The sequence below is a fragment of the Bradyrhizobium sp. JHI2711 genome (assembly GCF_056156565.1).
In genome coordinates, this window is the sequence record NZ_JBPZPT010000004.1 from 1 (window position 1) to 57671 (window position 57671).

A 57671-nucleotide genomic window follows, 5' to 3' on the forward strand; every position below is an offset into this window, starting at 1 on the left:
CGGCAATGGTGTCGGATTGACCGGCCGCATGCGATGCATGGGCGGTCAATGTCCCGCCGATCTGGTTGCCATCGACCGAGATGGTGTAGAGCGCGTCTCCAAGATAGGCATCTTCGCTGATCTTGAAGATGAGTTGATCCGGACCGGCACCGATTGATAGTGATGAGCCGTTTTGTGTTTGTGAAGGCGTACCGGTTGTATTTGTCGGAGGTGGGGTCGTTATCACCGGTGTGGTCGGTTCGGCCGGTGCACCATCATGGAAGCTGAAGGTCTGTCCGAGTACGTTTCCGATGGCGCCTTGCAGAAGGTTCGCACCGTTGAAGCTGACGGAGTCCACGTAAAGATTACGGTCGGTAGCCGGGGTGCCATCCCAGCGGTCGTTAAGGAAGTGAACTAGGACGGTGTGATCGCCGGGTCCCCAATTGCCGTGCACCGCGATCGTATCGGATTGACCGCCGGCATGCGATGCATGGGCCGTCAATGTCCCGCCGACCTGGTTGCCATCGACCGAGATGGTGTAGAGCGCGTCTCCAAGATAGGCATCTTCGCTGATCTTGAATACGAGTTGATCGGGACCGGCGCCGATCGATGTTGATGTCGGTGTGACTTGGGGTGTGCTCGAGGCAGTTGCAGCACCGTAGGTCCCGGGATCATTACCCGCTGGAGACGAGACCGGCTCCAGAGAAACAGCTGTGGCGGATGGGTCGGCAGAATAAACGCGGATGTAGTCGATCTTACTGGTGATAGGTACCTGTGCGAGGCTTGCGGGCTCTTGCGTAGCCAGATTCGTCAGAAGGTACATGGGTTGATGCATGTCGCTCGGCGTTGCGCGACTCCCAACCAGCTGGCCATCGACATAGAAACTGATCTGCTCATTCTGCCAATTTACGCCATAGGTATGATAGCCACCAGGATTGGGCAACTCGCTGTAGACCTGGAGCTGCGTCTGCCAGTTGTCATTCAACGCTCGGTCCGTGGTGTGGATGGTGCTGTATACCCCTTTGCTCCAGACGCCATAGCGCTCAACAACATCGAGTTCTTGCCACCGTCCGAGCCCATTCGGATCGGGAAGATTGTTCACGGGCAGCAGCCAAAATGCATCCCAAGCACCTGGCGACGACGAGAACTCTGCCCGAATCTCGAAGTAACCGTACTGTTGCGAGAAATTTCCCTGGGTTGTTATTAGTCCGGACTCCCAGCTTCCGGGGACTCCGAATGGAGTACGATCCGGAACAGCGGTAATCGCAAGCACTCCTTGGGAAACGGAGAAAGGATCGTATCCCGAGCTGGGGTCGACGAACGAGCTGGTGCCGAAGCCGACGTCGGACGCCGCATCGCCCCGCCATTCGGCTCTGGTGTCCGCCCACTTCGTGCCGGCGCCAGTAAGTGAAATGCTCCTGGAATTGAATTCATCGTCGAACGTCAGCTTGTAACCGCTAAGATCGATCATCGAAAATCTCCGCGAGCAGAGCCCTGAGCGGGACGAACGAAATATTTGTGCGAGAAACGAATGCTTCGAAGTTGCTGCAGTGAAAGGTGCGAGACCTATCGCGATGCGTTGATCGTTCGACGGCTCGGAGTATCAAACTTGCGTCAGTAGACAGTTCACACGGGTCGGATCGTCACTGTCGGCATGTGAGGGCCTGACCTACCGCACGCGCTTCAAGAGCAAATTCAAAGAACCGGATCACCGCGATCTCTCTCGACTATACGCTCGTAAAGCCTGGAAGTGCATGGTGAGGGGAGCGCATCCCTGCACTAATTTTAGGCGATTTCCCGGCGCGGACGCTGACCTCGCGGTACTGCCTCAATCCTTTTGAATCACAATAGAGGCAGAGCAGTGGGCTCGGGCCGAGCCAGTCAGCTGCGGTCCGCTGATAGCGCGTCATAAGCGTCATAAGCCAACCCGCCGTGACTTCGGACCAAGGCGCGCATGGACCAGGTCTCGTCGACTCTCGGCCATTCCACGGACTTACGATACGGTAAGCCTACGTGTCCAGAGTTGCGGGTCGTGACGCGATTGTATGCGCAGGAAAGCGTATTGGTCGGAAGCTTCGTTGACGTTGAGAATGGCCGTACTCAGGTTGTCGAGAACCAAAATAGCTCTGCCTTCTCGGACAAGCAGAACCAGGTGGTTTTCTCCGGTTGCCCGAATGCCAACCTCCGCAAGGAGAAGAGACGAACTCGGCCAACCAGCTCGCAGCAGGAGATGGCGCTTTGTGACAGCATAGTCCGCGCAGTTTCCCTCGCTGGGAAAGATCTGCCAGTCATAGTCATTCCGGCTTGCCGCTAACGCCTTCGGCATGATGCTGAAATTGACCATGGAATTGATCTGGTTGAGCTGTCGCCATCGCTGACTACGAGAACGGAAATCTGTGATGCGCAGATCGCCATGTTGCTGGCAATCTTCGGGATATCGGACGCAGAACAGCGCAAACGAAAGGGGTGCGGCGACTTGCTGTTCAAAACCGCAATAGGCCGGTTGGCCGCAAATCCAATACATTATGGCAAGTGTGCTTGCAGCATATCGGATCATCACTTGGGTGCCTGACAGAAACGACTACACCATCGCTCCATATTGCAGGCGCAAAAATTGGAGCGCTATATCAATTATGGGGCAATTGATGCCTAGCCTTGAAGCGTCGCTGCCGCAGCTGTTTGCCTCACCAACAACGCGGCGCTGGCGCGCGAACGTAGTCGCAAGGATGCAATCACCGCTCCAGAGAAGCGGGACAGACTTCCACCTGAAAAATTGGCTTCGCTGTCCAAAAACCTGCTTAGTACACTGAGGGCGCCAGCGTCGTTTCGAGCAGCCGCCGGCCCAATTTGCGGTGCCATCGCGGTGGCTGTTGGACCCGCAGAATGCACCCGGCTCTCAAGCCGAGCGACAACATAGCTGCGATCAGCCAGAGATCATCCATGACGGGCTGGCCTAGCTATTCGCGCCGCCTCAGCTTGTAGCGGTCGCTAGGAGCAGACGTATTTCAGAGCCGTGCCGCTCATCCGCGAGATACGATCTTGGTCATTGCCTGAGCTATACCGACGCGCGCGAGAGTGACGACAGAGATCCCGCAGACACCTCCAGCCACTTTGACCAGCACATCCATGAGGTCACCATGTCTATCAGCAGTCAGCAGCTGCAAGGCTTCGAGGATAACTGCGCTGCCGACGACGATCAGAGTTATGAGGATAATGCGATTCGAGTAGGCCAGCACGAGCACGACACCGAGGATGAAGAATCCGGCAAAGCGCTCGAACTGAGGGGGCGCAATCATGGGGCGATCGTGAATGGGAGCGAGCGTCACAAAAATCACGAGGGCGAGGGCCAACCATCCCGCCGCCAGAAAGAATTTGACCATGTCTTTTTGATCCAGGGTTCGTGTTCGGTGCAATGAGGCGAACAGCGCGAACATTTGGCCCTGTGCCGCAGCGGTTATCAACCGTATCGGGTGATGAAAAGGTAGGCAGGGGCCGCACGATCGATTGGCAGAGACCGTTATACGCGCGAGCCTGTATTTGCGTTCGTCCGAGTGAACGAGTTGTGAGCGCCTGCTATGGCGGTAGTTCGCAGCGGTTGACGGCTCCGAAGCTTGCGGGTGCGATGCCGCTACTCCGATGTTGCTGCGCATCCCGCGTTCGGGACTCCCATCAAGCGAACATCTCCGTGAGCGCAAACTGGAATCGAGAGTGCGCCGTCGGGAATTTCGATCTGATCCTTCAGCGCGGCCGGCGCATCGGCGAGCTAACGAAGCGCTGATTTCTGCTCTCGCGTAGCAGCAACACCCGTTTGGTTTGTGCGGCGTTCAGCAGGCCATCGAACAGGATCAGGACTTCGCGCGCCTGGACGTAAACTTCTGTGGTGACGGCGTCTCGATCGAAGCCATAGGCGGCAAGCCGCGCCTCGATCTCGGTCGCAGCGATGGGATCAATGCGCCAGCTCAGCGCATTTTTGCTGCGTGTAGTCTTCGGCCTGGGGTTCGAAGTCGGGATCGATCCTGGCCATGTCGATGCGCCGTAGCGCCGCTGCGATGGCCTGTTGGCGATGGGTCTCGAGCAATTTGTGCCGCAAGGTGCGGTAGCGCTGGATTTCCCAGGACAGTTCGGCGACATCGATGGCGAGCAGCCACTCGATGGCGGATCGGGGCGCAAGGTCGGCGAAGATCGCCTGCCGCAGTGCCAGGTAAAGCTCGAGGTGTTCGCCGGGCAGCAGCAGGGGCGGCAGTGCCAAGGCCTCAAACTCCACTGGTAGCGCGGTCGCGGTCAGCTGGTGTGTCGTTTGGATGGGACCGTTCATCGTGGTGAGGCCTCCAAGCCCAGGCTAGCGGGAAGGGGCGCGGCCTCGGTCGGACCCTGCGCCGGGCTCGTTGCCCACAGCTCCTGCGCGAGCGGCAGTGGGGCGATCTGCAGGTTCGCCCACCACGCCCGCTGGATCGAGAACAGCCACAACCCGAAGCAGATCCGGCCGTGATGGGGCATAGCTCGATCAAGGTTATATCTGACGTCTACGGGCACTTCTTTCAGACGCTGACGCGGATCAACGCGCCGCCGAAGCATTTCAGGCCCGATTGCTCGGGAGCTAATTTGATGTTGGATTGGTTTAAGTCTCTGTTTGGGCAAAACAAGGTAATCGCCCCCTCCTGGCCCTTGCATCTCGATGCCAGCTCCGAAGTTGCCTATCTGCGGCTCTCAAAAGCTTACCCGTCGGCGCGAGCGAATGGATTAGCAAGAGCGAGGCGGCCCAACTCTACTCAACCAGCGATGTTGTCTTCGATGAATGGGACAGCGCAGGCATACTCGCTGTTTCCGAATTCACGGCTTACGCCAAGCACGACTGCGATTTTCGCTTGGAGTCCGATCGCGTGATTTTCACTCGCAAGTGAGCGCAACACCAGCGCAACATCAAGGAGCTAAGCCATTGATTAGCTCAGCGCCCAAAACGTTTCTACCCCGCCGGTTGCAGGCTAGAGTCCTGCGGGGAGCGTAACTACCCCCTAAAATATCAATAGCTCGGCCGCTGTGCCTGTCTGAACGCACACCAGATGACAATTAAATTGCTGAGTTCACACGGTACCTCACCTGACCCAATGCTTCTATTGCCCCGTTAGCCGCGCATACGTGCCGCTCTCATGCTGCTCTAGCCAGCCTCGCTCCTGTGCCAGCGCGACTGGGGCGCGGAACTGCTCGCCGGTCCCGCTCTGCCAGGAGGGGATGAAGATGCGTCGCGAAGCGTTGCATATTTGCAACCCGCGACGCCGGGCCGGTTAGTAAGCTCGTGGACCGGAATGACGAAAACATATTTCGCTTTGATATGATCGCGGGGACGAAAAATGTTTGATGTTTATCGCAATGGCAAGCGTGACGTGCTCGTTCTAAGCGCAGGCTCCTCAATCCCAGGCGCTTGTTCTACAAATAGGTGGCGCAAGAGCAGAACAAGAATTCTCAAAGTAAGCGAGGAGATTAGGTCAACGGTTCAGCGACAAGGGTATTACGTCCGTAGCTTGCGGGTCACGAAAAAAGGACTGATCTAATTCGGGCGCACGGAGACCCCGGCACACTACCACCAAGCCGCTATGCTCTCGCTTTTCTGGGTGCCAGCCGCTACTTGCCTAAATTGCCGCCGGCGCTGGCCCGGCCATTCCCGAGCCGACGTTTGCCGAATTCCGATAGCGTTTTCGACGCAACCTGCATACCGCAACTCGGCTGCTCGCAACCTCCTGGCTGTTTGTCAATCGCTTTGGCGTAAAGTTCGGAGTACGACATTTCTACGGGAGGTGCGAGCATGGTCGTGATGGCCAAGCTCGTCCGAGTTGGCGTGTCCAGATGTTCTCGCGTAACCTCCGCCTAGGGCGTCGAGATCAATCCGCTTGCTGTGGCAACTATCCAGCGATTGCCCCAGCGCAAGATAGAGTCAATTCGCCCGATGCCAGGGACCACGTCACCGCGTGCTGCCATTCGAATTCCGTCGGGCCCTTCGAGCACCGCCGTTCCCCCGCGAACGTCCAGCACGGCCCAACCTGCAATGGTCGTTGGTCTTGTCTCGACGGCCGACAGGAGCGGCCCCGCGGGCGCGAGCGAGCCCGTTACAGACGCGTCCGCGTCGACAGCCGAAGAAGCTGGGCTCGAAGTGTCCGCGGATTGCGCCCCACTCGCGGTTTTGGCCAGAGGCCTCGCAGCAACGCTCGCGATGACTGTGGAGGGTTGCGTTAAAGCAGGCGCTGTTCGCGAGGCCGACGCTGCCACACTCTTTCGGGCGCTTTCGGCCTTACCGCCTGACTTTGTGTCCGGCGTGCGGCGCGAAGCCGTTTCTACCTGAGCAGCCGGGCTGAGAGCCGAGAGAGCTGCAGGACCATACCAAGCAACAGCCCAGCCCAATCCGAAGCCCCCAGCCAAAGCGAGCACAACGAGCCAAATAGTGGGTTTTGAGGGACCGCTTGGCGCCAATAACGCCAGGACCTCATCTCGCGTAGAGGTCGAGAAATCCAATCGGTCGAGAGTGACAGGCCGTGTGGCGACCTCGCCACTGCCGTGATCTGCGACGGTCACGATCCTTTCCAGGGTATTCGCATGGTGCAATGGCATGCTCAGGTCCCTTGCGGTCGCCAATGATCGTGCCGGGACCTAAACCAACCCTTAACAGCCGGTGCACTCAGCACGCGTAACGGAGCCAAGGATCGAAGGGCTATCCAAGTGATAAGGGCGCCACCCCTGCTGGGCAGCCGTCGCGCGAGTAAAGGGCAGAATGGGACTACCAGCCTGAGAGACCGGGCGCGCGTGAATGCTGCGGTACCGGGCGTGTAGCTTTGCCGAACAGACCGAGCTTGCGGAACGAAAACGACCCGAAAGACAAGCGAAAGGAATGCGCTGTGACAATGGTGTAGGGGACTTAGCGTAGCCCTTTTAATCCGCTCGTCATTTATGGGTTGTATACTCCAACCCTGGATTGCATATTTTTCCCCGTTGTCGACCGCCTTTGCTTTCAACAATCATGATTTGGGCAGTAATGAGTAATCGAAGTCGGGTTTGCAATTATTCGACTATTCTGGGCGAGCGGGTCGAGGGACTGCTCGCACTGTTTCGAGAACTGCAGACCCTCCGGCGTCGCCTACGAGCCGCGCAGGCGAGAACGATTGCGAGCACTAGCCGTACTCCTAAAGCTCGTCGTAGGAGAGTGCTTCGGCGGAGATAGCGATTGCGAGCTCGTACCGCGGTTCAGTGCGATGATCGAACTTGCCGTTTCCGCTTTCTGGGAAGCTCGCGCCAGATCGCTCGACCGCGACCTCATGATTCAGGACCCGCGGAGCACCGAGGCATCGCAGCAACAGTCGCACAGCTCTTTGGATCGGTGCACGATAGTTAATTTGCGTCGCGTGCGCGATTCAGGCCTGCTCTCTCCTAACCAACCAGTCAAATCTATGGGGGCGAGAATGATCGTACGGGCCGGGGCTATTGTTGCGTTGTTGCTGATCCCGCTGGGGTCCGAAGCCTTCGCTTCGCGTCACCAGAGGCTGACGGGGCGCATCTCGTGCAGCGAGGTTAGATACTACGTCGCGAAATATTCGGCACCAGTGGCCGAGATGTACGCACGCAATCATGGCGCTACTGACGCACAGATCGAACGGGCGCGACGTTGCTTGGCCTCAAACGAGACTGCAGAAACCGAGCGACCGCGCGCTTATATCGATTAAGGTCGTAAATCGGCCCCCATGGAAGTGCTCTTGTGTGTCGTCTGCTACACAAGGATGTAGAGCTGAGTGCTAGCATTGCCGAACGGATCGTGCTGCGGATGCCAAACGGCTCAGAGATCGGCCGAAGAGTGCGGGGTACGCGCCGAGATCATGAAGAGCTGGGTGGCCCGCGACAGCCACTTAAAGCTTGCTGAGGCTTACGAAGTTCTGGCGCAATAAAGCAGGTCGGCACCTCTTTTGCTACATCCCGCCGGGAAAAGTGGCTCCAATTCTTGTTTCGCGCTAACCTTCACGACATGTGAGTCGGGGGGATTCATGGAACGGAAGCCTTTCGAGAGCATGGCTCTTGAAGAGCTCTGGCAACTTCATACCGTCGTCAATGATATTCTGGCCGAGAGGCTTTTGGCGAAGAAGGAGGAGCTAGAGCGACGACTGGAGCTCCTCAAGCGAGAAGACAAAGCTTCCCATTAAAGCCTCGCAATCGGCTCGCGGGTTCACGCTGGCGAGACTAGCCGCTTGAGGGAACCGTGATTGCTGGCGCGAACCGTTCGGAGAATGTTGCAGCCTTTGCATCCCGTGCCGCGGAAAGGGCGGCCGAAATAAACGTGGAACATCCGATGGTTGCGAACGCTAAGAGGGCCGTACCGAAAATTAGGCTACGCATTTGAGCCTCCCGCAACGGGCGTTACCAGCAGAGTATCGGATTGCATTGTTTCAGCTTCGCTTCGTTGGGAGCCTCAAATGGCTTCGTACACGCGGCCGTGAATGCGCTCCATATGCACGATAAATCTCACGGTTGATCGCCGGGCGGCTAGCGGCGTGCTTGGTTCATTGATCTACGCAGCATGCTGTAGTGTTCCCTCCAGGAACAACGCGACCTGGCTGGACGCGGTAGTAGTCGTTTAAGTTTGTTAAGGACTACGTTCGCCGAAAAGGGAAGACTTCGAATGGGTGCCCAACGGCGGGCCCAAAGAAGAACAAGTTGGGGGCGTCCATGAGCACCCGCGGTCGAGCGGTGATTCCTGCTGCTGCAATTCGCGAACGTCTTCAGAGCATTGTTGCTGCACTGGTTGAATTAGAGGAAATCCGAGCCCGAGTTCTCGCGGCTGAACAGAGCGAAAAGCCAACAAGGCCCAAGCCGAAGAAGCGCCCCCGCCGAGGCAAGCCCACTGGCAGGAAGCGCTAGCCACCGTCGCCCATGGCTTGCGACCGCGCGCCGGGCGGCCAGGAGCGACCGTCCCTGCTCTCAGTTCGACTGTCGGTCTTGCGTGCCATCCCTCGCACGACCTGTCGCCAGCTCCTCCCCGAGGGGGCTTGGGTATTTCCATGGAGCCCGATTCACAAATTTGAATCCCAAGTGGACGATTTCTTGGGATGAAGCTGTGTTTGCCGACCAGACGGCGGCAGACCTCTCGGTCCCAGCTCGTTTTTCGATCCGGAAAAACCTCCAGGCTGGGGCCGATGTGGTCTACTCCGGAAGCGAGCCTTTTCCGTCTAGCAGCCGCACAGAAGTGCAGCTCGAGTCAACGTCCGGCCCATACAGGCCGCCGTTGATGGGGCCTGCTCATTGATCTATCGCAACGGTCTGCTCGGGCCGCGAGGGATGGTCGGCTTTCAGGGAGCTTGCGATGGGCACCGATTACATGGCGGAAGCCGCCCGGCATCGGCACGTAGCCGAGGAGTACGAACCATAGCGTTAGGTACGTCAGATGAGCGCTGCGTAGGATCTACCTTAGACTTGCAGACGATTGCGATCTGCTCGCTGCAAACGAAGATAGGATTGCCAGCAATGGCAAGCTCGTAAACTAGAGGTCGCTCCATTGCGACGTTATGCCGAACTTGGCATTGGCCCATCTCGGATTTCTAGGCCCTTATGCTCGAGTGGCACCGACCTCGGCAGATGCCCACACTTCGACTGCTGTTGCAGCTTGAGCCGGACATCGGCCGGCAAGCCGATCATGAGTACGCCGGCCCAGTTTTGGGCTACGCGGCGCCTCTGTCTGAGGGTCACGATGATGCACTCAACGCCGGCGGGCGCAACCATGGCCCGCGGATCACAGAACGCATCCGCACCGAGCTGATTGGGCATAGGCCGACAGGCGCGGGTCGATTCCGGCATGCGCCTCGCAGAAGCGGTCGATGATTTGGGTGACTTTGTCGCTGTAGTCGCGGTGCCAGTGCCCAAGGCCGTGGAGAGCACTTTCCTGACAGGCGATCGATTCGAGCTGAAGGATACGGTCCATGGTTTGCAGCGCGCAATCGTGGATCGTCGGGAGGGCGGGGTCGCCAGGAAGAGCCAGGCACGGAAACGCATCCCACCACATATAGCAAACACCGTTTAGGGCTTTGCTGGCGGCTTCGCTCAGGTGGGACAGGCCAGGGTCGCAACGAGGCTCGAACAATTTCGCGAACAGCGCCGCGACAGAGGTGACGCAGCGAACACGGTCTTCGACCGGAACATCAGTTGAACAAAGCCATCCGCTATCGCCGCCGGCATTGGTATTCACAAGGTAAGTTAGGCCCTGCGCGATTTGGCTGTCGGCAAATCCCTGTAACGCAGGCTCCGGGTCTTCAAATAGTCGAGTGAGATAAGCTACGGCTTCAAGCGCCGGCGGATCCCACCAATCATGCTCAGGATCGAAGTACCAAGGTGCTTGCTGAAAGCGAACCTCGCGTCCAAACGCGTGCTCCAGCCAATCATCAAAGCTGAAATTCTGAAGACGCATCGCAAGTGCCTGCGGCTCATCCAAAGCAAGTCGATGGCCCAAACGACATCGCGGCCACTATAAGCCCATCACTATGAAGCTCGCTGGCCGATGCGGTTTCGCCTTAACCTAGCCAATGCTAGGCTAGATGGCGGATGAAGCCAAGCCGCGAAGCTTTCCGGATCAGGCCCAATCATGTTCTTCTATGCCGCAATGCTGACGCCGCGCTCGAGCTTGTGCAGGAGACTGGCCGATGCTGCGGCCGCTAGGATCAGTCCCGTTGCGCCCATTCGCCCTCCCTGAGCCAGGCGTGACGGAGCAGGTCGGGCGCGATCCTGGTTCGTAATAGAAGATCTCAGTGATGTTGTTTTCATGATGCCCCACCTTCCCGACCCCAATCCGGTTCGTCCCGGTCGCGGTCCTGAACTGCGACTGCGCAATTTGCAGCGCCGCTTCCGTGCGGTGTCGGCGCGCCATGATCGAACTACCAAGCTGCGGTCTGGGCTGCGGTGGGCCATCACGGCATTGGTCGCAATCGCTGCCTTGTTGGCCGCCTATCCGGCAATTTGGCTCCTTGTTTCGAGCCCGTGGTCGGTCACGACAACGCTCAAACACATCGCGTCCGCTCCCAATTGCGATTTTGCGCGCTTGGTCGGCTTAGCACCCGCGCGGCGCGGAGAGCCCGGCTATTGGCAGCACCACGATCGCGACGGGGATGGGGTTGCCTGCGAGCCATGGCGGCCGCATCGGGGAGAGGTCCCGCAACGAACAATAGCAATGGCCAATTAGGATTGAGTTACGCAGGCTTTGCGACGCGCCCAAATAGTGGTCGTGTTGGCCGTCGGTGAAGAGCGGCCGGCCGATCCGTGATCGCATGCGCTGCTGGGCTTGACCGGTCGGAGATGCGTCACTTCGAGACGTTGTCTTGCTTCGACTGCATCCTGGCCATGGTCGCGAATACCACCGAGCCAGCCCGATTCCCTTCCAATGATGAGAGCAAGAGGTCTTGCCTGTTTGACGCGAGCACATTCCCTGATCATCGGCGGAATTTCCCTGTTAGGATTTTAATGCATCGCGACGCATTGCCTGCGTTTCAGGGCGTCATTTCGCATTTTACGCCCGTTGGCCCCCCTGCGGCGGGCACTTTTCCCTGCAAATTTCCCTGTAAGCAGGGAATTGATCGCCGGCGCCGTTTGCACTTTTGGGCAGGCGTTTTTAATGCCGGCGTGGCTTGGGCTATGGACGGACGGAGGCGCAAGTTTTCCCGTTATCGCCGTCACCACGCTTATCGGCCGCTCTCCCAAAAGCGCTAAGAGAGTGAGTCAAACAAAAACCGCCGCGGCCGTTTGCTCGGCGCGGCGGTTGATGAGGACGGTTGGGTTGCGCTTAGCCTGTTGCTCCGGTTGCCTTACCGCACGTACCAATATCCCCACCAGCGCTGGGACACCGGCCGTGCCTGCGCCTTCATCGCTGCGACTTCTTCGGCCGGGCGAAGCTGCGGGCCATAGACCGCCGGTGGGTAGACGTTGTCCCAGAACACAAGCCCGCCCTGGACGGCGGCCGCCCGCTGTGACGGGGCAAGCGCGAGCTCGGCGGCTGATGTCGCGGATGCTGCCAAAGTGAGGCCGAGAGCGGCCAGGGCAATGGATGAAGCAACGGCGCGGAAGTTCATTGGATTGAATCCCTCATCAAATGCGATGGGTGATAATGCGACGGGTTCCGGATGGTTGCAAGGGCACGGGCAGGCCGGCTGACGCCGAATTTCCGGTTGCAGGGGCGCATGGTCTCGCCGGGGCGCGTCGGATCGACCGCGACGGACCTTGATGCATTGAGCTGCGAGAACGTCTCTTAGATATGTGGTCGTCATATATAGAGAGTGTTCGATGATCATCTCCGGCCGAGACGAGATCAGCCCGAGGCCGGCAGCGTTGCCGCGCGCGCGGCATGCATGCAAAGGAGACCGAACCTTGAACATTTTTTCGGCGCTCGTGAATCCTCGAGAACCATGATGTCGACACACTGCTCACTCTTGATAGGACGCGCACGATCCAGGACGACTCCCAGGACGACTCTCATGACTTCTGCGTTTGTCTCTGCTTCCCTTTTCGGCGCTGGTCTCATTCTCGGATACGCGCTACGCGCCTGGCGCGTCCAACGAAGAGCCGTGAGCTCATCCAGCAGCGCCTCGCGCCGGGCCTCGCGGCCCGCTCCGACCTCGACGTTCGGCCACGCCCGGCGAGCCTTCTAGGCATCGTCCCATTCGATGACGGTATCCAGCTTCACACTGAACCCGATCGGACATGACGACATGAGTGAGCCCAAGAAGGATGCGCCGCGACGCTACATCGTGGACGGCGCCGGACAGCGCGTGCTTGTCGGTCTGACGATCTCGGAAACGATCGAGTTCGAAGCGCTGGACAAGCCGGACACCCGTCCCGGCGCCGAGCTGCTCGGGGAGGCGGCGCGCGTCCGAGAGGCCAGGCATGGCGAACGTTGGGTGGAGCTCTACGTCAAGCACGAGCGGGCGTGGAGTGACTGGATGGCCCAGACGCGTGCGCAGTCGCCGCTGCCGTGTCTCAACTGAAAATGGTGAACGTCCATTCCCTCCCCGAGACCGTCTCGCGCATCGGTGGCAAGAGGCTGAAGCTCATCACACCGCGAGCATGCGACTCCCCTGGATGCTCATCAGGGTGAGGTTGCCGGTCGCATAGGCGCCGGTGTCGATATTGGCGCGGTTGGCCAGCAATTCGGCGCTGCGGACCGGCGTATGGCCGTGGACGATATATTTGCCGAACTGCTCCTCACTGCGCAGGAATTCCTCGCGAATCCAGAGCAGATCGCGCTCGGTCTGCTGGGCGAGCGGCACGCCCGGGCGAACGCCGGCGTGGACGAAGAAGAAGTCTCCGCAGCTGAAGCTCAACCGCAGATTGTCCAGGAATTCCAGATGTTCGGTCGGCATGGCGCGAATCAAGTCGCGCAGGATCGATGCTGGCTCGTCGCGCTTGAGATCGGGGGGAGCAAGCCCGTAGGACATCAATGTCTGGGTCCCGCCGAAGGCAATCCAGTCCTCGAATAGGGAAGGATCTTCGAACACCCTCACCAAAAAGGCCTCGTGGTTGCCCTTGAGGAAGACCGCATTCCCCCGCCGGCTCCGCTCGACCAGGATGTCGAGGGTTGACCGCGTATCCGGGCCGCGATCGATGTAATCGCCCATAAAGACTTCGATGGCATAGCGCGGCCGGCTCCGCGCAACGTCGGCGTCGATCACCCGCAGCATGGGCTCGAGCAGATGCGCGCAGCCGTGAATATCCGAGATCGCATAGATGCGGACGCCGTCCGGCAATTGCGGTTTGGGAAGCGACGGCTGGGATCGCGAGAAAGATTTCATGGCGCTCATCGATCGGGTGGTCGGAAAAATATCCCCAAGTCACCGGCACCGGAGAGCGTCCATCCAACGCGAACAACGCGAGTTCCGTGGGGCCGCAGCTCGTTGTCGGTGCCGATCACGCCAAAAGAAGGGCACGGCATTTTTTGCCGACTTGTTTCATGGACTTCAGGAACGAGAGGGGTCCGCAGGAATTGCATCGCTGGCTCGAAGCATGCAGCAAGTCTGCATGACTCGTTGCAGATTCTCGCATACATCCGCAGATAGAAATCCCTGGAAACTCTCGCAAGTGATCCGATGTTTGCGTTCGTCGGCAGCAAGCAGCGCCTCAAACTTGAGCGAACAGCGTCTCGTGCAACGATAGCATCGCATGAGATGCGGAACTTGATTCAAAATAGGGCAGTTCGTTCGCTCGTATGTCAGCACTGTGACGACATTTTCAGCGCATCGAATTTCGCCGCGCATCTCAACGCGACACATCGTCCGTGCGCCGCAAAAGTTTCGCGTGCAGCGCCACAATGTCGCTGCGATCGACCAACACTTTCCGTGCGGGGAATTGACGAGTCTTCAGCATCACGATGAGCGTCAGGCACTCTCTCGATACGCAGAGGTTCGAATGGCTGTTGCAACTTACGGTTCTGAAAGCGCTCATGCGCTGTCATCTGCGCGCGGCAGTGCGCTTCAGAGGCCCTTTCAGGTCGTCGTCATCGCTGCTGACTTTCTGTTGATCCTGCTGAGCTACGCGGCGGGAGCTTCGCTGTATGGCGTGGTGGTCGCATCGCCGCCCGACGGTGCATCGGTGGGGGCCGGATTGTTTGTCGGTGTGGTGTTCGTCGGGATCGCCTATTTCCGGGACGTCTATTCCACGCACCGCCTGCTCAATCTGGTTTGGCAGCTTCGAATGGCGGCCTTTATCTGGCTGACGTCGCTCACGATCCTCGCCGTCGCGGCCTTCCTGCTGAAATCGACGGACAATCTGTCGCGCGGCACCGTCATCGTCTTTGCCGTGATCGGCGGGCTCGGCTTGATCAGCCTGCGCTTCGTCTGGCAGGCCGTGTTCGGCACGAGCTTTGCGAGAAGCCGCCTGGTCGACCGCAAGGTGATCCTGCTCAGCCTGAAGCCGCTCGACTTCACCTCGAGCCGCTTCAAGGATTTGCGCAGGAACGGCTTCGACGTCATGCGCCATTTCGTGCTCGGAGAGGACCGGGATGACGGCCAATGGGAGCGGCAGATTCGCGACGTCATCCGTCAGTCGCGCGCGGCCGATGTCGATGAATATCTGCTCGCGATCGACTGGAACGAATTGCCGATGCTGCGCAAGCTCGGGCCATATTTGCGCGCCGTTCCGCAGCCGATTCGCCTGCTGCCGGACGATTCCGTTGCCGACCTCGTGACCCGCCCGTTCCTGCCGGTCAGCGGAACCGTCGCGGTCGAGATCCAGCGGCCGCCGCTGACCATTCTCGAGCGGCTGCAGAAGCGCTGTCTCGACGTCGGCGTCGCTCTGTTCGCGCTCGTGCTGCTGACGCCGCTGCTGCTGACCGTAGCCGTGCTGATCAAGCTGGATTCGCCGGGAAGCGTCATATTCCGGCAGTCGCGCCGCGGCTTCAACGGCAAGCCGTTCGAGATCTGGAAGTTCCGCACCATGACGGTTGCCGAGAATGGCGAGACGGTGACCCAGGCGACTAAGGGGGATGCCCGGGTCACCAAGATCGGGCGCTTCCTGCGCATGACCAGCATCGACGAGCTGCCGCAGCTCTGGAACGTGCTACGGGGGGACATGTCGCTGGTGGGACCGCGTCCGCACGCGCTTGCCCATGACAATTATTACGACGAGCTGATCAGCAAGTATGTCTACCGCCATCACATGAAGCCGGGCCTGACGGGCTGGGCTCAGGTGAACGGATTCAGGGGCGAAACGCCAACGATCGATCTGATGGAAAAGCGGGTCGAGTACGACGTCTGGTACGTCAGCAATTGGAGCATCTGGCTCGACCTGAAGATCATGGCCCGCACCGCGTCCGCCGTGATGTTCCAGGAGGCCTATTAGAGCATGATCCGGAAAAGTGCGTAGCGGTTCTCCGAAAAGATCATGCTCCTAAAGGCGCGATGGCCATTCATCCTAATCGTATCGCGCTTTAGCCGCTCGATCTCTCAATCGCCGGAAACCTCCGTCCCGGGGCCTCAGGTTCCACTTCGCGGCGGCCTGCGGAAGAGCCGCATGATCGCATCGCGCAGCGCGAGCAGCGGCGGCACGAGCACGAAGAAGGCTCCCATTGCGACGGAGACGATGACATGGCGGATCGAGAAAGGCTCGTCCTGCTCGATCTGGCGCCGGCTCGGGTCGATGGGCGCGGGTGAGAGCGTCGTCGCCATGGGGTGGCGGAGCGGCTTGCGTGGAGGGACCACGATCAACACGAACAGGATGTTGAGCAGGACCCAAATAGTCAAAATCGTCAGGACGATCAGCATCCGAGCCTACCGGAAAAATAACTGCGAGTAATGAGCCGAGATTAGCCCCGGGGAACGGAGAAAGAAAGATGCCTAAAGTTTCGGCATTTTCAGGCCTCAAGGCTCGGATTGTCTCGTCTTATCGATGGACGATGGCCCAAAAGCGCACTCTCTTGGCGACCACCGTATCCGTCAATCCTTGCTTTTGGCTAGAGCAATAACTGCAAGTTGTGGATTCCGGACGAATACGGAGCCCGCGAGCAGGTCCGGAGCGCTTGCCGCATCTCGGTCCGTGCGCGAGGGCGCACGGGATGCCCTTCAAGCGACCGCCAAGCACGAATAAGGCCCGCTGCCAATCGGCAACGGGCCCGAGCTCATTCCAGTTGTTCAGTGGGAGCGGCGCCTCGCCTCCGCCTAGGCGTGCTCGACGTAATAGCTGTTGTGGTGCTTGCCCTTGTAGGCCTCGATGCGCTTGAGCATCTTCGGGTTCGCGCGGTTGAGCACGGCGCCGATCAGCTTCTTCTGGAGGACTTCCGAACCCGAAACCGACTCCTGCAGAGCGGTTCGCGTGGTCTGGCCCCATTCGATCACGTAGACCATGGCGTCGATCAGGAAGCTGACGGCCTTGGAATCGGCCACCGGCATCACCGGGGCGAGATCGATCACGATGTACTCGTAGTGCTCCCTCAGCACCTTGAGCAGCTCGGCCATTGCCTTGGATCCGATGACGTCGGCCGAATTGACCATGCGCGAGGCCACTACGGAGGGCAGGAAATCCAGTCCCGTCTCCTTGCTTCGCTGCACGTGGTAGCCGAGGTTCGCGGGATCGTTGAGAGCCTCCACGAGGCCGGTCTTGGCGTTGGGCGCGAGCTCCCGCGTCAGCGAGCGCGTGTGCAGATCGCCGTCGATCAGAACCGTGCGATGCCCGGTGAGGGCGATCAGCTGCGCGAAATTGGCGGCCACCGTCGTCTTGCCCTCCTTTGGAAGCGAGGAGACGATGCCGATCACCTTGATCTCGCGGGTCAGACGCGCGACGTCGATCGAAACCTTGATGTTGCGCAAGGTCTCGGCAAAGCGTGAGAACGGATGATCGACGACGTAGCGGGAGAGATCGGGAGGGCCGGTCTTCGCTGACGTCGAGAGCAACGCGCCGGCCGTCGTCGGCGGACGTATGTCCGGCAGCACGCCGAGGCATTTCACGCCGAGCTCATCCTCGACCTCGCCGGGGGTCCGCAGCACGTCGCTCAGCAGTTCACGCGCAAATGCCGCGCCGAAGCCGAGGCAGAGGCCGCCGACCAGGCCGCCCACGAGGGCGAGGACCGTTCGCGGCGAGCTCTTGCGGTCCGGCTTGGTGGCGGTGCTGATGAGGCGGGCCTCGCTGAGGGGAAAGCTCTGGTTCTGCGTCGCGCTCTGCAGCTTTTCCAGGAAGTTGTTGTAGAGATTGCGGTAGGTGTCGGCGGCACTTTCGAGATCGCGCAGCTTGACCTCGGCCTGGCCCTTGTTGCCGGCCTGGGCGACGAGGTCCTTTACGTTCTTCTCGAGCGAGGCCTCCCGGCTCTTCGCGATCTCGTAGTCGCTGCGATAGGCGTCTGCGATCCGACGCACCTCGTCGGCGATGTTCTTGCGCAGCTCGTCCATCTTGTTGGCCAGATTGACTGCCGCAAGGTGGGTCTTGCCGTAGCGCCTGGACCAGTCGGAATATTGGGCCTGTAGGTCGAGATATTGAGCGCGCAGACGGGTGATCACCGAGTTGTTGAGGGCGTCCGTCACGGTTGATTGCGCAACATCCTGATCGGAGATCGTGTCGATCCGGTCAAGCCGGGCCTTGGCTTCGGCGGTCGCAGCCCGCGCCTGAACTAGCTGCGTGTTGAGGTCCGACAATTGCTGCTCGGACATCAGGCCGCGGCTGGTTCCGACGATGTTGTTCTCGGCCTTGAAGGTCTGGACGGCGCGATCGCTGGCCGATGCCTGCTCGCTCAGCTCGAGGCTGCGCTGCTGCAGCCATTCGGTGGCCCGCTTGGTGGACTGATATTTGGCCTCCAGGGCGCCGACGAGATAGGCATTGGCGATCGCGTTGGCGATCTTGGCGGCTTTGTCGGGGCTCCGCGCTTTATAGCTCAGCGACAGCACATATGTCGTCAGCACGCGCTCCGTACGCAGATTCTTCTGAATCTGCTGGACGACTGCATGTTCGATTCGCTCCTGGCTTGCTGGTTCGCCGGAGCCGAATAGCGATGTCAGCTTGCCGATGATGATAGAGAGCAGGCCGGGCTTGGAGCCGTTGAACTCCGGGTCTTCTGTCAGCTTCAGGCGGCGGACGACGGACAGAATGAGGTCGTCCGAGTTGATGATCTCCACCTGGCTGTCGACGTAGCCCGTGTCGATCAGGGCGCTGCTGGCGTTGCTGTCCTTGTCCAGAACTTGCGTCTGCCGCGTATCCATCATGATGCGGGCATTTGCCGTATACATGGGCTGCGCCATGGCCAGGTAGACGATCACCAGGGCCAGCGAAGCTCCCGTACAGACCGCGATGATCGGCCATTGGCGGCGAAGGACGTCGGCCACGCGCTCGAAGCTGAGGACCGCCCCGCCGAATTCGATGCCGAATCGGTGCCCCGACTGGAAATGTTCCCTAGGCTGGTACATGTGCTAATTCGCTGCCTTTGACAATCATGGATCAATTCGGAAGGGGGACGGGCTTGAATGGATTGGCCAGCTTGGTTCTCCACTCGCCTTCGAGCAGTGCTCCGCCACGGCCCGGCTGCGGCGAGGTCTTGATTTGCGATTGGGCCTGGACGCCGGAGCCGTCCTCTCCGGCGCCGGAATAACCGGCCTGCACGTTGAGATCGCCGATCCGCTGCACGAAATCCCTGATCTTGCGCGCGGCGTCCGGCTTGGTGGACGTGCAACGTGCTTCGGCAAGGCGCAGCGCAGCGCCGATGGACGAGCGATCGGCCGAAGCCGACGCCGAGATGAGCGTCTGGACGGACGGCAGCACCGACGGATTCGTCGCGACATAGCGCGCGAGCCAATACCGCAACTTCTCCTTGTCATTGCGCAGCCGCTCGAGGAGCGAGGACGGCGACTTCACGAAGGTGTCGAGTTCGAGTTGCGAGGCGCGGTCCGAGAATTCGACGCACTGCGCGCGGCAAGCACCAGCGCTCGACACGATCAGCGCAGAACCAATCAAGACAATCGCTAGCCATCGCGGCTGCGCATGACGAGGTGTTAGTCCGCGGCCCATCCGTGTTCCTTGCTTCTGTTGCAATAGGAGAACAGGCGAAACTTGACAGGTAACTGTGTCATCTTTTTGTGCGACGCAAAAGCTGGTGCAAAGCTGGCGACAAAACAAACGCGAGCCCGCTTGTTCGCCGGTTGCAAAAACAAGTTCTACAATGCCTGCGAGATCGGCAAATCACGCCCATGAATGTTGCAACCTGAAAACATATCGGGCACTCGCGCAGCCGCTCGTCGCAAAACCGACACAAGTCACGACGCGCGTTTATTGTTCCCCATTGGCGAAAGATTTTTTCGCGCGACATTGGCACGCAGCAATCAATGTGCTGCAAGGCCTCGATCGCAACAGTGCCGAATTTCGCGCACACTTTGCGCGCAAATACTCGCAATCATCCCATGTCGATTTGGCTTGCGCGCCGAAGCAGGCGCACGTCGGATGAAAAGTGGCATGAACTTGGCGCTCGCATGTCTGAATGATCTGCAAGCTTTGAAATTATTGTCGGTCGTCATGCATCGAATGCGGCTCCGCGATTGCAGAGATTGATCACGCGTTGAGACCTGATACACACTGCTGCGATGCAACAGCTACGGAATGTTGATGTGACGGAGTTGGTTCATCGTGAGAAGGCGCACGTCCTGCCGCTCGACAGCATCCGGGGGATCGCCGCGACTTCCGTGGTGATCCACCATCTGCTGCTGATGCCAACCTTTCTCGCGGCATTCCCGCACAACGCCTGGATCAACTGCTCCTTCTTCAGGAGTGCATGGCTGCTGGTCGATCTGTTCTTCGTTCTCAGCGGAATGGTCATGGCGCTCAGCTATGTCGAGAACGACTTCACGCGCTTCTCGCTGCGCGAATTTATGGTACGGCGCCTGGCGCGAGTCTACCCGCTGCATATCGTCATGCTGCTGGCAAACCTCGTCTTTCGCCTGCTGCGCATCGGCCTGGTCATGGCGGGGGTGGTCGTCGCCGCGCCTGCGGCGTTCGAAGTGAACAATGCCTATTCCTTCGGCCTCAACGTCCTGCTTCTCCACTCGATGGGGTTCATCGACTATCTCAGCTGGAATGCGCCGAGCTGGAGCATCAGCGTTGAGTTCTACACCTACCTGGTGTTTGGTCTGATCGTTCTCATTGCCCTGCGCATGCGCTCGCTGGCGTGGTTCTATGTCCTCTCCGGGCTGCTCGCGGTCGGAAGTCTCGTCTTCATCATCTTCGTGCTCGAAAAGAAGAGCATCGAGCTTCAGACGGATTTCGGCTTGCTACGCTGCTTCGTCGGCTTTTTCCTGGGCGTCTTGATGGTGAGGATCGTCGATCGCCTGCCGGCCAAGCCGCGGCCTGCCGCGCAGGGCGCATTGCAATTCGTCGCCATGATCGCGAGCATCGTCCTGGTGTCCCTGGCGGAGGCCAATCCTGCCGCGACCTTCCTCGCGCCAGTGATGTTCGCGATCTTCCTCGGCAGCCTGCTGGCCTTTCCGGATGCGCTGCTGGTGCCGCGGATCCTGGTGGCCAAGCCGCTGATCTGGTTGGGGCGTCGTTCGTACTCGATCTATATGGTGCACGCGCTCGTGGTGCTGCTGGCTGAATACTTCGTGCGGGGCGTGGGGGCGGGGCGAATCGCCGCCCTGGATTCGATCTGGGCAGGCCTGCCGGCGACGCTGAATCTCGTCGTTTCACTGGCCGCCGTGCTCGCGGTTTCGCACCTCACCTATCTCTATGTCGAAATTCCCGGCGGCAGGCTCCTGCGAAATGCATTCGGAAGCCCCCCGGATTTTGCGCCATCCCCCGCCCGATCGGCGCGGCTGAGCAACTGAGCCGCGCATGAGCACCTTCGCGCTGCAACCCCGCAGGATGATGCTGATCAGCCTCAATATCGAGGCGATCGCGCTCGCAGCCTATCTGGTCCGGGATGCCTTCGGCGGTATGATGCGGTACTACACCAGCATCATGCATTTGGACGCGCTTTGGTTCGTGCCCGATGGCATTGCGCTTCTGTGCCTGGTCCAGTTCATCGTGCATTGCATCTTGCGCAATCGCAGTATCATGGCTGCAGTTGTCCTCGTGCAGATCATGCTGTCGCTGGTGCTCGGCTACTTCATGCTGGGGACGGTTAACGCGGCGATGTCGTCGTTTAAGATGATGCTCCCGGTGTTCGTCGGATTTTGTTTCTGCGACACCAGTCTGGGCTCCTACAAGAAGTTGCTGTCGGTCATCGCCGCGACGTTCTACCTCTCGCTGATCGGCGTGCTACTGACGAAATTCTACTTCATGCCCTGGGTCGGATACAAATATGAGTCCTTCGGCGCCGTTCGTGAGGCGGGTCGCTTATGGTGGGCCTATGGCGGTGACGATCAGCGTCTCACGGGCTTTGCTGCCGAAAGTACCATGGCGGCCTTCTTCATACTCGTGTCCTTCGCAATTACGTCGATCCGTAAGAGCACGATTTGGTGCCTTCTGTACGGCTCTCTTGCGGTCTACATCATCCGTCTGACGACCAGCAAGACGACCATGATCGTCCTCGTGCTCTACTTGATTCTGCTGGTGTTCGTGCGGATGCTCCCGGAGAAGTCGCGCTTCTCCGCGATACGGAACATTGCATTGTGGTCGTTTGCCGCGATCCTGGTGCCGTTCTTCATGATCGTGCTCGCTTCGGGTACCGCCGCGGTGCCGCACACGACCCTGTTCAGCATCGTCGACCGCATCAACAACAGCTGGCAACTGCCGTTCGTCTACCTGAGCCAGCTCATGCCCGTTGGTCTCGTGACCGGCTGCGGCGTGGGCTGCTTCAACTATCCGCAGAAGCTGTTCTCGCCGCTCGCCGCCTTCTGGGTTCCCGTCGACAATTTCTACATCGGCACGTATCTGATGTTCGGACTCCCGTTCGTCGCATTCATGGTGATGGTATTCCGGGCGACGTTCGGCACGACCGACGTCTACAAGCTGACGCTGATCTTCGTCGTCAACTTGTTCACGATCACCGTTCTGAATTACGGCCCGGCGTCCGGCCTGCTGATCATCGCGTTGAGCTTCAGCGAGGTGTTCTCGCGGCGCGCGACCACCGCGCGGGCGGGCGACGCCGTGCCAATCATCGTACGGCCACCGATGCCGTCATTAGAAGGCTTCCGCCCGGATGTACCGGCGGCGAGCGGAAGCAGGTGAGAACGAACAATGCATAAACGGCTCGCATTCATCGACACACTGCGCGGCATTGCCGTGCTGGCCGTCCTGGTCCAGCACGTATTCGAGGTCATCCTGGAAAAGCACCCGACGGGTGTCTATTACGGGCCCCTCCACGACATATTCGGCTACTACATGAACTTTGGCCGGTTCGGGGTCGTGTTGTTCTTCTTCGTGAGCGGCTTCGTCATTCCGTTCAGCTTCCCGGACAGCGCCACGCCTGTGCGCGATTTTACGATCAGCCGCTTCTTCCGGCTCTATCCGGCTTATTGGACTTCGATCGTTGTCGGGCTCGTGTCGGTGCAGCTGCTGGATTCGAAGAGTTTTCCGCTGGGGCAGATCGCCGCTAACGTGACGATGTTGCAGACTTTCGTGAACGTCCCGAATCTCTGGGTGTTCTATTGGACGCTGGCGATCGAACTCTTGTTCTACGTCGGATGCACCATTCTCTTTGCGATGGGGCTGCTCAACCGGCGCTTCACGGCGGTGACCATCGTCGTTGCCGCCGCGCTGGTGGGAACCACAGCTGCACTTTTCGTTGAGAGCAGGGCAGTCTCCTCGGTGATGGAGGTCGGCTTGAACCTCTCGGCGATGTTCCTGGGCAAGATCATCCGCGACACCGTCATTGGCGGCAAGCTGCGGTGGACGCATGTGACCGTCTGCACGCTTCTGTATGCGGTCTTCGCCGCCACCCTGTCCGACCGCCGGTTCGGCGGCGTGTATCACGAGAATTTCTTCTACAGTTATTCGATCGGATCGGCCTATATCTCCGCGGCGCTTGTCTTCATCGGCTTTGCCGTGTTCGGCGAACGGATGGCCTGGCGTCCGATGGCATTCGTCGGCGTGATCAGCTATTCGGTCTATCTGATGTCGCCGTTCGCGATCGTCTACGTCCACCGCCTGGTATGGTTCGGCGACGGACCCCTCGGATGGTCGATCTTCCTGGTCGTCATCCTGGCATTGTCGATCCTCGTCAGTTGGATGACATACACGTTCATCGAGAAGCCCAGCATTTCCTTCGGGCAAAGATTCCGCTCCGCGCGAAGAAAGCCTGTCGTCCTCGAGCCAGTGCTCAGCACCCAGGGTGCCGCAGAGTGATCAAGGCACCTCACCAGCCGGGCGCCGCCTATGATGGATCGTTCCTTCCTTCGGTCCAGGGCCTTCGTGCCATCGCGGCGCTGAGCGTGCTGATGGATCATTTCTACGACATGCCGAAGGCAGGCATGTACGACATCCCGAATCCCGGTTTTCTGCCGCCGCTCTGGCTCTGGCTGCAGTCGGTGATCAATGTCGGCGGGCACGGTGTCGAGCTGTTCTTCATGATCAGCGGCTTCCTGATCCCGGCCAGTCTGATACGCCACGGTTCGCTGTCGCGGTTCTTCTTCGACCGCGTCCTGCGCATCATGCCGGTGTTCGTCGTGCTGCATCTTGCGCTGTTCGCGATCGGGCCGATCGTGGCCTACAAGTTCTTCCGCGGCATCGATCTCACCAGCTATCTCGGGATCTTTGCGGCCAACCTGTTCTTCGTGCAGGACGCGCTCGGCCTGCCCATTGCCCAGCAGAATGCGTGGACGTTGACCTATGAGTGGGCATTCTACATCTGGTTTGCGCTGACATTCTCGATGTGGCGCGCCGGCGGCAGGCTGCTGGCTGCGCCTCTGATCCTGCTGGGCGTGGCCTGCCTGATGCGTTGGCCGATCACCGCGTTCTTCTGCATCGGGATGCTGTTCAGCGCGACGGGATTTCGCATTTCCATTCCCGGACGGCTCGGTCTGGTCGCAGGGCTCGTCTGCGGGGCCGCGCTGTACGCGAGCCTGGTGCTGTTTCATCCGTTCGTGGGCCTCATTCCCGGAATTCTGCTGTTCGCCATGGTGCTCGCCCCGGAATCAGGCCTCGGGAAGGCTCTGAGCACGCCGGCGCTCCAATATATCGGCAAGATCAGCTACAGCCTCTATCTCGTGCACCCCTTCGTGCTCTTCCCCTTGCAAGTGGTTGGCCTGAAGCTGGTTGCCGCCGGCGTCGACCGCTGGCTGCTATGGGCGGCTTTCATCGGACTCGGGCTGGTGATGTCACTGGCTGCAAGTGCGATCAGCTATGAACTGATCGAGGTCCGGCTGAGGCGCTTGCTGGACGGCGCGTTCCGCAGCACGTTCTTTCGACCGCTGAAAGTGGGGCAATCGGCTTGAGAAAGCGCGTGTCGCGCTCACTTCACGCTACGACCGGCGAGCCTGTGATAGGATCCAAGCAACCGTTCGGCAATGTGGTCCCAGTTCAGAGGGCCGGCCGCGGTCTGCCGCGCGCCGTCAGCCAACGTTGTGGCGAGTGAATTCGACGTCAGCACGCGCTCGAGTGCATCGGCGAGCGCATTGGCATCGCCGGGAGGGACCAGGAGACCATTGACGCCGTCCGTCACGACGTCGGGAATGCCACCGGTGGCGCTGGCGACGACGGGACGCGCATTCCCATAGGCGGATGCGAGCACCCCGCTTTGTGATGCATCCTTGTAGGGCAAGGCAACCACCGTAGCAGATTGAAACAGACGTCCGGTATCCGCAGGCGAAATGTAGGCATTGATGGTCTTGACCGTCGGCATTGCCTCCATCCGGGCGCCGAGCCGTGTCATCTCGGGGCCGCGCCCGGCGACGATCGCTTCATGCGCGACGCCGCGCTGGGCCAACATGTCGATCGCGTCGATGAAAACGTCGAGGCCCTTGTAAGCCCACATCCGTCCAAAAAACAGGATGCGTCCGGATTCGGGCTCGGTGAACGAGCTTTTGTCCGGCGGAACCATCAGCACGCCGTGCATGCTGGAAACCGTCTCGCCCTTGAAGTCGGGCGAGGCGCGATGAAAATCTGCAATGCAGCTCTCGCCGTGCGTCGTGACGATCGAGGCGGCCGCACGCATGCGTCCGCGCCAGGCATCTTCACGGGGCGAGGTGCCGGAGCCGCCCTCCGAGTGCGGGATAGCATCGTGAACGGTCAGCACCAGGGGAATGCCGAGCGGACGCAGGAGCTGAATCAGCTTGGACGTGTAGATCTCGGGAACTTCGTGACAATGGATCACGTCCGGGCGGAAGGAAATTATGTCGATGAACGAGGCAGGGATGCCGATTGCGCCGCCGCGCCGCAGACTGAGGTCGCGAATCCGTGTCTCGAACGGCGCCGTCACAGCGATATCGGCAAGCTCCCATTGCTGGTTCGCGTCTTTGCGGTTGAGCACAAGCCGAACGTCGCAATGATGCGCCAGTCCCGATGCGAGCCGGTAGGAATATTCCGCAAAATGCGGCGCGTAGATGGCCACGCGAAGGCGCTTGGCCATGTTAGTTCTTTCCGCTCCAGAGGTCGATCGGGAATGCACTCATCAAGGCACGATGATCAAAGTTGAGGCGCGCAGCTCCCCCCATCTCGCGACCTTCGTCAATACTCGTCGCAAACTCGACGGCGAACCGGCCGGTGCCCTCATAATAGTCATGATACTTGAACTCGGCCTCTCCGCTGCTCAGCCGTACGTATCGAGCCGGTATCCCGAATGCCTCGGCGACGATGATGCCGTGGAGCGAGCTGGCCAGAACCAGTTCAGCTTCGAGTATGGCGTCAATTCGGCGGTTCCAGGATCCCAGCGGTGAGACCACCGTATCGGCGGCAGGGTCGACGATGTTCAAATCGTGCAAATTCGGAACAAACACCCACGGCTTCTTGGCAGTAGGGCGAAAACGATTTGGAAACAGCTGAGGAAGCAGCAACGCCGGATCTCCGAACACTTCGGGAACCGCGATGCCCCGGCGCTGCAGAACTTCCCGGGTACGGGGGCCGCGCACCGCTCGCACGTCCAAATTCTGCACGCGATGGTTGAGGTCGCCTTGGCCGGGGCGTCCGTTTACGCCGCTTCCCCAGATCACATCGCCATTTCGCGCGTAGTGGAGCACGGAGCCGATCGCGAACAAGCGCGCTTGCCGCGGCACCTCATCGGCGAGCGTATAGCCGAATTGCCGCAAGAGATGGTCAACGACAACGATCGAAAGATGATCACCGAAATTGATCGTTCCATCGTCGGGACGCCAGAAGAACAAGTCCACGTGCGGATAGGGCAGTTGATGAATAAAGTCGCAGCCGACCTCGTTGATCAGCCGTCGTAGATTGCCTCGAAAATTCATGCTGCCTCGGATGTAGCTGCTTTCTTGCCGTAGTGTCCTCGTAAACAAGGCGACTATTGGACCATAGCAGCCAATGGCTCATCGACGAATGTCGACCTAACCCCGAATTGTGACAGGCTTCCAGTTGCGCCACGAGATTATCAAGCCGCGCTCGATCGTTTCGGGCGTCATTTGGTCGGCGCTCGATTCCGCGGTCGGGCAGGCGCTCACGCTCGCAATCTACATGATCATGGCGCGGCTGCTGTCGCCGCAGATTCTCGGCATCGTGGCAACGGGAGCGCTGGCGCTCGAGTTCTGCCGGGCAGTCCTGATCGAGAGCATCGCGATTGCCGTCCAGGCGCGTCCCGATCCGAAGGATGAGGATTACACTGCCTCGTTTTGGCTCATCGCGGGCCTCTCCTTGTTTGCAGCACTCGCACTGTTCGCCTCGAGCGGCGCCATCGAACGATTCTCCGGTCTTTCGGATCTTGCCATCGTTCTCAAAGGATTTTGCATCGTGGTGGCCGTGCAAGGCCTGTCACGGACGCACGAAGCCTGGCTGACGCGCAATCAACTCTTTCGATCCCTCGCCATCCGTTCGCTTTCTTCAATCTCGGTTGGCGGAGCCGTAGGGATCGCGCTGGCGATACAGGGTTACGGGGTCGTTGCGCTGGTCGGACAGCTCGTCTCGACTTCGTTGATCTCGCTGGTCAGCCTTTGGATCCTGACGCCCTGGCGCCCTCGGCTCCGGGTCAGCCGGCAGGCTGTTATCGATCTCCTGAGCTATGCGCGCTACGTGGCGCTGACGGGAATCACGAACTTTGCCAATGCCAATTCCGATCTGATTTTCGTCACTTGGTATACCGGCGCCGCCGGCGCGGGCTTCTACAGCCTTGCCAAGCGCCTGGTCAACGCCGTGAGTACCGTGATCGGGAATGCGTTGAACCGCGTGTTCTTTTCGACCATCGCTGGCCTCCAGCATGACCGGGAAGCATCGCGTTCGACGCTGGTCGACTTCGTCAAGTACACGTCACTGCTGACGGCCCCGCTTTTCGCGGGCATAGCGGCTCTGGCACCGGATCTCATCGTCGGTTTCTTCGGATCCAAGTGGGGCGAGGCCGCCCCTCTACTCGCGATCATGTCGATCACCGGGTTCTTGACCACGATCGGCCTCTACAATCACTCGGTGATCCTGGCATTCGGCAAACCGCACTGGCAGACTTGGCTGACGCTGATATACGCGGTTTCGAACATAACGATCTTCATCCTCGCTGCGCCATTTGGCCTTATCGCCATCGCTGTCGGCTATGTCGTTCGCGCCTTGTTGCTGTATCCACTGTCCGCCGGAGCCTCGATGCGGATCTTGGCGCTCGGCATCAGGCCCTATGCCGCGGCGCTGATGCCGGCACTTGCGGGCTCCGCGGTGATGGCCTGCGCGGTGGTTGCTGCCTCCATTACCATGCCGGCCACGTCGCCATGGCTGCGTCTCTCCGCGCTCGTGCTGCTTGGTTCTTCGGTCTATCTTGCCGTTGTCATGGCGGTCGCCCGGCCGGCCGTGGTGCGGATATGCCAGGAAGTCTGGGGTCGTGTGCGGCGATCGTCTAAGACCTAGCCAGAATTCGGCCTGCACGCACCAGCTAGCTTGCGTTGGCCGCCTGTCTGGCCTCGGCAAGATCGAGCGGCTCGGGCTTCGGGACGCGGGCTGATCTTGCCCCGCCAGGCGCAAGCCGGTTGATCACTCTTCTAGCGGGATCTTCGACGTAGCGATATGTCACGTCGGCAACGACTGTCAGAACGATGCAGCAGACCAATGCAAACACCGGAAACATGCTTGGCTGAAGTCCGAAATAGTGCCAGGCCGGCTTGAAGAGCAGGATCAACAGCACTTCGTGCATCATGTAGATGGCATATGACGTGTTGCCGAGGCGGCCGAGCCAATCGGAGCCGGGAAACCGCGCGAAGGCGCTTTCTCCCGTGGCTGTGACGAGGATCGCGAGAGAGAACAGTATGATTGCAAGGTCGGGCTTGGCAAAGAAGTTGAGAACCAGAACCGAGACGGCAAACAGCGCTATTCCGGCGAATGCAACCGGCTTCTTGCGATAGCCGCTCGAGAGCCTGAACAGGACGGTTAGGAGAATCCCGTTCAGGAAGCTCGGAAGCGCCCGTAACATCCCGAAATCGAAAGTTGCCCCGTACATCTGAGAGCGTTCCTGCCAGATCGGCAGGTGAGCATGGGCAAGGATGCCGTAAGAGAGCGCGACGATGATCGCCAGCATCAGCGGCGAGATCCTCCCGGCCAGCAGCATGAACAATGGGAATAATAGGTAACAAAACAGCTCGGCGCTGATGGACCAAGCCGGCGAGTTGAAGCTGAGATGATCTGTAATACCCCACGCCTGCACGAGGAAGAGGTTTTGAATGAAATCCGTCAAGCTCGCGTGCGAGGTCGGACCGGATATGCCCATGAGAGCAAGGACCGCGAATATCAACAATGTGAGCAGATGCAAGGGGTAGATTCGCGCGATCCGCCTAATGAGGAAGCGCGCATAGGAGCGCGGGCCTGTCGAGGTTGAAGGATAGGAGTAGGAAATCACGAACCCGGACAGGATGAAGAACATGTCCACGAACAGGCCATAGGACCCGTTCCAGGCCGGTGAGATGCCCTTGTCGATCAGCTTCAGGTGGAAGATGAAGACCCCGAGCGCGGCGACGAAGCGGTAGAAGTCGAGAACGACAAAACGTCTTGCTTCACTGGCTTCCATCGGGGCTCGGTTTCCTTGCACGTTTCGTCGCTCTTCTAGAGACGAATTGTGACGCAAGTTCGCAAGCGCGGCGGCCGATGGCGGCACAACCCGACGATCCCTCCGAATTCATGGGGCTCATCCAATTGCGGATGGCAGAGAGCCCTTTGCTCATCGATGAGGCAGGCGCCCGACCAACGAGCGATCAGGGGCCGGGACATGGTCCCGGCCCCCAGCGACGTTGGCGCCCGTTTGGGCAGGTCTCACTGGCTCAAACGAACACGAAGTCGTGGCTCGTCAGGCTGGAGACGTAGACGTTCTTCAGCAGAATCGAGTCGGTCGCCGAGAACGTGATGAGCGCGTTCGTGCCGGACTGCGTGATCTGGAGGTGGCTGTAGTCCTCCGCCAGCAATTTCGAGATCGCGATCGTGTCGTGCGTCGTCCCGCTGCCGGCCTGGAAGTTGAGGATCTGGTCCTGGCCGTGGTCGTACGCGATGGTCGTCGAGTTCGGCGCCGCCGAGAACACGTCATTGCCGGCCCCGCCCTGGATCGTCACGCCGCTGGCGACGGCCGTGACGTTGTGGGTGCCATCGGACTTGGTCTGATCGATGAACTCGAGCGCCTTGGCGGTGTTGTAGCTCTCGTGCTGCGTGACGCCGGCCTGTCCGTTGAAGTTGAACAGGAAGACGTCCCTCGAGCCGTCGGCGTGGCTGGCGATCTCCTGGGTCTTGATGCCGGCGCTGTTATAGATGTCGGTCAGCTTGCTGCCGTCATTGTTGATGACCTGGGTATAGTCCAGAGTGCCGTCGGCGTGGGTCCTTGTGATCTCGACGATCTTGCCCGAGGCATCGAGGTGCTGGTGCTGCGTCGTGTAGGACTGGCCTGTGATGTTGTAGTTCCAGTTGTCCGACGTGCCGTCGGCGTTCTTGATGTAGGCAGCGGTCTTGATACCGCCGGTGTAGACCGTGGTGGAACTGTAGCCGTCGCTCTTGGTCGTCACCTCGCTGGTGATAATTCCTTTGGCGTCATACCAGCCCGAGGTCTTGGTGCCGTCGGCGCTCTGCACAAGGGTGAATGCCAGGCTGTCGTCGGCGTGGGTCCGCACGATGTGCGTCAGGAAACCGGTGGTATCGTAGGTATCGTGCTCTTTCGTGTAGTTCTGACCGATGACGTTGAAGAGATAGACATCCCTCGAGCCGTCGGAGTGATAGTCGGTTTGTGTCTTCTTGAGGCCTGAAGCGTCGTAATTGGTCACGACGCTGCCACCGTCGCTGCCGACGACCTGGGTATAGTCGAGCGTGCCGTCGGCGTGCCAGCGGGTCACCTCCGTCGTTTTGCCGGTCGGATCGAGATGCTGGTGCTGCGTGGCATAGCTCTGACCGGTGATGTTGTAGGTGTAATTGTCTTGGCTCAGGTCGGCATTGGTGATGTAGGCCGCAGTTTTCAGGCCGTTGGTATAGACCGTTGTCGAGCTGTAACCGTCGGCCTTCGTGATCACCTCGCTGGTGAGGACCCCCTTGGCATCGTACCAGTCCGTCGTCTTGGTCCCGTCCTTGCTCTGCACCAGCTTGAACGCCATGCTGCCGTCCGCGTGCTTCCGGATCAGCGTCGTGAGGAAGCCGGTTGCATCGTAGACATTGTGTTCGGTCGTGTAGTTCTGGCCGGTGATGTTGTAGAGGAAGACATCCTTGCTGCCATCAGCGTGGTACTCGGATTGTTTCGTCCGTACTCCCGTCGAGTCATAGATGGTGACGACGCTGCTCCCGTCGTTGTTGACGACCTGGGTATAGTCGAGCGTGCCGTCCGCGTGCTTGCGGGTGACGGACGTGACCTTGCCGGACGGATCGATGTGCTGGATCAGCGTGGTGTAGCTCTGGCCGGTGATGCCATAGGCATAGTTGTCCAGACTACCGTCGGCGTTCTTGATGTAAACTTTTGTCTTGACGCCGTTGCTGTAGAGGGTTGTCGAGGCGAAGCCGTCGGCCTTTTGGACCACCTCGCTGGTGAGGCTGCCGGCGGCATTGTACCAGTTGGTCGTCTTGGTGCCGTCGGCGGTCTGCATCAGCTCGAAGGCCAGGCTGCCGTCGGCATGCAGGCGCGTCAGGGTCGTGAGGAATCCGGTCGAATCGTAGACGTCGTGCTGGGTCGTATAGTTCTGGTCCTTGATGTTGTACGTCCAGACATCCTTGCTGCGATCGGCATGGTAGGCCGTCTCGATCAGTTTCACTCCCGTGGCGCTGTACAACGTGATCACGCTGCTGCCGTCACTATTGTAGACCTGGGTCGAGTCCAGCGAGCCGTCGGCATGGCTGCGGATCACCGAAGTGACCTTCCCCGAAGCGTCGAGATGCTGCACCTGGGTGGTGAAGCTCTTGCCCGTGATGTTGTAGGTATAGTTGTCCTGCGAGCGGTCCGCGTTCTTGACGTAGGCGGCTGTCTTCACGCCGTTGGTGTAGAGCGTGGTGGAGTAATAGCCGTCGGGCTTCTGGACGACTTCGCTCAGCAGGGTGCCGGCCGTGTTGTAGGTGTCGGTTGTCCGGGTTGCGTCGGTTCCGACATGAACGAACTTCGTCTGCACGCCGCCGGTGTAGCTGATCACGTCCTTGGAGCCGTCGCTGTGGACGATGGTGGTCGAGGTCGGCTGTCCGCTTGAATTGAGGCCGGTGTCGGATTTCGAGAGCAGCTTGCCGCTCGAATCGTAAGTCCTCGTGCTGGTCCAGGTCGCCGCCGAGTTCGTCACCGAGAACGAATATCCGCCCTGGATCTTCGAGAGCGCGTTGCCGTAATGGGCGATCATGTAGTCCATGGTCGCCTTCGACGCGACCTGCAGGACGTGGGAGTCGGTCAGGGTGATTGTCTGCAGCGCCGTCGAGTCGCTCAGATCGGACAGTTGCGGTACGATCTCCGCAGCCGTTCCGGTGACGCTGGTCCTTGTGTCCGGGGCGGGCGGCGTGGTCGGGGGCGCGTCGATCTCGATGATCACAGGGTGATCGCTGACCGGAATGGTGATGGTGCTGACGTCGGTGTAGCTGGCGATCGCTGTGGTGCCGGTCAGCGTGTCGTACACCTTCACGGTATGATGGACGGCGCCGAGGTTCACCGTCACCGTCTGGGCCGCATTGGACAGCTCGGTATCGGTGGCATCGTTCCAGAGCTTCGGCTCGGCCCAGACGACGAGTTCGTAGGCGCCATTGCTCTTGCCGAGCACCATGCTGTTGCCGGTGGCCGGCATGTTGCTCAACGTGTAGTTCAATGGGTCAGTCGGCTGCAGGCCGCCCTTGCCGTCGTCGGCCAGAATGGTCGTCAGGTTGTGAATCGCCGTCGCGGCGAGCTTGGGCGTGCCGTCGGAATTGAACAATCCGAAATTGGCTTCCGGATTGGTGTTGGCTGCAGACGAGTCGCGGTCGAACAGCTCGTAGAGGTAAGTTGCACTCACGCCGGCCTTGTAGGCGACGACAAGCGTGTTCAGGATCGATTTGGCCTGCACCGTCTCGTTGGCGCCGAGATACTGGGTGTTGTTTTGCGTGGTGTAGCCGGTTTCCGTGATGACGACAGGCTTTCCCGGAGCCGCGGCCATGACGGCGCTCAGCGTCGCCGCAATGGAGCTGCTCGGATTGAGGCCGGTGCTGACATAAGCGTGGGCGTTGGCATAGTCGACCGAGCCCGACATGTTGCCGAGCTGGCTGTAGCCTTGCGGATCGTTGTAGGCCAGTGACAGATTGTAGACGGGGATGCTGGCGAGCGTCGCGTTGGCATTGACGGCCTGATAGAGCGCACTCTGGAACTGGGCCGCGGCCGAAAGGCTGGAGCTGCCATTGTAGCTGAAGGGCTGGTGATTGGCCTCGTTGAGCCCCTCGATGGCGGTGATGCTACCCGAATAGCTCGTCGCGAATTTTTGGAGCGAGGCGATGTAGTTCTGCAACCCGACCGTACCGGACTGGGGCAGCGCAGACGATACCAGAAAGTCGAACTTGTAGCCGGCGGCGGCCAGGCCCTCGACGACCGGCTGCGCAGCGGGGTTCGTGCCCATCGCGTCGCGGAGATGGGTGACGCCGATATATTCGAGGCTGTCGGCCATCAGCGCGAGGTTGTTGTAGCCGGTCCATCCGAAACCGGCGTGCGTGTTGACGCCGATGGAGTTGATGAAGCCGCTGGCGGACAGGATGGTTTGATCAGGCATTGCAAACTCGGGTTTCAGCGCGAACGAAATTGCTCGCAGGGATTTGCGTCGAAGCTTCTCTGTCGAGTGTGAATTTCAGATAAAAATCGAAGCTACAAATCGCGAGTGAAATGCGGTTCCTTGTGCAGGAACAGCTCGACTCGTGTTGCAGCAGAATGCTGATGCGATGCCCGTGCAGGATGGCGTGAGAATGGCGCTTTCAAGATTTCCACGATTCACGCTGCTAAATATATGCGCAAGCCGTGCGAGTTCGATCCAACGCTTCGGCTTGAGAGCGTGTCATACGAACGCGGCGGTGGGGTGCGTCTCTTTCGTCTGCGTCATCGGATGGCACAGGGAGTCGGCAGATGCCATTTTCATGGGCGATCAATCTGAAAGATTTTATCGCACTGGTTGTATCCGTATTTTCCCGGATATGACCGCTTGGTTTGATCGGGGAGGCGCAATGGTTCCGTCCAGGACCTGAATTTGAGCCGTGGCCCAACGGCTCAGTTGCTCGCCCGCTGTGTTCCGATCCGTGCCGGATGCGGCGAATTGGGCTAGCCGCGACGGGCCAGCATCAGAAAGTCACCGCGCCATCCGACGATCGCCGTTGCGAGCGCGGCGATCACGATCTTGCCGGCAAGCCATGTCGCGGGCTCGGTCGGCATCGCGCCGAGTGATCCGATCAGGACGGCGGCCACTAGCGCCTGCGCGACCAGTGACCAGCGCGGGAATGCCTCGAACCGCAGTGTCGGACCGAGCGCAAACAGAATCGCTGCCAGCGTGGCGAGGCAAGCGCAGCCGACCGCCTGTTGCGGCGACAGGCCGGCCCATGCCGCGGCCAGCGCGACGGCAGCGACGATCGCGAGCTGGCCGGCCGCAACGATCACGAGCCTCGTTGCGAGCTTCTCCAGGTGCGGAACGACCGCGACGGTCGCCTGGAGATGCGTGTGCAGGAAATAGAAGACGGCCACAACAGGTGCCGTCGTCAGGAAGCCATCAAGGCTCTCCCGCGGCACCAGGATACGGGCTGCATCCGGAATGAAGCCGACGAGGCCGCCGAGCAGCACGAGGGTCGTGCAGACCATGAACTCGAACATTCGCCGCGTCGATTGCACCGACTTCATGACGGTTCCGTGCTCGAAATCCTTCACGACATCGGGATAGCTCACGGTGTGGATCGCTGCATTGAGGACCCAGAACGGGCGTTGCAGCAGGTCGAGCGCAATCGAGAATCCGGCGCCGGCGCCCGTCGCGCCCAGCCGGCCGATGATGATGAAGCGGAGCAGCACCGGCACCGAGAGATGGATGACGGACGCACCCGCCGCCAGCATGCCGTAGCGGGAGAAATCCTTCCAGTCGGCCAGCATAGTCCGCAGCGGAACGCGCTCCAGGGGGGTGCGATAGGCCACCAGCCCCGCGAGCAGGCCCAGGGCGTGGCCCGCACTGACGCCGAGCAGCGCCGCTTCCGCCGTTCCCCAAATCGCCGCACCCGCGGCGGCTCCGGTCAGAAGGGCGGTAGCGCGAAACGCCAGGAGAGAGGACGCGACACCCAGCCGGTCGGACAGGCGGACCGACAGCAAATAGAGGTCGGTCAGGCCCTGAAGCACGGATATGCCGAGGCCCAGCGCGATGATCCCTGCCGGGAGCACGCTGGCCAGAGATGCGCAGCCGCCGACCACGACGAGCGCGCCCGCGCTCGACAGGCCCGCGGCAAAGAGCGACCACCTCAGCCGCGCCGCCTCGTTCTCCCCGGCTGCTGCCAGAAAACGCAATCCGGCGAGTTGCAGCCACTCGAACATCAGGACGCAGAGCAATTGGCTCGAGGCCAGTGCCAACGAGAAATTGGTGTAGTCGGCGGCGGGCAACAGATGACTGATCGCGAAGATCAGGATGATCGCCGCGGCGCTCTGATAGAGGTAGCCCGCCATCGCGAAGAGGCGTGTCATCTCGGAATGAGGCGCTCCTTGCCGACGGCCCGCGGGGCTTCAGTCGTTGCTGCGCGCACGCGCGACATCCGCTGCTCGCGCAATTGCTCATACAGATTCTTGTAGGATGACAGCACGTCGGCAAATACCCATTTGTTGGTATCTGCGATCAGGCGCCGGCTGATCTCGTCGATCTTGTGCGGATCAGACGCGACTGCAAGCATGCTGTCGGCCAGGGATTGGGGATCGGCTTCGGTCAGCCAACCCGTCACGCCGTGCTCGATGACCTCGGGCATGCCGCCAAAGCGCGTTCCGAGCAGCGGCCTGCCGGCCGCCTTGGCATCTGCGACGACGAGTGGACCGGGGTCGTGCCAGATCGAGGGCGCGACCACCACGTCGACCTGCCTGTAGAAATCGTCCGGCGCCACGAAGCCCATGAACTCGATGCGCGCATGCGGCGCGAGCGCCTTGAGGCGGCGCTGCTCCTCCTCGCTGACCCGGCCGGCGATCATCATTCGGATGCGGTCGGGGGGCAGCATGGCAAGGGCATGCATCAGGTTGTCGATGCCCTTCTCCTCAGTGAGGCGGCCGATGAACCCGAACGTCACTTCCGTGGTGCAGACCGGGCGAGGGTAGGGCTCGCGCGGCGGCTCGGTCGAGGCGTTGCGGATCACGGTTCGGATCGGCGTCTCCGCGAACATGCCCATGTCGGTATGGATCGACAGCACGCGCTCGCTCACGCCGACCACGGCGCTCAGCCAGTGCGTCGCCCGCTTGCGATGGAAGGTCAGGATCCCGCAGCTCGTGCAGGTGTGCTCGCAAGAGCGTCCCTTGTCGAAGCGCGAGCAGCGCGGGCAGGTCAGATAATAATCGTGAAGCGTATGCAGCACCGGCACGCCGAGCTGGGCGGCGACGCGCCAGATCGCGGTGGTGAGACCCGACAAATTGTTGGAGTGCAGCACGTCCGGCTTGAAGGCCCGGATGCGTTCCGCTATCAGCGGCGCCTGCATCTGCCAGTCGTCGACCGCATGCCAGATGCTGCGCTTTACGATGTTCTTCGGCAGCGAGAAGGGCAGATGGAAGTTGCGCACCGGCGCAGAATAGACGTTGATGCCGTTGCAGCTTTCACGAGCCTGCTCGGGCGCGGATGCGCTGCGGATCACCTCGACCTCATCTCCGCGCTGCACCAGGCCTTCGGCGAAGCGCCGCGCGAAGACCTCCGCACCGCCGACGATCTTCGGGGCCTGAGGCGTGGGATAAAGCGTGGACGTCAAAAGAACTTTCATCACTTAACCTCATGTCTTGCAAAATCGCGCTTACCGCGCCGGCCTTATCTCCAAAGCGGGCATGGCACCGTTGCTCGCTGCAATGAGGATCGGCGTGGTCGAAACCGGAATCCAGGCACCGGACGCAGGTCTTGCGGCCGAGTCGCACGGCATCGCAAAGGTTGCGCCGTCCTGATCGCCCTTGATCCTGACCTCGTAACGCCGCTCGGGAGTCTCGGACCACACCGCAACTCTGGCGCCGGACGTCGTCGTTGCATTGATCGACACGACGCCGCTGCCGAGCTCGCGTTTCTCGGCGCTCAGGCTGGAGCGGATGAAAGCCCAGGCGCCCTGAGCCGCGCAGGCGACCGGCTTTGGGGAGTTGTCGAAACGGTAGAGCCCGAAATTGTGCTCCAGGTCCGATGCGTCCTTTCCACTGTCCTTGAGTTCGTAGAACCACATTCCTTTGAGCCAGCGCGCCGCGGTCGATGCCCACAAGATGAGCTGTGCTGTATTGTCGGACTGGGCTTGTTCGCTGACGCCGCATTTATTGGTGGCAGCCGTGGTCCACCCGGTCTCGGTGACATAGATCGGAAAATCGGGATTTCCGCTGGCCTGGCCGACGAGCCGGTGAAACGCCGTGAGCCGCTCTATGATTTCGGCCGAGGTGCGTTTGCTCGGGCCCATGCAGAAATTGTAGAGGTGGATCGATGCGCCGTCCGCATATTGAAGAATGCCGGTCCGCAGCATCTTCTCGGTCCATGTCCAGCCCAGATCGTCGCCAAGCGCGCCGACCAAAAACGGCGCATTTGGCGCCACCCGCTTGACTACCGGCCGCGTGACCTCGGCAAGCGCCCGATAATTTTCCGGCGAGAACGCAGGATCTTTCTTCGCCGCCAGGTTCCATTCGTTCCAGAGCTCGAACAGCGGATGCTGCGCCACCACCGATTGCGCCGCCGCCGCCGCATAATCGGCGAACCGCTGCCGCGCCTCGTCGGTCGTCGGTGGCGAGGAATTCGGAACGAGATGATGGCCGAAGGCGAGGATCAGGAGCGGGCGCGCGACGCCGGACTTGACCTGCGCTTCGAGCCTGCCAAGTCGGGGTGTGAAGCCCATCCGGCGTCCCCCAACCTCGAACTCGGACCAGGGAAAATCATCGCGAAAGGAATTGAGACCGAGTTGCTTGATCTGGGCGACGTTTTCCGAAGGCACGTATCCGCGCGCGCTCACCGGGCCGCCCAGCCCCTGATGCGTGCCGACCCCGAGCAGGAATCGGGCATCGAGCGGTTGCGACTGCTGTGCGCAGACCGAGACCGGAAGGAGAATGGATGCGATGAGGCTCGCGAGGCGGAGACTGTCGCGAACCAAGGTGCGTGGGAGCGGTGCAGCCATCAGAAATTCTTGGAGAGATCCGACTGCAGCGCCGCCTTCGCTTCGACGGGCGTCCGGTCGTCCTGAAGCAGCTCGACATAGACCTGCTGCAATTGCGCATGCGTCTTCTCGACGTCATAGAGCTGCTTGAACCGGTCGTAGCCGCGCTGCCCCAGCACCTTGAGGTCGAGATCCAGCGCTCGCCGGAAGCCGTCGATGAGCGGCTGAACCGCGACGGGCTCGCAGAGCACACCGGTGACGCCATCGACGACGATCTCGGGCAAAGCGCCGCTGCGGAATGCCAGGATGGGCTTGGCCGCGCGCATCGCTTCGAGCGCAACGAGGCCAAAGGCTTCCCAACGTGACGGAATCACGACGAGGTCGGCGGCCTCGAGCTGGGTCTCGATGGTCGGTCGGTCGAGCCAGCCCAGCAGGGACACGTTGGACGGGACGGTCGGACCTTCGTACTTGTTGACGACGGAGGCGCCGATCATGCGGACGTCCAGCACATCCTCGAGCGCGCGTGCCGCTTCGATCAGCAGATCGAACCCCTTCTGCCGGTCCAGGCGTCCGATGAACAGCACCTTGACCTTCTTGGAGGTCCAGTCAGCCGCGACGGGCTGCGGCGTGCGGCTCTTCGAGATGCCGTTGTGGACCACGGTGAGGCGGTCGGCGGGAATTCCCGCGCGCACCGCCTCGCTATACTCGTCGCCGGAGATGCAGATGATTCGGTCCGAGGTGCGCGCAAGCAGGTTCTCCGCCGCCTTCGTCAGCTTATGACTGAAGCGGCCGGTCTCGCGCGAAAATGCCCAGCCGTGCGGACAATAGACGACGCGCGGTCCGCCCGAGCGGGCTGCCAGCGCGGGCCGGAGCACGAGCCCTGCAAAGGAAGAATGCAGATGCACCACGTCCGGTCTGAAGGCATCCAGCGCTTGCATGCTGGCACGCAGCATCTGGAATAGGCCGGCGACGCTCCGGCCGGATCGCTCAAATGTCGTAATCTGGTTGTCATCGATTGCGCCAAGGTCGCCCCGATGATCCGACGGCACGACATAATGCACGTTCTCGGCACCGAAGCTGGCCTGTTGCTGAGGATGCAACTCGTTCAGATAGCTCGCGATCCCGCCACGGATCGTTTCGGCGATGTGCAGCACTTTCATCGTTTGCCTTGCGTAGGGCCGCGTTGGAGAGCCGGACATCTGTATCCCTGTTCTGTGTTCGCTAGTGCGAAACACAGTTCCTCGAATACGTAGCGATATTGGGGCAGCGATGTGGTGATGTTGCGCCAAGGCGCTCGTGCTTGCGATCATCGCAAGAACGAAGAAGAAATTTCATGGAACCAGGCAAAGAGCCGCGAGTTGCAAATCGTTTGTGCAAAAACCGTTGCGCGCGATAAGCGAACCGCGCCGCGTTTCACGCGGCGCTGGCGACGTTCGCCGGCACTGCGAGGTGATCGAGCAACGCCTTCGCCGATTTCTTCCACGAATAGAATGCAAGGCGATCCTGTTGCCGCCTGCGTTCCTGGTCAGAGATCGCGCCGATTGCCAGTCTTTCGAGCATGAGCTGCTTCAGCGCCTCGGCATCCGTGGCGTCAAAATACGCAGCCGCGTCGCCGCACGTCTCCACGACGGCGTCGGCCCTCGAGGCGATCACTGGGCAGCCGAAGATCATGGCTTCGAGCGGCGGCACGCCGAACCCCTCGTAGAGGGAGGGAAACACGAAGGCCGATGCATGCGCATAGAGCGCGGCAATCTCGCTGTCGGTCAGACGGCCGGCCAGCACCAGGCCGGACGCCCCTTCGCCCGAATTATCCTGAAAGACCTTGCTGTTATCGCCGCCGACGATGACCAGGGGAACGTCGGCCCGGTCGAGCAGCTGGATGGCGCGGATCGCGACGGACAGATTCTTGTTCTTGGTTTTCGAGCCCACGAAGAGGAAGAACTTCTGCGGCTGAACGCCAAGTCGGGCAAGGATGCCGGGATCGGGCTTCGTGGCTGCAAAGTGCTCGGCGCTGTTAGGGAAGACGGGAATGCGCGATGCCGAGAGATTCAGCACGTCCGCAAGCTCCTTGCGGGAAAAGCCCGACACCGTTGCGATGCTTGCGTGCCGGGCGAGCATCCGCCCCATCGTGCGATGGACAGTCAGATAGCGCCAGTTGAAGAAGTCGGGCCTGCGAAAGACCTGGGCGTCGTGAATCACGACAATGTGGTCGCGATGGAGGACGGGTCCGGAATTGGCCAGGCTGATCAAGCGGCCTCCGGCGGCAGCGCGGGCGAGATCGATTTGATCCCACGCGTGCCCATGCAGCCGGCCGACAGCGCGAATCTTGATCCGGTCGAGATCAAGTTCCTCGCTTGCATCCGCGGGCTTCAACAATTGCCAGTCTGCGTTGCGCAGCGAGGTCGGAATCTGCTCCGACGCGAGCAGCACGTCGATCGCCTTGACCATTTCAGCGGCATAACGCTGCACGCCCGTGAGCTTTTGCGACAGAAAGCGGCCGTTGATGAAGAATTTCAATTGGGGACCACGATGGTTCATGGAGTTCCGGCCGGGTTCGCGGGGAGCTCGCGGTGGAGGAGCCGCACGTGAGCAATCGTTAGGTACAGAAATATGACGCAGCCGGGCATGGCTCGGAGGCGCCGCCTGCATGGCCCGGCGTCGCCTTGCTGCGTGCCAGGCCGGGGTGTAGAGGTCGGCCATGACCGATGACACCCACTCCTTCCGCTGCGGCTCGCTCACCGCGACCGTCAAGGCGCACGGCGCCGAGCTCTGCTCGCTGAAGGGCGGCGGCACCGAATTCCTTTGGCAGGCGGGGCCGGAATGGCCGCGTCACGCGCCGCTGCTGTTTCCGATCGTCGGGCGCCTTGCCAACGACGAATTGCGGCATCAGGGCAGGACGTATCGGATGACGCAGCACGGCTTCGCCCGCGACAGCCGCTTCGTGTGGGCAGAACGCGGCGAGAGCCGCTGCACCCTGGTGCTCGATGATAATGAGACGACGCGCGCGCTCTATCCGTTCCCGTTCCGGCTGACGGCAGCCTATGCGATCGATGAGTCCGGCCTCGATCTGACGCTCACGATCGCCAACACCGGCAAGGAGACGTTGCCGGCCTCGCTCGGCGGTCATCCCGCCTTCAATTGGCCGCTGCAGCCCGGCGCGGCGAAGGAGAGCCATGCGCTGACTTTCGCGAGCGCCGAACCGTCTCCGGTCCGCCGTCTCGAAGGTGGATTGCTGCGGCCGGCAGCGGAGCCGAGCCCGGTCAAAGGCACCTCGCTTCCCTTGTCGGACTCCCTGTTCGTCGACGACGCCATCATCTTCGACCGCGTCGAGAGCACTTCGGTCCGCTATGCCGCGGCGGGAGGTGCATCGACCGGGCCATGGCTGAAAATGTCCTGGCGCGGATTTCGCGAGCTCGGCGTCTGGTCGAAACCGTCAGGCGCGCCGTTCCTCTGCATCGAGCCCTGGCGCGGCTACGCAAGTCCCGCCGGCTTCCATGGCGAGTTCGCCGACAAGCCGGGACTGATGCACATCGCGCCGGGCGCTGAGGAAGAATTATCCTACCGGATCGAGGTCGGATCGTCCTGACGCCGAACGGCTTCCGCACGCATGATTTGTTGCGGCGCGCGTGCTTCGATCTTCGATCATCCTCAGACCTCGATGCGCGTGAGATCCTCGCCGAGCACGACCGGTCCTGCATAATCCCGCCTGACGTCATCAAGCAATGCGTTCAGCATGGCATCGTCGGTGCGCGGACGGTGATGGGTCAGCGCGAGCTTCTTGACGCCGGCTCTGGCCGCGATCTTCCCGACGGTGTCGCCGCAGGCGATCGTGTATTTCGCAAGCCGGCGCAAATGCTCGTTGTTGATCTCCGGCGTGGCGAGGAAGCAGCACTGCACCAGCAGGTCGGCTCCCTCGGCCAGCCGCTCGAGCCCGGGGCAGGGGACGGTGTCGCCGGAAATAGCAATGACCTTGCCTTCCGCTTCGAAGCGATAGCCGAGACAGATCCAGCGCGCCAGAAAGGCCGGCGGCATGTCGAGGCCATCGCCATGCGAGACCAGTTCGGCACTGATCTTCCAGCGACCGGTGTCGAGCACGGGGCCTGGAATGATGTCCGTTGCGGCGACCGGCTTCCAGCCGCCGAAGCTCGGCTCGCCCTGGTCGCGCCAGGCGATGTCCTTGTCGTAGACCTGCGTGACGAGCGTGTTGACGAGGCGTTCGGTGTCCGGCGGGCCGTAGACGCGCAACTCGTCCTTGCGCCCGTGCATCCACGAATTCAACATCACATCGTAGAGATCGCCGATGTGGTCGAAATGGTGATGGGTGAGGAAGACCGTGTTGATGGCGCCGAGCGGCACGCCCGCCTTGTGAAGCTGCACCATGACGCCACGGCCGGCGTCGAACAGGATGTTCTCCTCGCCAAGCCTGATCAGCGTGGTCGTCGCCATGCGGCGCGGGTCCGGGCGCGGGCCGCCGGTGCCGAGCAGTATGACCTCCATGCGCCACCTCCGATTGCAGGCTTTTGGAGGCACAGTAGATGCGAAGCTCACAGGGGAGCAAGCCGCAGAGCGCCGCCCGAAGTACGATCTGCTTTTCCGAAAATCGGGAGACTGCCGGCGCGACGGTGCGCGGAATGAGAATTGTGGGCCAATTCATACTTAATGTGCCAAGAGCATGACCAATATTGTTTGCGCATCACAACGCGCCTAGTATCGCGGCAGGCAATTTCGGGGGCTCGAACAGGCTGTGAATGCCCGTTCACATGACGGCGCGTTGCGCGGCGACTTGAATCTGCAGGTCGGGACGCAGGCACATGGGACCGCCAGGACGGCGGTAGCTTCCGCTCGTCCGCCCGGCCGCGAGCGGCTGATCGTCGTCGAGGACGATCCGGTGACGCGGACCATGCTGGTCGACTATTTCAGCGACAACAATTTCGACGTGGTCGGCGCCGGCACCTGCACGGAGTGCCGTCAGGCGCTGCGCGCGCGCACCGATGTCGTCTTCCTCGACGTGCAACTGCCTGACGGGGACGGCTTCGAGCTCGCCAAGGAGATCCAGGCCACCAGCAACGCGGGCATCATCTTCGTGACGCGGCGCGACACCGACGTCGACCGCATCCTCGGCCTCGAGGTCGCCGGCGACCATTACGTCACCAAGCCGATCAACCTGCGCGATCTGCTCGCGCGTGCGCGCAGCGTGCTGCGGCGTCGCTCGATCGACCGCAAGGCGGCGCGCAACCACAATTCGATCGCGTTCGGCGACGGGATCATCGACCTGACCCGGCGCGAATTGCTCGGCAACGACGGCAAGCCGGTGGCGCTGACGCGCGCCGAATTCGACCTGCTGGCGGCGCTCGTCGGCGCCGACGGCAGGCCGCTCAGCCGCGACTATCTGATCGAGGTGGTCAGCAACCGCCAGGCCGAAGTCGACATCCGCACCGTCGATGCGCTGGTGGCGCGGCTGCGCCGCAAGCTCGTCGGCAGCGGCACGCCCGTGATCGCGACCGTCACCGGCGTCGGCTACAAGCTCGCGCTCAGCGAGCGGCTGTAGCGCAAGATCCGGAAAAGCGTGCAGCGGTTTTCCGGCAAGATCATGCTCAGACAATAGCAACATCGCCGTCAGCGCGATGCGACGCGCTTCCAGCGTGCTTCGATGCGCGCCTTGATCCGGCTGACCCTGGCCTCATGGGCCGCCCAATAGGCGCGGCTGGCGGCCGCGGTGCCTCGACGATAGCGGGCATAGACCGCCTTCGGCTGCACCGGCATCTTCGGGCGGCTCGCCGGTTTCACGGGCGCCGCGGCCGCAACCGCAACGGCAGCTGCAACCGTGGACGCCGGATCCGGAGCAGCCGCAGCTTCGCGCTCTCCCGGCATCGCGCTCATCGCGACAAGCCGGTTGCGGGCCCGGTTGCAATAGACCTGCGACCGCGCGCTCATCTCCACTTCGCCATGACCCGCCCGGTATTTCATCAGGGCGCGGCAGAGGTCCCCGCCCGAAAGCCGCCAGGCTTGGCTGAGATAGAGCACCCCGTAATGGATGTTGACGTCGGGTTCGGCCAGCTCCGCGCTGCTGCCGCGGAAGCCCAGCATCGCCGCGGTCTCGGGGCGCACCTGCATCAGGCCGATTTCGCCCGCGCTGCCGATGGCCGCCGGGTTGTAGCCGCTTTCGACGAAGACGACCGCCTCGGCGATATCGGCCGGCAGATTGGTGCTCTTGGTTTCCCGCTCGATGATCTTTCGGATCATGGCCCGCGACGACGGCGTTTCGCCGGCGCCGAGCTCGCTGCTGCCGTCGGCCGCATGTGCGCCGATCGGAGCCGACACGAGCAGGACGACCGCGACGTGCCTCCACGTCGCGCCGAGAATGAAGCGTGCCCAATCCCGCAGCATGGGCTTGTCATAGAGCGCCGGAGTTAACAAACCGGCCTAAGGCGTGTGTGCGTCACGGCCGCGCGCGGGCGCTCTGGTCGGTGGATCTGGCCTGCGACGGCTCCTCCAGCTGGTCATCGACCGCATAGAGCGTGCAGCTGGGCGACCATTTCATGCAGGCTGCCAGCGAGTCGCGCCGGGCCTCCTCAGTCGTCGCCCGTCCGGCGCGCCAGCCGTAGCCGCCGTTCGGCGACACTGCAAAGGCCTTGTGCGGCAGCAGGCTGGCGAGATAGCGCGCGAACTCGGCCCGCGCGGCCTCGTTGAGCTGGCGTGGCGGCGGCAGCGGATCGGGCAGGCTCAGGAGGTCATGGCCGAGCCCGCGCTCGCGCAGGAAGGCGTCGAGATACGGTGTCCATTGCGGCCGGCCCGCGACCGAATAGAGATAATGCCCGTCTTCGCCGTAAGCCGGCGCCGCGACGAACCTCGCATTGCCGCCGCCCGCGCGAAATCCGTCATGGAGCCGGCGCGCGAGGTCGGGACCGAAATAGGAATCGTTGCTGGCATAGACCCACAGCATGGGCACGTGCGAGGTCTTGCCGAAGGTGGCGAAGGCCTGCACCAGCCCATCCGGATTGCAGACATCGTCGTCGTTGCGCGAGCCGCGGCCGCCGGCAAAATTGATTGCGGCGACGAGGCCCGCCGGCGCCTGTGCGCTCAGCGCCACCGTTGCAAGGCCGCCTGCGGAATGGCCGGCCGCGATCATGCCCGATGTCGTCACGTCGCCCCGGTGCGCCATCGCATCGATCGCGGCGCGCAGATCGGCAACCGCGACGGCCGCCGCCGGCAGGTACGCGGCCTTTGCGCAACCGCCGACGCTGTCGACGCGCCCGCCCGGCGATGTGCCGTAGCCGCGCCGCATCACCACCAGCGCCGCAAAGCCGCGCCGGGCGTATTCCAGCGCGATGCCATAATATTTGTGCGCCGACATGGTCGCGCGGTCCTCGAACTTGCGCGGCGAGCCATGGCTGAGCAGCGCCAGCGGATAGCGCTTGGTCCCGACCGGTCGGACCAGAAAGGCCTCCAGCCCCTGCGGTCCGGCCTCCGCCATCGGGATGCGCAGGTCCTCGGTGTAGAACTCCGCGGCGCGCGCCGGTGCACCGGCCAGGATGAGGCTGGCGATCAGTACGAGCAGCTTGCGCGATGGGATCATCAGACGATTCGAAAGGGCGGTGCTGCCGAGCATAGCACGAAGGCCGCTCATGGGGACTGCAGCGCCTCCAAGGAACGCCTTCCCCCTCGCGCGTGTTGTGCCCTTGGCGGGGGCTTGGCCGATGCTATGGTGTCCCGCACTCACGACAGGACGAGGGTATTCCAGTGGCTGATGTTCATCCCGCGGCGGGCAAGCAGGCCTCGCCGGACGCGCTCACCAATATTCCGCGGCTGGTGACGGCCTATTTCGCCGGCAAGCCGGATGCGTCCGATCCGGCACAGCGCGTGGCGTTCGGCACGTCGGGCCATCGCGGCACCTCGTTCAAGAACACCTTCAACGAAGGCCACATCCTCGCGACCACGCAGGCGATCTGTGATTACCGGAAAGAGAAGGGCCTGACCGGCCCGCTCTTCATCGGCATCGATACCCATGCGCTGGCCGAGCCGGCGTTGGTCAGCGCCATCGAGGTGTTCGCAGCCAACGGCGTCGAGGTCATGATCGACAAGGATGGCGGCTACACGCCGACGCCCGTCATCTCGCATGCGATCCTCACCTATAACAAGGGCCGCACCTCTGGTCTTGCTGACGGCGTCGTCATCACGCCGTCACACAATCCCCCCGAGGACGGCGGCTACAAGTACAATCCGCCTCATGGCGGCCCGGCCGATACGGACGTGACCGCTGCCGTCGAGAAGTGCGCCAACGCCTATCTCGCCGGCGAGCTCGAGGACGTGAAGCGCATCGACTATTCGAGGGCGCGCAAGGCCGCGAATGTCCACGCCTACGACTTCGTCACGCCTTACGTCGCCGATCTCGGCAATGTCGTCGATCTGGACCTCGTCAAATCCGCCGGCGTCAAGATCGGCATCGATCCGCTCGGCGGCGCCGCCGTGCATTACTGGCATCCGATCATCGAGCGCTATGGCCTCAATGCCACGGTCGTGAACGAGGCGATCGACCCGACCTTCCGTTTCATGACCGTGGACTGGGACGGCAAGATTCGCATGGACTGCTCCTCGCCTTACGCGATGGCGAGCCTGATCGGCATGCGCGACCGCTTCGACGTCGCCTTTGCCAACGACACCGACGCCGACCGTCACGGCATCGTCACGCGCACCGGCGGGTTGATGAATCCGAACCATTACCTGGCGACCGCGATCTCCTACCTGTTCGCGCACCGCCCGGACTGGGGCAAGGATGCCGCGATCGGCAAGACCGTGGTGTCGAGCTCGATCATCGACCGCGTCGCCAAGAAGCTCGGCCGCAAGCTGGTGGAGACGCCGGTCGGCTTCAAATGGTTCGTCGACGGCCTCGTCACCGGCGGCTTCGGCTTCGGCGGCGAGGAGAGTGCAGGGGCCTCGTTCCTGCGCCGCGACGGCGCGGTGTGGACCACCGACAAGGACGGCGTCATCCTCGGCCTGCTCGCTGCCGAGATCATGGCCAAGACCGGCCGCGATCCCAGCCAGATCTTCAATGATCTCACCGCCGAATTCGGCATGCCGCATTACGCGCGGATCGACGTCGCCGCGACCGGGCCGCAGAAGAACATCCTGAAGTCCCTCACGCCGGAGCAGCTCGGCCTCAAGGACCTCGCTGGCGATCCGGTTCGTGCGACGCTGAGCAAGGCGCCCGGCAACGGCCAGCCCTTCGGCGGCATCAAGGTCGAGACCGATTTCGGCTGGTTCGCGGCGCGCCCGTCCGGCACTGAGGACGTCTACAAGATCTACGCCGAAAGCTTCCGCAGCCCCGAGCACCTGAAACGGATCCAGGAGGAAGCCCAGGCGGGCCTAGCCAAGGTGTTCGCGGCGTAAGTTGTTCCGAGAGGTCGCCGCTGTCTTACCCTCCCCAGGGGAGGGTAAGCGGAGCCGGAGCCGGACGCGGTCATTCCCCCGTTATGTATACAATCACGAGGATAAAGGTATTAAGGTAGAGCTGATTCCATCTTGAAGAATTCCATCCTTCAGCTATTGTATACATAACGTATTCATAAGCCGTGGGAGTGAGACATGACAAAACCCTTCCCCATGAACGCCTGGTACGCCGCGGCGTGGGACGCCGACGTCAAGGCTGCGCTGCTGCCGCGGACCATCTGCGGCAAGCATGTCGTGATGTATCGCAAGGCCGACGGCACGGTGACCGCGCTGGAGGACGCCTGCTGGCATCGCCTGGTGCCGCTGTCCAAGGGCCGGCTCGAAGGCGACACCGTCGTCTGCGGCTATCATGGCCTGAAATACAACGCGCAGGGCCGCTGCACCTTCATGCCCTCGCAGGAGACCATCAACCCCTCGGCCTGCGTGCGTGCCTATCCCGTGGTCGAGCGTCACCGCTACGTCTGGCTCTGGATGGGCGATCCCGCACTCGCCGATCCCGCGCTCGTCCCCGACATGCACTGGAATCACGACCCGGCCTGGGCCGGCGACGGCAAGACCATCCACGTCAATTGCGACTACCGCCTCGTGCTCGACAATCTCATGGATCTCACCCACGAGACCTTCGTGCACGGCTCCTCCATCGGCAATGATGCCGTCGCCGAGGCGCCGTTCGACGTCACCCATGGCGAGAAGACGGTGACGGTGACGCGCTGGATGCGGGGCATCGAGCCGCCGCCGTTCTGGGCCAAGCAGCTCGGCAAGCCCGGCCTCGTCGACCGCTGGCAGATCATCCGCTTCGAGGCGCCGTGCACCATCGCGATCGACGTCGGCGTCGCGCCGACGGGCACCGGTGCGCCGGAAGGCGACCGCTCGCAGGGCGTCAATGGCTTCGTGCTCAACACGATCACGCCGGAGACCGAGAAGACCTGTCATTACTTCTGGTCCTTCGTCCGCAACTATCGCCTCGGTGAGCAGCGCCTCACCACCGAGATCCGCGAGGGCGTCTCCGGCATCTTCCGCGAGGACGAGCTGATCCTCGAAGCGCAGCAGCGCGCGATGGACGAAAACCCCGATCGCATCTTCTACAACCTCAACATCGACGCCGGCGCGATGTGGTCGCGCAAGCTGATCGATCGGATGGTGGCGAAGGAAAACGCCCCAAAGCACCTTCAGGCCGCGGAGTAGAACATGGCCGAGCGTGAGGTCGACCGCTCCATCTCGCAGACCGTGAAGGCGCAGCTCGCGCTGCGCGACCAGATCCTGTCGGGCGCCTTGCGCCCCGGCGAGCGCATCTCCGAGCTGCAGGCGGTGGAGACCACAGGCGCCTCGCGCACGCCGGTGCGCATGGCGCTGGTGCGGCTGGAGGAGGAGGGGCTGTTGGAGGCGATCCCCTCCGGCGGCTTCATGGTGAAGGCGTTTTCGGAGCGCGACATCTCCGATTCCATCGAGCTGCGCGGCACGCTGGAAGGCCTGGCGGCGCGCTTTGCCGCCGAGCGCGGCGTCTCTGCGCGCGAGCTCGAGCCGCTGAAGGAGTGCCTTGCTGCGATCGACGAGCTGCTGCGGCAGGTCCCGATCTCGGTCGATGCTTTCTCGTCCTACGTCGCGCTGAATGCGCGCTTCCACGCCCAGCTCACGGAACTGTCGCGCAGCCCCCCGCTGATCCGGCAGATCGACCGCGCCTCGGCGCTGCCGTTTGCCTCGCCGAGCGGCTTCGTGATGGCGCAATCGGCGTTGCCGGAGGCACGGCAGATCCTGATCATCGCCCAGGAGCACCATCGCGTCGTGATCGACGCCATCGAGAACCGCGAAGGCGCGCGCGCCGAGGCCGTCATGCGCGAGCATGCCCGGCTCGCGGTGCGAAACCTGCGGCTCGCGCTGCGCAACCGCACCCATCTCGACCTCTTGCCGGCGCTCGCGCTGATCAAGACCGCAACCGATTGAGGGCAGTCACCATGCGCTTCATCGAGACCTGGACTCCCGCAACGCTCGTCGCCACCCGCGATCTCACCCCGAACGTCCGCGAATTCCTGATCAGGCCGGATCAGTTCGAGGCCGCGGCCTATCCGGTCGGCAGCCACATCAATGTCAGCGTCACCATCGACGGCCTGCCGGAGACGCGGTCCTATTCGCTGGTCGGCGAGGCCTCGTCGCACGGCCTCCGAATTGCTGTGCGCCGCGCTGAGGATTCCCGCGGCGGCTCCCGCTACATGTGGTCCTTGCAGCCGGGCGCGCGGCTCGACATCACCCAGCCCGCCTCGCTGCTCGCGGTGGACTGGACTCGCGAGAATTATTGCCTGATTGCCGGCGGCATCGGCATCACCCCGATCCTCGGCGCCGCGCAGGCGCTGGCGCGGCGCGGGGCGGATGTCACGCTGCATTATGCCGTACGCTCGCGCCGCGAGGCCGCCTATCTCGACGATCTCGCCGCGATGCTTGGCGATCGCCTCGTCGTTCATGCCAGCGAGGAAGGCAGCCGGCTCGATATGGACGCGCTGTTCGCCTCATTGCCGCAAGGCACGCTAGCGCTGTTCTGCGGCCCGATGCGCATGCTCGACGCCGCACGCCATGCCTGGATCGGCGCCGGCCATCCGCTCCCCGATCTCCGCTACGAGACGTTCGGCTCCAGCGGCACGCTGCCCACCGAAACGTTCAGGGTGCGCCTGAAAGACTCCGGTGTCGAGCTCGAGATCCCGCGCGAGCGCTCGATGCTCGACGTGCTCAATGCCAGCGGCTTTGAGGTGATATCCGATTGCAAGCGCGGCGAATGCGGCCTCTGTGCCATCGACGTGGTCAATGTCGACGGCGAGATCGACCATCGCGACGTCTTCTTCAGCGACCACGAGAAGAAGAGCAACCACAAGATCTGCACCTGCGTCTCCCGCGCCCGCGGCACGATCACGGTGGATACGTTGCTGCGCGCGGATGCGGTTTGAAGGAGGCCGGAGCGGGACTCTCCTAGGAGCAAGTAGACGGCGCCGCGGGCTCCACCTCTCCCGCTTGCGGGAGAGGTCGCGCCGAAGGCGCGGGTGAGGGTTCTCTCCTCTGGGGGAATCCCTGTAGCCCGGATGGAGCGGAGCGAAATCCGGGGCGGTGTTGCTCCGGCGCACACTCGTCCCGGATTGCGCTCCGCTCCATCCAGGCTACGAAGGACCAATCGGTAGAGCCCTACGCCGCGTAAATCGCCCGGTACTTCTTCGTCTCCAGCAGCGCCATCACCCTGTCCGCGGCCACCGGCCGGCTGATCAGATAGCCCTGCACCTCGTCGCAACTGATCTGCCTGAGATATTCGAGCTGGTCGGCGGACTCGACCCCCTCCGCCACGACGCCGATCCGCAAATCGCGCGCAAGCGAGATCACCGATTTCACGATGGCCGCGCAGTCCGGCTGCACCAGCATGTCTCGGATGAAGGACTGGTCGATCTTGATGCGGCTGAACGGCAGCTTGCGCAGGTAAGTCAGCGAGGAGAAGCCGGTGCCGAAATCGTCGAGCGCGAGGGTGACGCCGAGCTCCAGCAGCGCGTTCAGGACCGTCGCGGCCGAACCGTATTTCGCCAGCAGCATCGATTCCGTGATCTCGATCTCGAGCCGATGCGGGGCGATCCTGGCCTCGGCGAGCGCCTGCACGATGGTCTGGAGGATGGCCGTGTTGTGAAATTGCGCGGCCGAGAAATTCACGGCAACCCTGATGTCTTCGGGCCAATTCGCCAGCGTCGCGCAGGCGCGGCGGATGACCCATTCGCCGATCTCGTGGATCAGCCCGGTCTCTTCGGCGACTGGTATGAATTCACTCGGCGGAACCAGCCCGCGCGAAGGATGCTGCCAGCGCAATAGCGCCTCGAAGCCGGTGATCCGGTTGGTGCCGAGATCGAGGAACGGCTGGAACACCAGGAACAGCTCGTTGCGCGCAATCGCGCCTGCGAGGTCCGCTTGCAGCGCCTTGCGCTCGCGGGACGATTTGTCGTCGGCCTGTTCGAAGAAGCAGACTGTGCCCGGCCCCGCCTTCTTGGCGCGGTAGAGCGCGGCGTCGGCATTCTTCATGAGGTCGAGCGGTGTGTTGCCGTCGCGTGGCGCCAGCACGATGCCGACGCTCGTCGCGCCGACGATCTGGCGACCCTCGATCTGGAACGGCTCGCTGAAGGCCGCGACGAAGCGTTCGGCGATCTCGAGCGCATCCTCGGGCCGTGTCAGATTGGCCATCACCAGCGCGAACTCGTCGCCGCCGATCCGCGCGACGTGCTCGGCGGCGCGCGTGCAGCGTTGCAGGCGGCTGGCGACCTGGACCAGGAATTCGTCGCCGGCGGGATGGCCGAACTGGTCGTTGACCTCCTTGAAGCGGTCGAGATCGAGCAGGAGCACCGCGAATTCCTCGCCCGATAGCGCCAGCCGCTTGAGCGCGGCATCGAGCGTTTCGTTGAAGGCGACGCGGTTGGGCAGGTGGGTCAGGGGATCGAGCCGCACCGTGCGCTCGGCCTCGATCTGCCGCATCATGCGCCGGGCGAACGAGAACGAATTGATGAACACGCCGCGCAAAAGGACGCTGCCGTAGACCACGACGAGAAAGGCGATGAGGAGAAAGGCGAGATCGCCGTTCTGGCCGAGGCAGATGGCGATGCCGAGGAAGATCGGCGCCGTGAAGGCGATCGCCGCGATCGGAATGGTGGCGAAGGCGAGCGCGCCGCCGGCCAGCATGCCCGCGCACAGGCAGGTAATGACGAGCTGGCCGCCGCTGGAAGCGTCGGCGAAGAAGGCGACCGGGACGATGCCCCAGGCGGCGCCGAGGATGAAGGCGTTGCGCACCAGCCGGTACATCGCGCGACGCGAGACGAATTGCGGCTTGGTGATGCGGCGCGCGACGTGGGATTGCAGGCCAAATCCGATCGCGGCGGCGGCGACAGCCGCCGCCCAGATCAGGGCGGGCATCCTGTCCGGCGACTGCCACAGCGCGATGGCGAGCACGATGGCGTTGCAGGCATTGGCCAGCATGATGCCGACCGAATAGCCGAGCACCAGCGACATCTGCTCGGCGCGGATATGCCCGGCCACGGCCTCGTCCGTTGCGGGACCGCCAAAGGCCGACAGATCGCCGGCGAACAGCCGTGCGACATAGCTGGTCGTTTGAGTCCGCATTCAATAGCCTAGCAGCACGGGCCGTTCTTTTCGGCTCGATCCGGAGAATTCGCCGTAAACCTTTGACGAACTATGAATTATCCCCGCTTGCCGCGCCGGCCGCGACCACTACTGCGTGCTCTTCACGCAGTATCGATAACAAATCGATACAAATGCCCGACAGGCCGGACATCAAACGGGGCGGGGGCGCGGTCTCAGCTGGGTGATGGCGACCCCGGAGATCGCGAGCAGTCCGCCGACGATCAGCTTGGGCGTAAGCCGGTCGCCGAGAAACAGTACGCTCGAAAGCAAGGCAAACACCGGAAGTAGCAGACCGAAGGGCGCGACGCGCACCATCGAGCAACGGGCGATCAGCCAGAACCAGAGGCCAAACCCGACAATTCCCCCGGCGAAGATCGTGTAGGCGAGCGCCAGCCAGCCAAGTTCGCCCGCCGTCACAAGGCTCGCCGCTTGTCCATGTTCAAGGAGCAGCGACATCAACATGACCTGCGGTACCGTGAGCAGCGAGGACCACCCCATCAACATCAAGGGATCGAAGGGGCCATAACGCTTCGTCAAGACGTTGGACACCGCGAAGGCGAAAGCTGCTCCGACTACAAGCAGCAGCGGAAGCGGGTTGGTGGACTGGCCCGGCTCCGCCGCCAGCACGGTCACGCCGACGAATGCAAGCATCACTCCGGCGCAGGTGGCAAGTGACGGTCTCTCCGCCAGCAGCGGCCAGGCCAACAGAACCGTGAAGGGCGTGGCGAGTTGGTATGCGACGGCCGATATGCTTCCCGAGCCGAGCCCGAGGCCAACGTAGAAGAGCCCGAAATTCAGTCCACCAAGGAAGAGCGAAATAGCTGCGACAGGGCCGAGCTGTTGACGCGTGGGCCTGTCCACGAACGGAACAAGCAGCAGCGCAATGGCCAGAAAGCGCAGTGCGAGGAAGAAGAGCGGTGGAAACTCCGCAACGCCCACTTTGATGGCCACGAACTGATAACCCCAGATCAGGGGAACGGCGATCGCGCAGACGATCTGGATGGCAGACATGGCGGATGTCCTTTTTAAAGACCGATCAGTCCAAATATGGGCGCACCATCAGCGGAGGCGTCACGGGGTTGCTTACCTGACGAAACGACCGATGAGAGCGTCGACGGCCGCTTGCGATGTGGTCCGTGCCGGTGCCGTCTTGCCGACCACGCGCAGCCCTTCAACGAAACAGACGAGAACCCGGGCGGCCGTTGCGGGCTCAACACCATCGGCCAACCTGCCCGCCGCTTTCGCGCGGGACAGTGCATCGGTCACTTTGGCCTCCATCGCCTTGAAGAAGCCCGCAACGCGTCGACCGACGTCGGCATCTCCGCCAGCTAATTCCATGGCCGTGGCCACCAGGAGACATCCGCGCCGGCCGTTGCTTCCGCTGGTGCGCTCGACGTAGCCGGCCAGGTAGGCCCGCAGGCCGTCGACCGGATCGTTCCGGGGATCGAATTCGACATCCATCCGCGCCAAGGCATCCGCGATGTAGCGATCGAGCGCGCGCAAGAAGAGCGAATGCTTGTCGCCGAAAGCGGCGTAGAGACTGCCCCGCGACAGCCTGGTCGCGCGAAGGAGATCGGGCAGCGCCGTGGCGTGATAGCCGCGCGACCAGAACACATCCATCGCGCGTTCGACGGCAGCGTCCACGTCGAAACTTCGCGGCCGGCCACGGGGCATCGGCGTTGCAGTATTTTGCCTCATGCCAATATATAGACCGATCAGTCATTAAATGACAAGGCCAAGCTCCGGGGATCATCAGCCTCCTATCCGGACCTCAACACCGGAATCTGCGCTGATGTTTTCTTCTCGTCAGCGGATCGAGACGCCCCCTCGATCGCGTGATACGTTTCGTGGACCGGCAGGCCACCGTGTGCCGCGTCGGCACCGGATGCGTTCGAAATTCCGAGGGCCTGTGCATGAGCGAGCCTTCAGCCGACGTGTCGGCAACGGTCGAATACACGATGGACAAGTGGCGGATGGACCGGGTCCCCTGGGCGATGTGGGCTTGTGTCGCCGGCCTGGCGGTCGCGCTTCACGCCGAGAGCCGTGGCCAGAATGGAGCCGTTTTGGCCACGGTCTATTTGACTCTGCTAGGGCTGGCATTCGCAGGCTATGCACTGACGAGCCTGATCGGACGGTCCGGCCTGCCCTTGCTGCTTGAATTGTTGATCGGTGTCCTTGTCCTGATCATCGTCTCCGGCGTGATCGGCGTGATCAGCGTGTTGGTCGGCGGACCAAGCGGTCGCTCCAGCTATGTCGGCGCGGTGGGCAGCCTCAATTGGAGCCATCTCGTGAACCCGTCGCTGAATGTTTTGGGCTGGATGATGCTTTACCTGGGATTGGGATGGATCGCGTTCTCATCCTACCGGCACTTCTATTCGGACCGGGCGGTCGTCTCCATGTCTTCCGCGGGCATCCACTTTCACAGGCCATGGCTCAAGGGTCTCTTCATTCCCTGGCAGGAGGTGCGCGGGGTCGGCCATCTGGTCGTTCCCGGCATCTCGGGGGTGCCGTATGTCAGTCCATACGCTGCGGCCGTCACGGTCGGTCAAAACTTCTATGAGCAGCATATCGCCCCGAAGCGCAGCTTCTTCTCGCCACCCGGGGCCGAGGCCATGTTCCAGCCGAAAGGCGAGGCGATCCAGGTGGTGCTGAGCAGCGCTGACATGGCGGTCAAAGCGGAAGATTTTCTCGGGCCTGCCGAGGCGCGGTGGAAGACATTTCGGGATCAACCGGCATCGCCATCCCAACGCGGCGGCACCGTCTTCTACGGACGGTGGTCGATCGATGGCTCTCGGTGGCCGGCCGTTCAGTTTCTTGCGCCTCTCGTCGGCTTGGCCGTGGTCGTGCTGTATCGATAGGGCATTCCTGCTCAGCGTCCGAGTTGCTTCGGATCGTAGAAGAAGCGCTCCTCGATGATCTCATTGCCTCGCCAGGTCTGCCATGCGATCTCCTCCAGCGTCCGCGTCGCGCCCTCGGCGTCGGTGAAGGAGAACTTCCAGCGGCTGGCGACGACGTCGCCATCGATCAGGCTCGGGCCGAGGCGCACGGCAGTGACCTCCTTGAACGCCGCCAGCACGCCGCGCTCCTTATCCGCGAGCTTGTCGCGCCCGACCACCGGCGCGGCGAGATTCTCATAGGTCGCGGTATCAGCGGTGTAGTAGTCGAGGATCGCGCCGACGAAGTCGCCATCCTCCAGCCGCTTCGCAAAGGCTTCCACGATCTCACGGCTCGGCATGGTGACCTCACAATTTAAAACCGACTGATAGTCGGTAATTACCGACCGATAGTCGAAAAGTCAACTGGCCGGCTCTCGCGAATTCGACTAGACGAGAGCTTATGGCCAAACAGGCGGAGCGGCGGGCGGCGACATCGGAGGCGATCCTGACGGCGGCGCGGCGCCTGTTCGGGACGCAAGGCTTTGCCGCGACCACTATGGACGACATTGCCGAAGGCGCTTCGGTGGCCAAAGGCGCGGTCTATCATCACTTCAAGACCAAGGAGGCGGTGTTTGAGGCTGTGTTCGACCAGGTGTCGCGCGACCTCGTTGCCGAGATCGACCGCACGGCACGCGCCGAGAAGGACGTGCTCGCCGCCATGGTCGCCGGCACCCAGCATTACTTTGCCGCGACCGCGAAGGGGCCGACCGGCCAGATCATTCTGCGTGACGGCCCCGCCGTGCTCGGCTGGGAGCGCTGGCGCGAGATCGACGCGCAGCACTTTGGCGGCAAGATGCCGCGCGCGCTCTCCGCCGCGATGGAGGTCGGCCTGATCGCGCGTCAGCCGGTCGAGCCGCTGGCGCGCCTCCTGCTCGGCGCGGTGACGGAAGCCGCAGTCGCCTGCGCTGGTCGCGCTGACATCGCAAGGGCGGGCGCGGAATATGCCCGTGCGTTCAAGTCGCTGGTGGAAGCGCTGCGTCTGCCCGCATGATTGTGGTAGTGACGAACCGGAAACGCCCACGCCAACAAGAAGAACAGTAGCGCATGAACGCAACTTCCTCTCTCGCACCCACCGATCCCGAATTCGACTACATCATCGTCGGCGCCGGCTCCGCCGGCTGCGTGCTCGCCAACAGGCTCTCGGCGAACGGCAAGCACAGCGTGCTGCTGCTCGAGGCCGGCCCGAAGGATTCCAACATCTGGATCCACGTCCCGCTCGGCTACGGCAAGCTGTTCAAGGAGAAGAGCGTCAACTGGATGTACCAGACCGAGCCGGAGCCGGAGCTGAAGGGTCGCCAGGTGTTCCAGCCGCGCGGCAAGACGCTGGGCGGATCGAGCTCGATCAACGGCCTGCTCTATGTCCGCGGCCAGCACGAGGACTACGACCGCTGGCGCCAGCTCGGCAACACCGGCTGGGGCTATGACGACGTGCTGCCCTATTTCAAGAAGGCCGAGAACCAGTCGCGCGGCGCCGACCAGTATCACGGCACGGGCGGGCCGCTGCCGGTGTCCAACATGATCGTGACCGATCCGCTGTCGAAGGCCTTCATCGACGCTGCCGTCGAGAGCGGTCTGCCCTACAATCCTGATTTCAACGGCGCGACCCAAGAAGGCGTCGGCCTGTTTCAGACCACGACGCGCAACGGCCGGCGCGCCTCGACGTCGGTGGCCTATCTCGGTCCCGCGAAGGCGCGCAGCAATCTGAAGATCGAGACCTCCGCCCACGCTCAGCGCATCCTGTTCGAAGGGCGCCGAGCCGCAGGCGTCGAATACCGGCAAGGCGCCACCTTGCGCCGCGCCCGCGCGCGGCGGGAAGTCGTCGTGTCGAGCGGCGCCTACAACTCGCCGCAGCTGCTTCAGCTCTCCGGCGTCGGGCCCGGCGATCTCCTGCGCAAGCATGGCATC

The 57671-nt window shown here is 62.0% G+C and carries 43 protein-coding genes (1 of these 43 running past the window's edge); 17 read left to right on the forward strand and 26 right to left on the reverse strand.

The genetic code is table 11. The annotated features are described in order from the left end of the window. The 5 genes from ACTEK7_RS27535 to ACTEK7_RS27555 all read right to left on the reverse strand — a co-directional run. Positions 1 to 1450: family 16 glycosylhydrolase (locus ACTEK7_RS27535; RefSeq protein ID WP_474810014.1), on the reverse strand; the 1450-nt coding region annotated here is incomplete at its 3' end. 522 nt (positions 1451 to 1972) lie between these two features. Next, entirely contained in the window at positions 1973 to 2536 is a 564-nt protein-coding gene (locus tag ACTEK7_RS27540) for a transglutaminase-like cysteine peptidase (protein WP_225136188.1), read from the reverse strand. Positions 2537 to 2999: 463 nt separating this feature from the next. Further along, positions 3000 to 3413, reverse strand: a complete 414-nt coding sequence (locus ACTEK7_RS27545) for a VanZ family protein (RefSeq protein WP_225147023.1) — start codon at positions 3411 to 3413, stop codon at positions 3000 to 3002. A gap of 512 nt (positions 3414 to 3925) precedes the next feature. Continuing rightward, a complete protein-coding gene (locus ACTEK7_RS27550; protein ID WP_225147024.1) occupies positions 3926 to 4294 on the reverse strand; it encodes a hypothetical protein in 369 nt (122 codons plus the stop codon). Between the two features lie 5445 nt (positions 4295 to 9739). Then, the gene (locus tag ACTEK7_RS27555) at positions 9740 to 10411 is read right to left on the reverse strand and encodes a hypothetical protein (protein ID WP_225147026.1); all 672 of its coding nucleotides are present in this window, start codon (positions 10409 to 10411) and stop codon (positions 9740 to 9742) included. Between the two features lie 354 nt (positions 10412 to 10765). On the opposite strand from ACTEK7_RS27555, the gene ACTEK7_RS27560 reads away from it, so the two are divergent. Continuing rightward, positions 10766 to 11179 carry an excalibur calcium-binding domain-containing protein gene (locus ACTEK7_RS27560; RefSeq protein WP_225147069.1) on the forward strand — a complete coding sequence of 138 codons (414 nt, stop codon included), beginning with the start codon at positions 10766 to 10768 and terminating at the stop codon, positions 11177 to 11179. A 619-nt stretch (positions 11180 to 11798) separates the two neighbouring features. On the opposite strand, the gene ACTEK7_RS27565 is transcribed toward ACTEK7_RS27560, so the two are convergent. Next, on the reverse strand, positions 11799 to 12062 hold the full coding sequence (locus ACTEK7_RS27565) for a hypothetical protein (protein WP_225112405.1): 264 nt from the start codon (positions 12060 to 12062) through the stop codon (positions 11799 to 11801). Positions 12063 to 12698: 636 nt separating this feature from the next. On the opposite strand from ACTEK7_RS27565, the gene ACTEK7_RS27570 reads away from it, so the two are divergent. Continuing rightward, positions 12699 to 12974, forward strand: coding sequence for a hypothetical protein (locus ACTEK7_RS27570; RefSeq protein WP_192893327.1), 276 nt, complete (start codon positions 12699 to 12701; stop codon positions 12972 to 12974). Between the two features lie 66 nt (positions 12975 to 13040). Here ACTEK7_RS27570 and ACTEK7_RS27575 read toward each other — a convergent pair whose 3' ends face one another. Then, the gene (locus tag ACTEK7_RS27575) at positions 13041 to 13778 is read right to left on the reverse strand and encodes a metallophosphoesterase (RefSeq protein ID WP_225112407.1); all 738 of its coding nucleotides are present in this window, start codon (positions 13776 to 13778) and stop codon (positions 13041 to 13043) included. Positions 13779 to 14391: 613 nt separating this feature from the next. Between ACTEK7_RS27575 and ACTEK7_RS27580 the strand changes: the two genes are divergently transcribed. Then, positions 14392 to 15822: an undecaprenyl-phosphate glucose phosphotransferase gene (locus ACTEK7_RS27580; RefSeq protein ID WP_036035390.1), complete on the forward strand. Its 1431-nt coding sequence runs from the start codon at positions 14392 to 14394 to the stop codon at positions 15820 to 15822. Between the two features lie 134 nt (positions 15823 to 15956). Here ACTEK7_RS27580 and ACTEK7_RS27585 read toward each other — a convergent pair whose 3' ends face one another. The 3 genes from ACTEK7_RS27585 to ACTEK7_RS27595 form a co-directional block, all read right to left on the reverse strand. After that, positions 15957 to 16244, reverse strand: a complete 288-nt coding sequence (locus ACTEK7_RS27585; RefSeq protein WP_225147027.1) for a hypothetical protein — start codon at positions 16242 to 16244, stop codon at positions 15957 to 15959. Between the two features lie 393 nt (positions 16245 to 16637). After that, positions 16638 to 18869 carry a Wzz/FepE/Etk N-terminal domain-containing protein gene (locus ACTEK7_RS27590; protein ID WP_128262946.1) on the reverse strand — a complete coding sequence of 744 codons (2232 nt, stop codon included), beginning with the start codon at positions 18867 to 18869 and terminating at the stop codon, positions 16638 to 16640. A gap of 31 nt (positions 18870 to 18900) precedes the next feature. Beyond that, positions 18901 to 19575, reverse strand: coding sequence for a hypothetical protein (locus tag ACTEK7_RS27595; RefSeq protein WP_225147028.1), 675 nt, complete (start codon positions 19573 to 19575; stop codon positions 18901 to 18903). Positions 19576 to 20060: 485 nt separating this feature from the next. On the opposite strand from ACTEK7_RS27595, the gene ACTEK7_RS27600 reads away from it, so the two are divergent. From ACTEK7_RS27600 to ACTEK7_RS27615, 4 genes are read left to right on the forward strand one after another with little or no spacing between them, the layout of a single operon-like run. After that, positions 20061 to 21272, forward strand: a complete 1212-nt coding sequence (locus ACTEK7_RS27600) for an acyltransferase family protein (RefSeq protein WP_225136233.1) — start codon at positions 20061 to 20063, stop codon at positions 21270 to 21272. A gap of 7 nt (positions 21273 to 21279) precedes the next feature. After that, the gene (locus ACTEK7_RS27605) at positions 21280 to 22617 is read left to right on the forward strand and encodes a hypothetical protein (RefSeq protein ID WP_036035382.1); all 1338 of its coding nucleotides are present in this window, start codon (positions 21280 to 21282) and stop codon (positions 22615 to 22617) included. A 9-nt stretch (positions 22618 to 22626) separates the two neighbouring features. Next, positions 22627 to 23733: an acyltransferase family protein gene (locus tag ACTEK7_RS27610; RefSeq protein WP_036013947.1), complete on the forward strand. Its 1107-nt coding sequence runs from the start codon at positions 22627 to 22629 to the stop codon at positions 23731 to 23733. Continuing rightward, on the forward strand, positions 23730 to 24821 hold the full coding sequence (locus tag ACTEK7_RS27615; protein ID WP_225147029.1) for an acyltransferase family protein: 1092 nt from the start codon (positions 23730 to 23732) through the stop codon (positions 24819 to 24821). Before ACTEK7_RS27610 ends, ACTEK7_RS27615 begins: the two co-directional genes overlap by 4 nt. Before the next feature lie 17 nt (positions 24822 to 24838). On the opposite strand, the gene ACTEK7_RS27620 is transcribed toward ACTEK7_RS27615, so the two are convergent. Both ACTEK7_RS27620 and ACTEK7_RS27625 read right to left on the reverse strand, forming a co-directional pair. Next, on the reverse strand, positions 24839 to 25954 hold the full coding sequence (locus ACTEK7_RS27620; protein WP_225147030.1) for a glycosyltransferase family 4 protein: 1116 nt from the start codon (positions 25952 to 25954) through the stop codon (positions 24839 to 24841). 1 nt (position 25955) lies between these two features. Further along, positions 25956 to 26789 carry a polysaccharide pyruvyl transferase family protein gene (locus tag ACTEK7_RS27625; RefSeq protein WP_050991696.1) on the reverse strand — a complete coding sequence of 278 codons (834 nt, stop codon included), beginning with the start codon at positions 26787 to 26789 and terminating at the stop codon, positions 25956 to 25958. A 124-nt stretch (positions 26790 to 26913) separates the two neighbouring features. Between ACTEK7_RS27625 and ACTEK7_RS27630 the strand changes: the two genes are divergently transcribed. Then, positions 26914 to 28380, forward strand: coding sequence for a lipopolysaccharide biosynthesis protein (locus ACTEK7_RS27630; protein WP_158284434.1), 1467 nt, complete (start codon positions 26914 to 26916; stop codon positions 28378 to 28380). 25 nt (positions 28381 to 28405) lie between these two features. On the opposite strand, the gene ACTEK7_RS27635 is transcribed toward ACTEK7_RS27630, so the two are convergent. The 7 genes from ACTEK7_RS27635 to ACTEK7_RS27665 all read right to left on the reverse strand — a co-directional run bounded on the left by ACTEK7_RS27635 (position 28406) and on the right by ACTEK7_RS27665 (position 40752). Further along, the gene (locus ACTEK7_RS27635; RefSeq protein WP_225147031.1) at positions 28406 to 29530 is read right to left on the reverse strand and encodes an acyltransferase family protein; all 1125 of its coding nucleotides are present in this window, start codon (positions 29528 to 29530) and stop codon (positions 28406 to 28408) included. Between the two features lie 250 nt (positions 29531 to 29780). Continuing rightward, positions 29781 to 33689, reverse strand: a complete 3909-nt coding sequence (locus ACTEK7_RS27640; protein WP_225147032.1) for an RHS repeat domain-containing protein — start codon at positions 33687 to 33689, stop codon at positions 29781 to 29783. 539 nt (positions 33690 to 34228) lie between these two features. After that, positions 34229 to 35620, reverse strand: coding sequence for a hypothetical protein (locus ACTEK7_RS27645; RefSeq protein ID WP_036013939.1), 1392 nt, complete (start codon positions 35618 to 35620; stop codon positions 34229 to 34231). After that, a complete protein-coding gene (locus ACTEK7_RS27650; protein ID WP_225147033.1) occupies positions 35617 to 36885 on the reverse strand; it encodes a glycosyltransferase family 4 protein in 1269 nt (422 codons plus the stop codon). The genes ACTEK7_RS27645 and ACTEK7_RS27650 overlap by 4 nt, the downstream gene beginning before the upstream one ends. 30 nt (positions 36886 to 36915) lie before the next feature. Then, positions 36916 to 38256 carry a hypothetical protein gene (locus ACTEK7_RS27655; RefSeq protein WP_225147034.1) on the reverse strand — a complete coding sequence of 447 codons (1341 nt, stop codon included), beginning with the start codon at positions 38254 to 38256 and terminating at the stop codon, positions 36916 to 36918. Continuing rightward, positions 38256 to 39395: a glycosyltransferase gene (locus ACTEK7_RS27660; protein WP_225147035.1), complete on the reverse strand. Its 1140-nt coding sequence runs from the start codon at positions 39393 to 39395 to the stop codon at positions 38256 to 38258. The genes ACTEK7_RS27655 and ACTEK7_RS27660 overlap by 1 nt, the downstream gene beginning before the upstream one ends. Before the next feature lie 253 nt (positions 39396 to 39648). Continuing rightward, entirely contained in the window at positions 39649 to 40752 is a 1104-nt protein-coding gene (locus ACTEK7_RS27665; RefSeq protein WP_225147036.1) for a glycosyltransferase family 4 protein, read from the reverse strand. 181 nt (positions 40753 to 40933) lie between these two features. Between ACTEK7_RS27665 and ACTEK7_RS27670 the strand changes: the two genes are divergently transcribed. Further along, positions 40934 to 41821 carry an aldose 1-epimerase family protein gene (locus tag ACTEK7_RS27670; RefSeq protein ID WP_225147037.1) on the forward strand — a complete coding sequence of 296 codons (888 nt, stop codon included), beginning with the start codon at positions 40934 to 40936 and terminating at the stop codon, positions 41819 to 41821. Between the two features lie 62 nt (positions 41822 to 41883). Here the strand turns inward: ACTEK7_RS27670 and ACTEK7_RS27675 are convergent, their stop codons facing one another. Beyond that, positions 41884 to 42732 carry an MBL fold metallo-hydrolase gene (locus ACTEK7_RS27675; protein ID WP_225147038.1) on the reverse strand — a complete coding sequence of 283 codons (849 nt, stop codon included), beginning with the start codon at positions 42730 to 42732 and terminating at the stop codon, positions 41884 to 41886. Between the two features lie 247 nt (positions 42733 to 42979). Here ACTEK7_RS27675 and ACTEK7_RS27680 point away from each other — a divergent pair, with 247 nt between their 5' ends. Then, on the forward strand, positions 42980 to 43783 hold the full coding sequence (locus tag ACTEK7_RS27680) for a response regulator (RefSeq protein WP_225147039.1): 804 nt from the start codon (positions 42980 to 42982) through the stop codon (positions 43781 to 43783). A gap of 68 nt (positions 43784 to 43851) precedes the next feature. On the opposite strand, the gene ACTEK7_RS27685 is transcribed toward ACTEK7_RS27680, so the two are convergent. Together ACTEK7_RS27685 and ACTEK7_RS27690 are read right to left on the reverse strand one after the other, a co-directional pair. Next, positions 43852 to 44622 (reverse strand): transglycosylase SLT domain-containing protein, encoded by a 771-nt coding sequence (locus tag ACTEK7_RS27685; RefSeq protein WP_225147040.1) that lies wholly within the window; start codon positions 44620 to 44622, stop codon positions 43852 to 43854. Positions 44623 to 44674: 52 nt separating this feature from the next. After that, the gene (locus tag ACTEK7_RS27690; protein ID WP_199751047.1) at positions 44675 to 45811 is read right to left on the reverse strand and encodes an alpha/beta hydrolase family protein; all 1137 of its coding nucleotides are present in this window, start codon (positions 45809 to 45811) and stop codon (positions 44675 to 44677) included. 164 nt (positions 45812 to 45975) lie between these two features. Here ACTEK7_RS27690 and pgm point away from each other — a divergent pair, with 164 nt between their 5' ends. From pgm to ACTEK7_RS27710, 4 genes are all read left to right on the forward strand, one after another. After that, positions 45976 to 47622 (forward strand): phosphoglucomutase (alpha-D-glucose-1,6-bisphosphate-dependent), encoded by a 1647-nt coding sequence (pgm, locus tag ACTEK7_RS27695; RefSeq protein ID WP_225147041.1) that lies wholly within the window; start codon positions 45976 to 45978, stop codon positions 47620 to 47622. A gap of 195 nt (positions 47623 to 47817) precedes the next feature. Beyond that, positions 47818 to 48867, forward strand: coding sequence for an aromatic ring-hydroxylating dioxygenase subunit alpha (locus tag ACTEK7_RS27700; RefSeq protein WP_225131482.1), 1050 nt, complete (start codon positions 47818 to 47820; stop codon positions 48865 to 48867). Between the two features lie 3 nt (positions 48868 to 48870). Continuing rightward, positions 48871 to 49623: a GntR family transcriptional regulator gene (locus ACTEK7_RS27705; RefSeq protein ID WP_225147042.1), complete on the forward strand. Its 753-nt coding sequence runs from the start codon at positions 48871 to 48873 to the stop codon at positions 49621 to 49623. 11 nt (positions 49624 to 49634) lie between these two features. Beyond that, positions 49635 to 50615: a PDR/VanB family oxidoreductase gene (locus ACTEK7_RS27710; RefSeq protein WP_225147043.1), complete on the forward strand. Its 981-nt coding sequence runs from the start codon at positions 49635 to 49637 to the stop codon at positions 50613 to 50615. 232 nt (positions 50616 to 50847) lie between these two features. On the opposite strand, the gene ACTEK7_RS27715 is transcribed toward ACTEK7_RS27710, so the two are convergent. From ACTEK7_RS27715 to ACTEK7_RS27725, 3 genes are all read right to left on the reverse strand, one after another. After that, positions 50848 to 52809 carry a putative bifunctional diguanylate cyclase/phosphodiesterase gene (locus tag ACTEK7_RS27715; protein ID WP_225147044.1) on the reverse strand — a complete coding sequence of 654 codons (1962 nt, stop codon included), beginning with the start codon at positions 52807 to 52809 and terminating at the stop codon, positions 50848 to 50850. A gap of 171 nt (positions 52810 to 52980) precedes the next feature. Then, positions 52981 to 53841 carry a DMT family transporter gene (locus ACTEK7_RS27720; RefSeq protein WP_036013915.1) on the reverse strand — a complete coding sequence of 287 codons (861 nt, stop codon included), beginning with the start codon at positions 53839 to 53841 and terminating at the stop codon, positions 52981 to 52983. 72 nt (positions 53842 to 53913) lie between these two features. Next, entirely contained in the window at positions 53914 to 54474 is a 561-nt protein-coding gene (locus ACTEK7_RS27725) for a TetR/AcrR family transcriptional regulator (protein WP_463671658.1), read from the reverse strand. Positions 54475 to 54677: 203 nt separating this feature from the next. Here ACTEK7_RS27725 and ACTEK7_RS27730 point away from each other — a divergent pair, with 203 nt between their 5' ends. Next, positions 54678 to 55688, forward strand: a complete 1011-nt coding sequence (locus ACTEK7_RS27730; RefSeq protein ID WP_225147045.1) for a hypothetical protein — start codon at positions 54678 to 54680, stop codon at positions 55686 to 55688. Between the two features lie 11 nt (positions 55689 to 55699). Here the strand turns inward: ACTEK7_RS27730 and ACTEK7_RS27735 are convergent, their stop codons facing one another. Further along, positions 55700 to 56065 carry a nuclear transport factor 2 family protein gene (locus ACTEK7_RS27735; RefSeq protein ID WP_036013913.1) on the reverse strand — a complete coding sequence of 122 codons (366 nt, stop codon included), beginning with the start codon at positions 56063 to 56065 and terminating at the stop codon, positions 55700 to 55702. Positions 56066 to 56166: 101 nt separating this feature from the next. On the opposite strand from ACTEK7_RS27735, the gene ACTEK7_RS27740 reads away from it, so the two are divergent. Both ACTEK7_RS27740 and ACTEK7_RS27745 read left to right on the forward strand, forming a co-directional pair. Further along, positions 56167 to 56757, forward strand: coding sequence for a TetR/AcrR family transcriptional regulator (locus tag ACTEK7_RS27740; RefSeq protein WP_225147046.1), 591 nt, complete (start codon positions 56167 to 56169; stop codon positions 56755 to 56757). Positions 56758 to 56810: 53 nt separating this feature from the next. After that, a protein-coding gene (locus ACTEK7_RS27745) for a GMC family oxidoreductase (protein WP_225147047.1) crosses the window boundary here: on the forward strand, positions 56811 to 57671 show its 5' portion. 765 nt of this gene lie beyond the right edge of the window; only the first 861 of its 1626 coding nucleotides appear in the window; its start codon is at positions 56811 to 56813; its stop codon lies beyond the right edge, outside the window.

What these genes read in the sequence shown, in the direction of transcription:
- ACTEK7_RS27540 (WP_225136188.1), bottom strand. Translation starts at nt 2,536, where the DNA reads ATGATCCGATATGCTGCAAGCACACTTGCCATAATGTATTGGATTTGC.
- ACTEK7_RS27545 (WP_225147023.1), bottom strand. Translation starts at nt 3,413, where the DNA reads ATGTTCGCGCTGTTCGCCTCATTGCACCGAACACGAACCCTGGATCAA.
- ACTEK7_RS27550 (WP_225147024.1), bottom strand. Translation starts at nt 4,294, where the DNA reads ATGAACGGTCCCATCCAAACGACACACCAGCTGACCGCGACCGCGCTA.
- ACTEK7_RS27555 (WP_225147026.1), bottom strand. Translation starts at nt 10,411, where the DNA reads ATGCGTCTTCAGAATTTCAGCTTTGATGATTGGCTGGAGCACGCGTTT.
- ACTEK7_RS27560 (WP_225147069.1), top strand. Translation starts at nt 10,766, where the DNA reads ATGCCCCACCTTCCCGACCCCAATCCGGTTCGTCCCGGTCGCGGTCCT.
- ACTEK7_RS27565 (WP_225112405.1), bottom strand. Translation starts at nt 12,062, where the DNA reads ATGAACTTCCGCGCCGTTGCTTCATCCATTGCCCTGGCCGCTCTCGGC.
- ACTEK7_RS27570 (WP_192893327.1), top strand. Translation starts at nt 12,699, where the DNA reads ATGAGTGAGCCCAAGAAGGATGCGCCGCGACGCTACATCGTGGACGGC.
- ACTEK7_RS27575 (WP_225112407.1), bottom strand. Translation starts at nt 13,778, where the DNA reads ATGAAATCTTTCTCGCGATCCCAGCCGTCGCTTCCCAAACCGCAATTG.
- ACTEK7_RS27580 (WP_036035390.1), top strand. Translation starts at nt 14,392, where the DNA reads ATGGCTGTTGCAACTTACGGTTCTGAAAGCGCTCATGCGCTGTCATCT.
- ACTEK7_RS27585 (WP_225147027.1), bottom strand. Translation starts at nt 16,244, where the DNA reads ATGCTGATCGTCCTGACGATTTTGACTATTTGGGTCCTGCTCAACATC.
- ACTEK7_RS27590 (WP_128262946.1), bottom strand. Translation starts at nt 18,869, where the DNA reads ATGTACCAGCCTAGGGAACATTTCCAGTCGGGGCACCGATTCGGCATC.
- ACTEK7_RS27605 (WP_036035382.1), top strand. Translation starts at nt 21,280, where the DNA reads ATGAGCACCTTCGCGCTGCAACCCCGCAGGATGATGCTGATCAGCCTC.
- ACTEK7_RS27610 (WP_036013947.1), top strand. Translation starts at nt 22,627, where the DNA reads ATGCATAAACGGCTCGCATTCATCGACACACTGCGCGGCATTGCCGTG.
- ACTEK7_RS27620 (WP_225147030.1), bottom strand. Translation starts at nt 25,954, where the DNA reads ATGGCCAAGCGCCTTCGCGTGGCCATCTACGCGCCGCATTTTGCGGAA.
- ACTEK7_RS27625 (WP_050991696.1), bottom strand. Translation starts at nt 26,789, where the DNA reads ATGAATTTTCGAGGCAATCTACGACGGCTGATCAACGAGGTCGGCTGC.
- ACTEK7_RS27635 (WP_225147031.1), bottom strand. Translation starts at nt 29,530, where the DNA reads ATGGAAGCCAGTGAAGCAAGACGTTTTGTCGTTCTCGACTTCTACCGC.
- ACTEK7_RS27640 (WP_225147032.1), bottom strand. Translation starts at nt 33,689, where the DNA reads ATGCCTGATCAAACCATCCTGTCCGCCAGCGGCTTCATCAACTCCATC.
- ACTEK7_RS27645 (WP_036013939.1), bottom strand. Translation starts at nt 35,620, where the DNA reads ATGACACGCCTCTTCGCGATGGCGGGCTACCTCTATCAGAGCGCCGCG.
- ACTEK7_RS27650 (WP_225147033.1), bottom strand. Translation starts at nt 36,885, where the DNA reads ATGAAAGTTCTTTTGACGTCCACGCTTTATCCCACGCCTCAGGCCCCG.
- ACTEK7_RS27655 (WP_225147034.1), bottom strand. Translation starts at nt 38,256, where the DNA reads ATGGCTGCACCGCTCCCACGCACCTTGGTTCGCGACAGTCTCCGCCTC.
- ACTEK7_RS27660 (WP_225147035.1), bottom strand. Translation starts at nt 39,395, where the DNA reads ATGAAAGTGCTGCACATCGCCGAAACGATCCGTGGCGGGATCGCGAGC.
- ACTEK7_RS27670 (WP_225147037.1), top strand. Translation starts at nt 40,934, where the DNA reads ATGACCGATGACACCCACTCCTTCCGCTGCGGCTCGCTCACCGCGACC.
- ACTEK7_RS27675 (WP_225147038.1), bottom strand. Translation starts at nt 42,732, where the DNA reads ATGGAGGTCATACTGCTCGGCACCGGCGGCCCGCGCCCGGACCCGCGC.
- ACTEK7_RS27685 (WP_225147040.1), bottom strand. Translation starts at nt 44,622, where the DNA reads ATGCTGCGGGATTGGGCACGCTTCATTCTCGGCGCGACGTGGAGGCAC.
- ACTEK7_RS27690 (WP_199751047.1), bottom strand. Translation starts at nt 45,811, where the DNA reads ATGATCCCATCGCGCAAGCTGCTCGTACTGATCGCCAGCCTCATCCTG.
- ACTEK7_RS27700 (WP_225131482.1), top strand. Translation starts at nt 47,818, where the DNA reads ATGACAAAACCCTTCCCCATGAACGCCTGGTACGCCGCGGCGTGGGAC.
- ACTEK7_RS27705 (WP_225147042.1), top strand. Translation starts at nt 48,871, where the DNA reads ATGGCCGAGCGTGAGGTCGACCGCTCCATCTCGCAGACCGTGAAGGCG.
- ACTEK7_RS27710 (WP_225147043.1), top strand. Translation starts at nt 49,635, where the DNA reads ATGCGCTTCATCGAGACCTGGACTCCCGCAACGCTCGTCGCCACCCGC.
- ACTEK7_RS27715 (WP_225147044.1), bottom strand. Translation starts at nt 52,809, where the DNA reads ATGCGGACTCAAACGACCAGCTATGTCGCACGGCTGTTCGCCGGCGAT.
- ACTEK7_RS27720 (WP_036013915.1), bottom strand. Translation starts at nt 53,841, where the DNA reads ATGTCTGCCATCCAGATCGTCTGCGCGATCGCCGTTCCCCTGATCTGG.
- ACTEK7_RS27735 (WP_036013913.1), bottom strand. Translation starts at nt 56,065, where the DNA reads ATGCCGAGCCGTGAGATCGTGGAAGCCTTTGCGAAGCGGCTGGAGGAT.
- ACTEK7_RS27740 (WP_225147046.1), top strand. Translation starts at nt 56,167, where the DNA reads ATGGCCAAACAGGCGGAGCGGCGGGCGGCGACATCGGAGGCGATCCTG.